Below are 41,139 nucleotides of genomic sequence, written 5' to 3'. Positions count from 1 at the left end.
CACGCATTTCTCGAAAATGCGCATCCAGCTCTGCCTTTGTCCAATGCCCCGAAGACCGGACGGTTATGATGCCGTCCGGATCAGTCAAGTCGCGCTCGATCATAATGCCACCACAGGTTGCAGGATCGCAGAATGCTTAACCTCCGATAATCTTCCTCTTGTTAATATTGTTCCTTCAATTCAGCATTTGTCATTATCTGTCATCGTGCGATGCGATGAGCGTCGCCCATCCGCCTGATCGCGGCGACTTTGTTATGAAGCGGTGTCCAGTCGTCATCCGTGTCGATGGCACTCCAGATAGACTCCACCTCATCGATATGCATGGAGCAGGGCGCTTCGTCCGACCAATAGGGATGGTCCCTTGCGTTGGGCAAAGCGGTAAAGCCCGCGATCGCCTCGCGGAACGGCGCCCAGCCAGCATCGTCATAATGCGCGCCGGAGAGGGCTGTGCCGCCGCGCCAGTCGTGGAAGAAACGGTCGATCGGCGTGCCGCTCGTCACCAGGCCGCGCACCGCCGCCTCGATCATCGCGCCAGGGTCGATGCTCTCGACGCCCAGTCGCCAGCAGAAGCGCCGCTGCATAGCATCGCCGTAGAGCTTCGGGAACCGTTCCAGCTGTTCGATCAGGGACGGCGCCTCCACCAGCGGGCGGAGTGATACCGCCAGTTGCGCCACATCCCAATGGATCGCTTCGGCCTGCCGTCCGAAGGCATAGAGTCCCTGCTGGTCGAAATAGGCGGCGGTGAAATGGGCATCCCACAACGGAGTGAAACGCCAAGGACCATAGTCGAAGCTCTCGCCCGTCACATTGATATTGTCGCTGTTGAGCACGCCATGGACGAAGCCCGCAACCATGTAGCTGGCGGCGAGGTCGGCGGTGCGCTCGACCACCCGACCCAGCAATTGTGCGGATGGATTGTCCCCCGGCGTCTCGCCATAGAGGCGGGTGAGGGCATAGTCGGTCAGCTTCGCCAGCAGCGCCTTGTCGTCATGAAAGGCCGCGCGTTGGAACGACCCGATGCGAATATGCGAATGGCTCAGACGCACCATAGCCGCGCCGCGGGTAGGGGACGGTTCGTCGTTGCGCTCCAGTGCCTCGCCCGTCTCGATGATGGAAAAGGTCTTGGACGTGTTGACGCCCAGGGCTTCCAGCATCTCGGTCGCCAATATCTCGCGCACGCCGCCCTTCAGCGTCAACCGGCCGTCGCCGAAGCGGCTATAGGGGGTCTGGCCCGTCCCCTTGGTGCCCAGGTCCAGCAAACGGCCGGCATCGTCGCGCAACTGGGCGAACAGGAATCCGCGCCCGTCGCCGATATCGGGGTTATAGTGGCGGAACTGATGGCCGTGATAGCGCAGGGCCAGCGGCTGGGGCAGGCTGCCCTCCAGCGGCTCAAAACGGCCGAAATGGGCGATCCATTGCGCGTCGCTCAACTCGTCCAGCCCCACCGAGGCGGCGGCGCGGTCGTTGCGGTAGCGCAGGATCGTCTGCGGAAAGTCCGCCGCCGTGACCGGGGCGGCGATGTCGGGCATCAGCGCGTCGATTTCAGAGGCGGGGCGATAAATGGCGGCTTGCGGCGTCTGGTTCATAAGGCGATATGGGGGAAGGTCACCAGAAGGATCAAGCTTGAGCGGCTACAGCGATGGATATTGGTGGTCACCCGATGGGCTGCGGCTCCATTATCGGGATTATGCGGGAGTCGATGACGGCCGCCCGCCCTTGCTCTGCCTGCCGGGGCTGACCCGCAACGCCCGCGATTTCGAACCGCTGGCCGGTCGGCTGGCGGGCGAGTGGCGGCTGATCTGCCCGGACATGCGCGGCCGCGCCGAAAGCGCCTACGCCAAGGATGCGATGACCTATGTCCCGCTAACCTATTTGCAGGATATCAGTCGCTTGCTGGCCGATCTCGCCATCACCCGCTTCGTTGCGGTCGGCACGTCGCTGGGCGGCGTCATCACCATGTTGATCGCCGCAACCCACAAGGAATGGCTGGCGGGCGCGTTGCTCAACGACGTCGGGCCGGTACTGGACGAAGGCGGGCTGGCGCGCATCCGATCCTATGTCGGCGTGGGCCAGTCGCACCCGACCTGGGTCCATGCCGCCCGCGCCCTGGCCGAGGCCAATGGCGACGTCTATCCTGGCTATGACCTGGAACAATGGCTGGCCATGGCCAAGCGCCTCTATCGACTGAACAGTGGCGGGCGCGTCGTGCTGGACTATGATATGAAGATCGCCGAACCGATCCGCGCCATGGGCAGCGAGGCCGGCGTTGACATGTGGCCCGTAATGCAGGCTTTCCGCGGCATTCCTACGCTGTTGCTGCGGGGCGAGCGATCCGACCTGCTGTCCGCCGCCACGGCGCAGCGCATGGTGGAGGGGATCGGTGACAGTGCCGAACTGACGACCGTTCCTGACGTCGGCCATGCGCCGGGGCTGGACGAGCCGGAAAGCGTCGCCGCGATCGACCGGTTGTTGGACCGCGTCCTGCATGGTTGATATTTCGGGCAAGAATAGGCCGCATATCCTCCACGTCCACGGCAGTTTCACTCTGGGCGGTAAGGAAGCGCGCGCCGTGCGGCTGATGAATGTCTGGGGCGACAAGGCGCGGCACAGCATCGTCAGCGCCGATCCCGCGGCCATGAGCGCGCGGGACGCGATCCATCCTGCGATCGACGTCGAATTTCCCGATGGGCCGTCTTTTGCGGGCAAGCCGGGGCTGGCGCGTTACAAGGTCATCACAGCCTTCCTCAGGCGGTTCGACCTGATCCTGACCTATAATTGGGGATCGATGGATGCGGTCATGGCGCATCGGCTGGCGGGCGCATCGGCCGGCCTGCCGCCGCTGATCCATCACGAGGACGGGTTCAACGCGGACGAGGCCGAGCGGTTGAAGACCAAGCGCAACCTGTTCCGTCGGGTCGGGCTGCAACGCGCGCACGGCATGGTGGTGCCCTCGGTCCGGCTCGAAACCATCGCGCGATCGGTGTGGAAGCAGCCGGCAGGCAAGGTCCATCTGATCCGCAACGGCATCGACGTCGTTCGTTATGCCACGCCGCCAGCTAAGGACGCCATTCCTGGCCTGGTCCGCACGCCCGGCAAGCTGCTGGTCGGCACGCTGGCAGGGCTTCGGCCGGTCAAGAATATCCCCCGCCTCGTACGCGCCGTCGCGGCGCACAAGGATAGGCTGCAACTGGTGGTAGTGGGCGAGGGGCCGGAGCGCGAGGCAATCCTGGCGCAGGCCGCCGCCCTTGGCCTGGACGATATCCATATGGCTGGTTTCATGGATCGCCCCTGGCGCTTCGTCGGCCTGTTCGACATGTTCGCTTTGTCCTCCGACAGTGAGCAGTTTCCGATATCCTTGGTGGAGGCGATGGCGGCCGGCGTGCCCGCGGCGTCCATGGATGTCGGCGATGTCGCCAACATGGTCGCACCGGAAAACCGGCCGTTCGTCGTGTCTGACGAGCAGGGGCTGGCAGATGCGCTGGAAACGCTGGCTGGCGACGCCGAACTGCGGGCCCGACTGGGAGCCGCCAACCGAGGCCGCGCGACGCGCGACTATGCCGAAGCCGAAATGGTGAATGCTTATGCGCGCCTATATGGCGAGGCACTGGCCAGCCCCATGATTTTGCGCTAGGGCGCGCCAAATTCGTCATAGACAGCCAAAGCTGCTATAGGGTCGCTTTTACCCGGTCGAGGGGGCCGGGCGGTTTTTGCGGGAGATGTCGTTGTTCAAGGGGTTGAAGCCCATCGTCTATGGTGGCCGTGAAGTCTGGCCGCTGGTCGAAGGCGGCAAGGGCGTTGCCGTGTCCAACCACGCCAGTTCCGGCGCCTGGGCGGCTGCGGGCGGCATCGGCACGGTGTCGGCGGTGAACGCCGACAGCTATGACAGTTTCGGCGACGTCATCCCTCAGATCTACCATGGCCGTACCCGTCGCGATCGTCACGAGGAACTGGTCGCCTATGCCATCGACGGCGCGGTCGAGCAGGTGAAGCGCGCCTATGAGATCGCCGGCGGCAAGGGTGCGATCAACATCAACGTGCTGTGGGAAATGGGCGGCGCGCAGCGCGTGCTGCACGGCGTACTGGAAAAGACCAAGGGCATGGTGGCGGGCGTCACCTGCGGCGCGGGCATGCCCTATAAGCTGTCCGAGATCGCGGCCTCCTACAATGTCAGCTATCTGCCGATCGTGTCTTCCGGCCGCGCCTTCCGCGCGCTGTGGAAACGCGCCTATTCCAAGGCGTCGGAATGGCTGGCGGCAGTGGTCTATGAAGATCCCTGGCTGGCGGGTGGCCATAACGGCCTGTCCAACGCCGAAGATCCCAAGGTGCCGCAGGACCCCTACCCCCGCGTCAAGGCGCTGCGCGACACGATGCGCGAAGGCGGCATTTCCGACGAGGTGCCGATCGTGATGGCGGGCGGCGTCTGGGCGCTCAAGGACTGGAACGACTGGATCGACAACCCCGAACTGGGCGCGATCGCCTTCCAGTTCGGCACCCGTCCGCTGCTGACGCAGGAAAGCCCGATCCCGCAGTTGTGGAAGGAGCGGCTGACCCAGCTCAATCCCGGCGACATCCTGCTGCACAAATTCTCGCCGACCGGCTTCTACAGTTCGGCGATCCGCAATCCCTTCCTGCGCAGCCTGGAGGCGCGCTCGGAACGGCAGATTCCGTTCAGCACCGAACAGGCGGGCGACCATACCCACCAGCTCGACGTGGGCGTGAAGGGCAAGAATTTCTGGGTTACGCTGGGCGATCTGACCCGTGCGCGCGAATGGGTAGGGCAGGGCTTCACCGCTGCGCTCAAGACGCCGGACAATACGCTGGTTTTCGTCGGCGAAGAGGAAAAGGGCGTCATCCGCAAGGATCAGACGGACTGCATGGGTTGCCTCAGCCAATGTTCCTTCTCGTCCTGGATGGACAGCGAGACCAATTCGACCGGTCGCCTGGCCGATCCGCGCAGCTTCTGCATCCAAAAGGCATTGCAGGAGGCGGTGCATGGCGGCGACCTCGACCAGAATCTGCTGTTCGCGGGCCACGGTGCCTATAAATTCAAGCAGGATCCCTTTTACTCCAACGGGTTCGTGCCGACCGTGAAGCAACTGGTCGACCGTATCCTGACCGGCGATTGAGGGCGTCGGCGATGATCGGGGACATTCAGGGTCTGGCGGTGCTGCACTATGACACGCCGCATTTCGACATCGTGCAGCCGGGGCAGTTCGTGCTGTGCGCCGTATCCGGCACGCGAATCGATCTGGAAGACCTGAAATATTGGAGCGCCGAGTTTCAGGAAGCCTATCGCGGGCCGGAAGAAGCGACTCGGTCCTTTCTGCAACATCGCGGCCCGGATTTCCGATAAATAACGGCCGTTAAAGCGACGCCAGCCTGTCTGCCAGAAGGGGTGGGCTGGCCTAAATCGCTTTCAAGAGGTGCTGAACATCGGTTCAGCGTCTCAATAAGGCGATTGGTCGCAACTTTGCTATTCCGATACGGTGAAAACTGATGTAATCTTTTCTCAGAGGCGACGTAGAGCGCTGCATGTGGAAGGATGTTTTTCTGATGTCTCGTATCGACGTCTTTGGTGATCGTATTTGCATCGTGTCGAGCCTGCTGATCGTGGGCTGGTTCCTCTACAGCACGATCTTCTGATTCCTGCGGCGGGATTTCCCGCCTGACCGCGCTTTCGTCGGGGTCATTGTCTGGGTCGAGCGCCCGTGCCACGTCTATGGGCGCGGCTATGTTGCGTCCATGCACCCTGTGGTTCTGCATAATTGGAGATGATGATGTTCAGCCACATCATGGTGGGTGCCAACGATATGGAGGCGTCCAAGTCCTTCTACGACGCGACATTCGGTGCGCTGGGTGCGAAACCCGGCTTTTACGACGATATGGGGCGTGTCATCTATATGCATGACAATGCCTTGTTTCTGGTGACCAAGCCGATCGACGGTGCGTCGGCCTGTCATGCGAATGGCGGGACGATCGGTTTCACCATGGCCTCGCCCGAACAGGCGGACGCTTGGCACGCAGCAGGCGTGGCAGCGGGCGGCGCAACCTGCGAAGATCCGCCCGGCGTGCGCGAAGGCGGCTTCGGCAAGCTGTATCTCGCCTATCTGCGCGATCCGGCGGGCAACAAGCTGTGCGGGCTCCATCGGATCGGGTGATTAGGCATAGGCTGGTTTTGGTTGGGATGACCAAGCAGGACTGGCGGCACCCCAAGCAAAGCTATTTCGACTTTCTCAACTAAATGACTAGATAGAGTGGCGAGCGTTTCGCTCCGCGGCTTTTGAAGGATGTCAGCTTGCTCCGCGTCACCAACGGCTAAAGCGCACGGTGCCGAAGCGACGACGCCAGGTTTCGTGTTCCCTTGCTATGAGGAGAAGACGATGACTCGCAAAACCACACGCCCCCGCCAGCCTCATCGCGTCCAGCCGGACAGCCATGTCTATCTGCCCCATTCGTCCTGGACTCGCGTCGAGCGCAAGGCGGCTGTGGGCGGCGCGATCGCGCCCGATGACTTCTGGGCGCGGCTGGGGCTTTGAACCCACGTCCGGTCAGGAAAGCTATCATCTTGGAGGGCGAGGCGCCCGCGTCGTTCGGTCACGCGACCGACGGCGCGGGCGGCCGTATCAATTGCTCAAGCCGTTGACTGGCACCGCCGCGACGCCCTCCGCCTCGAAACTGGCGATGGGATAGGCGCAATAGTCTGCGGCATAATAGGCGCTGGGGCGGTGATTGCCTGATGCGCCCAGGCCGCCAAAGGGCATGTTGCCCGCCGCGCCCGTGGTCGGCCTGTTGCGGTTGACCACGCCAGCGCGGCTTTCCTCGACCACCCGCTGCCACAATGCCTCATCCTGCGAGATCAGCCCGGCGGACAGGCCGAAGCTGGTGGCGTTGGCGGCGGCGATCGCCGCATCGAAGTCCGGCACGCGGATGACCGTCAGCACCGGTGCGAAAATCTCCGCATCGGGCGTGTCAACGCCGGTCAGGTCGAGCAGGGCAGGGGTGACGAAGGCGGCGCTGCGATCCTGCACGCTGTTGAAGTCGCGGATCACCCGCGCGCCGCGCGCGATCAGGTCGCTGACGGCGCGGTGCGCGGCCGCGGCGGCCTGGTCCGACACCAACGGTCCCATGAAGGCGTCGCCCGGCTCGTTCCAGGCGGCGATCGGCAGGCGGGTGGCGACGGCAGAGGTAGCCTCCACGATGGCGTCGCCGGTCGCGCCTTCGGGCACGATCAGACGGCGGGCGCAGGAACAGCGCTGGCCGGTGGTGATGAAGGCGGAGTTGACGATGATCGACGCGGATGCTTCTGGCGAGCCCCAGGCGATCAGCGGGTTATTGCCGCCCAGTTCCAGCGCCATGACGACATGAGGCCGGTCGACCAGCGCCCGACGCAGCGCGGCGCCCGCGCCTGCCGATCCGGTAAAGAGCAAGCCGTCGATATCGCCCGCGACCAGCGCCTCGCCGGTAGCGCGACCGCCCTGGACCACGGTCAACAACCCGTCGGGCAGGCCCGCCGCTGCCCAGGCGTCGGCCATCGCCGCACCGGTCGCGGGGGTGATCTCCGACGGTTTGAAGACGACGGCATTGCCTGCGATCAGGGCGGGGACGATATGACCATTGGGCAGGTGGCCTGGGAAATTATAAGGGCCAAGCACCGCCATCACGCCATGGCCGCGGTGACGGAGCACTGCGCGACCGAAGGGCATGTCGGCGGCGCGCTCGCCGGTACGTTCGGCATGAGCCTTGATCGACACATCGACCTTCGCGATCATCGATCCGATTTCGGCGTCGCTTTCCCAGAGCAATTTGCCCGTTTCGCGGGATATGAGTGCGGCCAGCGCCGCGCGCCTGTCCCCCAATATCTGCGCATAGCGGCGCGCGATGGCGGTGCGGTCGTCCACCGGTAGCGCGCGCCAGCCGGGCAGGGCAGCATGGGCGGTGGCAATGGCGCGGTGACAGTCGTCCGCGCTTGCGACCGGGCCTTCCCAGACCAGTTCGCGCGACGCCGGATCGAAGGACTGGAGCATCATACTCACCGTGCCGCGCCCGCTTGCGCACTGGTCATGGCGAAGATGCCAGTCGCGTTGCCGGTGTCGAAGGCGAGGTCGAGCCTGCCTGTCGCGGGATCGATATCGCGGCTGATGAATTCGTAGAAGGAGCCGGGCACCTGCCGCAATTCCCCGTCGGCGAAGAGTCGTTCGACGCTGTCGGCGCGGAAGGCGGTCTGGCGCACGCGGCCCGTTGCGGAGACTTCCAGTTTCTCTTTCATCGGGCGATCCTCCGCTTTCAGCCGTTCAGCAAGAGCGGCGACATCCGCAACCCGGTCGGTCGCATGGTTGAAGCCATTGCCCTCGGTCGCGATCCAGGCGGCTTCGTTGGAGCGGGACAGGAGCAACTGATAATCGGCGAAACCCGGTGCATCATGCTGACGATCGAAGGCGGACAGGATTGCCGGTAGCGTGGCGATTGCGTCAACGAGTTGGACAGCTTCTCCGGCTTCATAGCGCGCCAGCATCGCCTTCGCCCGATCGTCCAAGGGATCGCGCGACGTGCCGAAGACACGGGCGGCGGCCTCGGCAAATTCCGGGTCGAAGCGATCGACATGGAGTTCGGACAGGAAGAATTGCGGGATCGCTTCGGGGAAGTCGCTATGGCGGTAGGCCCGGCCGGTCATCTTCAGCCGGTCGAGCGGATAAATGGCCGCCATTGCATAGCCCAAGGGCAGGAAGATGCGGGTAAAGGCATCCTCACCGCCGGGCAGCGCGCCGGTCGGGCCATCGGGGAAGCGGATCGAGCGGAGCGCGCCATGGTCGAACATAACCTTGCCGCCCCGGGTGAGCGTATCGGCGACATAGGCGTTTCCGCTCGGCACCCGATGCAGCAGGTCGGCGAACAGGGTGACGTTCAGCGCCATGGCGAAGGCGGCGCGCGACACGGTGTCGCCGCGCTGCGTCAGCAGGGCGGGATCGATCGCCAGCATGGCGAGCGTCTGGCGGCCCGCCGCTTCGCCCAGGGTGGCGACGACCAATGTCTCTATGCTGCCCATATTCTCAATCGACATGAAATGCTCCGGGATGACAACGCCCTTATCGCAAGATAGGCATGATTTTCAAAATGGCGACCTGTCATCTGTAGATGCGAGTTTGGAATGAGTGGATTGCGCAAATGGCTGCCGCCAATGAACGCACTGACCGCCTTCGAAGCGGCAGTGAGCCATGGCGGGTTTTCGCGCGCGGGCGAGGAGATTGGGCTGACCCAGAGCGCGGTCAGTCGCCAGATCGCGCAACTGGAGGACTGGCTGCAGACGCCCTTGTTCGACCGGATCGGACGACGGGTGCGGCTGAACGAAGCGGGGCGGGCCTATGCCGACGACCTGTTGCCGGCGCTCGACGCCATCCGCCGCGCGACGGCACGAGCCTCGGCGCGGCCGTCACAGACCGCCCTGCGGGTCGCGACCTTGCCCAGCTTCGGGATGCGCTGGCTTGCGCCGCGCCTGCCGCAACTGACCGCGCGGCATCCCGATCTGGTGATCGATTTCGCCGCTCGTTCGCAACCCTTCGACTTCGGGCATGAGGATTTCGATGCAGCCGTTCATTTCGGTGTCGCGGCGGATTGGCCCGGCGTCACGATGGACTTTCTGTTCCGCGAGGAAGCGGTGCCCGTTTGCGCGCCGGCCTGGCTGGCGGCACATCCGCTGCGCGAACCGGGGGACCTGCTGCGCGCGCCGCTCTTGAGCCAGACGTCGCGTCGCGATGCCTGGACCCGCTGGCTGACGGCGGCGGGCGTGGATGCGTCGGCACTGGCGCCTGGACCGGCCTATGAGCATTTCCTGATGCTGGCGCAGGCCTGCGCAGCCGGGGGCGGGGTGGCGCTGATCCCCAGTTTCCTGATCCAGCCGGAACTGGCGGCGGGCACGCTGGTCGTCCCCTTCGCCCGGCCGCTGTCGAGCGAACAGGCCTATTATCTGGTCTACCCGACCGGGGCGCTGGTCGCGGGGGCGCTGGCCCAGTTTCGCGACTGGATGGTGGAGCAGGCGCGGGGCGCCTGAACCTTCACATCTTCTTGGGCATGCAGTCCGCGCCGGCGGCCTTGATCGCGCCGCAGAGGCGCGCGGCGTCGTTGTTACTGGCGAGCGGCCCGGCCTGGAGCCGCGTGACCGCGCCGGCCTTCACCAGATAGGGCTGATAGGCAGACAGGCCGCTGACCTTGCGGCTGAGCTGGCTCCAGAGCGTGCGGGCGCGCGCTTCTTCGCCGAACGCGCCGAGCTGTACGCGCCAGCCGCCCGAAGCGGCGGGGGCAGCGGCCATGGCAGCAGGACGCGCGGGTTCCGGCGCTGGCTTTGGCTTGGCGACAACGACCTGCGGTGCGGGCCGGGGCGGCGCCGGCGCGGGTTTGGGGGCGGGTTGGCTGGGCGTGGAGGGCGGCAATTGGGTGGTGCGGACGGCCGATGGGCCGCTGCGCGGCGGCGGCGGAGCCGCTTGCGCCAGCATGACGCTCTTGTCGCCCTTGTCCAGGCTGGCGGCGAGGGCCAGACCCTGCTTGCGTTGATCTTCGGGGATATATTTGTCCATCTGCTCCAGGCTGGTCGCGGCCTGCGGCAGGCCCGACGCGGAGGCGCGGGTCATCAGCGCATAGGCGCGGACCCAATCCTTGCCGAGCGTGTCGCCGTTGAACAGGGCGGTGCCGACGATATATTGCGCCCGCGGTTCGCCGCGCATCGACGCGCGCTGCAGATAGGGCATGGCGCCGGTGCGGTCGCCTTGCTGGAACATCAGCAGGCCCAGATTATCCTCTGCGCGCAAATGTCCCTGCACCGCCGCCTTGCGATACCAGTCTATGGCGGCGTTGAGGTCGGGCTGGACCCCGCGGCCCAGCTTGTAGGCCTGACCCAGATTAAACTGTGCATCGGGGTCGCCCGATTGCGCCAGCGGCCGCCATTCGGCGACCGCCTTCGCATAATCGCCCTGCTGCCAGGCGTCCACGCCGGCCTTCACATCCGCCAACGCGGGCAACGCAATGCCCAGCATCGCGACCAGCGCCGCGGTTCCCCAGATATGTTTCATATGCACAGGCTCCAGTGCGAAAATCGTCATGGGCAACCGCAATGGTCAAACAAGGTTAAAGTCCTGTTAGCGTAACGGTAAGATGCCGCACAGCAACTTAACCATGATGTCGCACGACCATCAGTTTCGCGGGCAGTTAACCAAATTTTAGCGGCACTCGTGGCAATCCGGCCCGGAACTGGATTTTCTGGGGGGTGTGCGTGCGGATTTTGGCAATGGCGTCGCAAAAGGGCGGATCGGGCAAGACGACCTTGTCGGGCCATCTGGCCGTGCAGGCGCAGCGTGCCGGCGCCGGCCCGGTCGTGCTCATCGATATCGATCCGCAGGGTTCGCTGGCCGACTGGTGGAACGAGCGCGAGGCGGAGTTTCCGGCCTTTGCCCAAACCACGGTCGCGCGCCTCGCCGCCGACCTCGAGATATTGCGCCAGCAGGGTTTCAAACTGGCCGTCATCGATACGCCGCCTGCCATCACCATGGCGATCCAGAGCGTCATTTCGGTCGCCGAACTGATCGTCGTGCCTACCCGGCCAAGCCCGCACGACCTGCGCGCCGTGGGCGCCACCGTCGACCTTTGCGAACGCGCTGGCAAGCCGCTGATCTTCGTGGTGAACGCCGCCACACCCAAGGCGCGCATTACCTCGGAAGCCGCCGTGGCCCTGTCGCAGCATGGCACGGTCGCACCGGTGACGCTGCATCACCGTACCGATTTCGCCGCCTCGATGATCGACGGCCGCACCGTGATGGAGGTCGACCCCAAGGGTCGGTCCGCCGCCGAGGTGGAGGCGCTCTGGTCCTATGTGTCGGACCGGCTGGAGAAGAATTTCCGCCGCACCGTCTTTTCCGTGCCGCAGGGCACAGTCGGCACGATCGCCAGCCGTCCATCGAGCGGGGGCTTCGGCCGCCGCGTGATCGGCCAGTAAGGAAAGCCAGGACCATGGCCGAACCCAAACCGCTTGCTTCGCTGACATCGGGCCTGCTGGCCCGCAAGGGCGCGGCCCAGCCGGCGATGCGCCGCCCGATGCTGGGCTTTGGCCGTGCATCGAGCGCGGCGCTGCAGCAGGATGACCTAGGCTGGAACGACATGGGCTTCGATGTCGAGCCGGTGCATGAACCGATGGAGGAACCGGCTGCGCCGATCGGCCTGACGCCGATGACGCCCGTCGTTCCCGTGCCGCCGGTGGTGGCGGAGCGCAAGGTTCTGGCCAAGCGCCTCGCCGCCAAGCCCGCATCGGTTCAGGCCGTCGCCCGCAACCGCAAGGCGGCGTTCACGCTGCGCCTGGATGCCGACCGGCATCTGAAACTGCGTCTGGCCTGCGCGATCACGGGCCGTTCGGCCCAGCAGATTGTGACGCAGGCGCTGGACGATCTTCTCAATGACCTGCCGGAAATCGACCGGCTGACTCAGCAGCTGCCGCATATGCGCGACGGCCAGTGAATGAAGGGTGGGTAAATTTATGAAACGCACGACATTCGGAAAGGCGGCGCTGTCTTCCCTGCTCGTCGCCACGACCATGGTCGGCTGCACCGGCGCGGCTTTTCGCCCGTCGGCTTCGGCCGTCCAGCAGAAGGGCAATCCGGGCAAGCTCGCCATCGCCGCCGAAAAGGCGCTGGCCGATCGCAACGCCGCCAAGGCGGTGGAAGCCGCTGAAGCCGCGGTGCAGCTTGCCCCGCAGAACGCCGCCTATCGCCAAATTTTGGGCCGTGCCTATGTGCTGGCCGGACGCTTCGCATCGGCCGAAACGGCACTGAGCGACGCCATGACGCTGGGTAATAGCGATGCCAGCACGATCGTCAGCCTGGCGCTGGTGCAGGTGGCGCAGGGTCGCCCCGACGCCGCGCGCAGCTTGCTGGTCGCCAATGCCGGCACGGTTCCAGCGGGCGACTATGGCCTGGCGATGGCGATGGCGGGGGATTCGGCCGAAGGCGTCCGCATCTTGTCCGAAGCCATTCACGATCCGTCGGCGACCGCGCGCACGCGCCAGAACCTGGCCTATGCCTATGCGCTGGCCGGCCGGTGGAAGGATGCGCGCATGATCGTGGGCATGGACCTGGAGCCGCTGGCCGCGAACAAACGTATTTCCGACTGGGCGCAGATCGCCGAGCCGTCCCTGGCGCCGATGCGCGTCGCCGCGCTGATGGGCGTGACCATCAACGGGGGCGATGCCGGGCAGCCGGTCGCGCTGGCGCTGGCGCCTGCCGCCGCGTCGGTCGAAATGGCGCAGGCCGTGCCTGAAGTCGCGCCCTTGCCCGAGAGTCAGCCCGAAGCGCCGGTGCAGATGGCGCAAGCCGCCCCCGCGCCGCAGCCGGTGGTCGAGGCCGCGCCCGTCATCAGGGCCGAACGCGCGCCGGTGCGCGTCGCCGCCCGCGATTTCATCGTCGAGGATCGCAACGCCAAGCCGGTTCAGGCCAAGAGCCGCACCGCCAAGGCGCCGCCGGTCGTCGCCGCGCCCGCCGCGCGGATGCAGCAGGCCGCCTTCATCAAGCCGGTCGCCAATGGCGCCAGCAACTGGGTGGTGCAATTGGGCGCCTATGACAATGCGGCGATCGCCAAGGAAAAATGGATGACCATGGCCGGGCGCAGCAGCACGCTGGCCGCTTTCCCGGTCCTCACCAGCCAGGCGACCGTCAAGGGCAAGGCCTATCACCGCCTCGCCATCAGCGGCTTTGGCAGCCGGGCAGACGCCATGACGGCGTGTCGCACGATCCGCGCCCAGAGCGGCCAGTGCTTCGTGCGCGAAGGCGCGCCGGGCGCGACGCCGCAGCGCTGGGCCGTCGCCACCAAGGGCCGCCAATACGCATCGCGCTGAACCTTCCCTCCCAAGCGTGACCCTGAACGCGCGAGGCCCACCGGCTTCGCGCGTTTTTTCTTGGCCAAAGACGGCATGAGGCGATTTGGCGCCAAACCATTGCTGATGCTGGGAAAAATGGCTCCCCGAGTAGGATTCGAACCTACGGCCATTCGATTAACAGTCGAATGCTCTACCGCTGAGCTATCGGGGAACGACCGGCTTTCGCCGGACAGGCCGCGCCTATGCATCGGCTGATTGGAAATGGCAAGAGCGTCGCGCGCCTCAAAATCGAAAAAAGGCTGGTGCAATATGACAGGCGGCATATGGTTCTGAAGGCCGGATACGCAATGCAGCCGGACCTGCGTCCGAATGGCTGAAGGAAGGACCGTCGCCCGACCTGTCGTCACCACCCTGTGTGGCTGCCGCTAAGGCGACGACATGTCGATAATGTTACAATATGTTTCTGTGTCTCGGCGGCTCGTCGCAAAGCGGCGGCTTGTGGCATTCGCGTCACAGTGGGAGCGTGCCGCCGGTCTGGACGGACGGCCACGCGCCTTTCATACGGAGCGCTTAGCGCTGCATGCAAGGGGACAAATATCTTGAAAATCGGCTCTTTCGCTCTTGTGGCGATCAGTCTGGCTGCGCTGTCCCGCGCCAACGCTTATGCGCAAACGCCGGGCGACAATGACGGAACGATCATCGTGACCGCTCAATTGCGCGAACAGGATCCGATCGACGTGCCGATGGCCCTGACCGCGATCGGCAGTGAACAACTCGATCGTTTCGGTATTGAGGAATTCGACGAACTGTCCCGTTACGTCCCGGGTTTCGAGGTCCAGAATCAGTCGCCCAACAATCCCGGCTTCGTGATGCGGGGAATCACATCGGACAGCGGCACGGCCTTCAACGAACCGCGCGTGTCGGTGTTTCAGGACGGCGTGTCGATTTCCAAGTCGCGCGGTTCCTATGTCGAACTGTTCGACATCGGCCGGGTCGAGGTCGCCAAAGGACCGCAGTCGACGCTTTACGGTCGCGGTGCGCTGATCGGTGCGGTCAACATCGTTCAGAACAAGGCGAAACCGGGCATTTTCGAAGGCGCCGGCAAGGCATCCTATGGCAATTACAACGCCTTTCTCGCCGAAGCCATGGTGAATGCGCCGATCGGGGACGACATGGCCATCCGCCTCGCGGGTCGGATGCGCAAGCGTGACGGCTATGTCGAAAATCTGCTGGGGGGCGAGGATTTCAACTCCGCCGACACCTATGCGCTGCGCGGCAGTTTTCATGGAGAAGCCGGGGTTCTGAGCTTCGACCTGATCGGCAATTATCAGAAGGACACGCCCGAAGGCACCGCCTTCAAGTCGATCGCCTACAACCCGACCGATCCGGCGACCGGCACCGTGATCGGGAATCGCGGGCGCAATAGTGGTGCGACGCTATCGCCGGGAGCGGGCTTTGAAGGCGGCAAGCCCCTTGGACTCGATCGGCAAGTCTGGGGCGTGACCGGCATCGCGAAGCTGAAGCTCGACGAAAGCTTCACCCTCACCTCCATTACCGCCTTCCGCAAGTTCGATACGCTGGAAATTTTCGACGCCGATGGCCTGTCGCTGCCGATACTGACTGCCGCAGAGCAGGCGCATGGCGAACAGACGAGCCAGGAATTGCGCCTCACTTATGAAAATGGCCCGCTGACGGCGTTCGTCGGTGCGAGCTATTTCCACGAGACCGGCTTTCAGCGCGCGTCTGCGCAGTTGGACGAACGAGCGCTGCTGGCGCGCCTTGCCGGTGCGCTCAACGGCGGCGGCGCCATTCCCGGACGGCCGGCCAGCGATCCCGTTCCCGCGGCGCTGCTTGCCAGCCCGGCCTTCACAGGCGCGCTGCTGCAAGGCGTAACCGCCGCCTATGGTGCGCCTATGTCGAGTGCGCAGGCGCAGGCGATCGCCGCTAACCTCAAATCCAACCACTTGGAATCCAACAGCAATAGCGCGCAAACCAGGGCGCTTGACCTCTTCGGTGACGTCACGATTCGTCTGTCGGACAGGTTCGAGATCGGCGGTGGGCTGCGCTACAGCCATGACGACAAGCGGGGCGACTATACGGCGTCTGTGCTGAACGGCCGATCAATCCTGGGCGGGGTTATTGGTGCGCTAGGGCAACCCGTGGCGGTGCGAGATGCGCTGCTGGACGCATTGTCGGTGCCCGGCGCTGCTGCCATTCCGACGTCGGCCGCCTATCCAGTGCCGCTCTTCGGCCTCGGCAGCCAGCCGACCGCAGGCAATGGCGGGGTCGACAGCGCCAGCCACAACGATGGCGGCTTTTCCTGGCGCCTCACCGCGCGCTTCATGCCCGGCGAAGGCGCAAGCGTCTATGCGACCTATGCCAGGGGCCGACGTCCCGAAATCCTCGCGCCCACCGGCCCGGCTGCACCCTTCGGCGCGACCAGTTTCACGGTGCTGCCATCGGAGACGGTCGACAGCTACGAACTCGGTGCGAAGGCGGCATTCGCCAACCATAGCCTGTTCCTCGACGGATCGGTCTTCTTTTATCAGTATGACAATTTCCAGACGACCGTGCAGCAAGGCACGCAGACCGTCACCACCAATGCCGGCAAGGCCGAGAGCTATGGTTTTGAGGGGCAAGCGCGTTGGGTGCCCGATGATCTGATCAGCCTGTATGCAAGTTACGCCTATAATCACAGCCGGTTCAAGGCGGGCATTCGCGACGGCAACCGCTTTCGCCTGTCACCCGATCACAGCGCATCGCTCGGTGCGATACTGAGCGTGCCGGCCGGTCCCGGTCGCGTCGCCTTCTCGCCCAGCGTCACTTGGCAATCGGGGGTCTTCTTTGACGACGACAATGACCGGTCCGACTTGCAGCAGCCGCCAGCGGCGCTGGCCGTCGACAATCTGCAGGACGAAATGCAAAAGGGTTATGCGCTGGCGAATGCGCGGCTGGGCTATGAGGCGGTGGGCGGCGACTGGCGGATCGAGGCCTTTATCGAAAATGCTTTCGACAGGAAATATGTCAAGGATGCCGGCAATGCCGGCGACGCGCTCGGTATGCCGACTTTCATCGCGGGCGAGCCGCGCTTCTACGGCATTTCGGCCAGCTTCCGCTTCGGCAGTGCAAAATGACGGGCGATCGGCGGTCCGCGCCTGATCGACGGCGGCTTTGCTTGTCGGCGACAGTCGCCGGGGCGCGCGAAACCTGGTCGTCGCCAACGTCGAAGGCTAACGTTTCCACACCCAAAAATTGGTCCGAAAGGATTTCGCTACATAGCGCACCGCCAGGCACCAAGCCTGGCGACCTAAGCCGCGTCTCGTGTGTAGGAATGTGGCTCCCATCGAACGATACGTCAAGAACACTTTTGCCGCTATTTTTGCCAGAGTCTCGAAGAACAATATCAAGGTATCGAGCGCTCGTTAAAAGCGCGAAATTCGCTCAGCCTTCTGGGTCCGACGAATTTCTCCGAGATTCAGTATTTTATTTGAAAGCATCTACGGGCGGAGTTCGTAAGCGTGACCGCGACCGTGCCATTCGCATCAGGGCTGAAGGCGGGCCGCGGCCGTCTTTGAGGGAGCGTGCGGTGGCGCTGGCAAAACAAAAGGGAGAGGTTCGCGCCAAGGACCTCACGGCTATCGGAGTTCCTCGTTGCTATCTGACTCCCATGTGTGACGAGGGGCGGCTCACAAAGGTCGGCTACGGCCGTTACCGCGTACCTCTCTCAAAAGGCGACTAATTCGGATCGCTCTTCTGATTTGTCCAGTCTCAAACTGCCGCTAGCGGGCTGTTTGAGCGGTGTTATCGGCATTGATCTTAACAGTACGGGCTTTTCCGGCTTCGAAGAAACCGAAACTGAGTGCTACGAGAGCCAGCGCATGAAAGGCAAATGCGCTAATCGCTGGCCAAGTGTGAAGAATGTTATTCAACGCGGCGGACATTACGCGGGTTTCCGCATCGATACCCGTCGAGGGCGCTGATGCTTTTGAACAGGGAACCGGTTCATAGCGATTTTGGTGGCTGTGCCTCTATGCCAAGCTATGGTCTGATCGTCGTCGCCGAAGGAGGAGTAAATTGTCGACCTATTCCTGCGATCGCGGACAGGCCGAAGCGGTCAAGGGCAAAAGCGTTGCGCATCCGGGCTGGACCATTGCGGCGACCATGCTTGCCTCTAGCCTCGCCTTCATCGACGGTTCGGTCACCAATGTCGCCCTGCCCGCGATCAGCAAAGAGCTTAGGGGGGATGCATCCAGCCTGCCTTGGGTCATTAACAGCTATCTGCTGCCGCTGTCCGCTCTTCTGCTTCTCGGTGGGGCTGCCGGCGATCATTTCGGGCGCAAGCGCGCGCTGATCCTCGGCATCATTCTGTTCGCGCTCGCCTCGGTCGGCTGCGCCTTCGCGCCGGACATGCCGTCCCTGTTCCTCGCACGGGCCGCGCAGGGCGTCGGCGCGGCAATCCTGATGCCCAACAGCCTTGGCATATTGGGCAGTTCTTTCGAGGGAGAGGCACGAGGCCGCGCTGTAGGCACCTGGGCCGCGGCGGGCGCCATCGCCAGTGCTGTCGGGCCGCCGCTTGGCGGCTGGCTGGTCGACAGTGTCGGCTGGCGCGCGATCTTCTATCTCAACATTCCCGTCGCTACGGCCGCGATCATTGTGGCGTGGCACTATGTGGAAGAGAGCGCACAGGGACGAGGACGGCTCGACTGGATGGGCGCACTTCTTGCGACGGCCGCGCTCGGCACGCTGACCTGGGCGCTGACCCTGTGGTCGAGCCGTCATGCCGCATCGTTTGATACCTGGGCCGGCCTTGGCGGCGGCATCATGCTGCTCGTCCTGTTCCTGATCGTCGAGCACCGGCTCGGCGACCGCGCGATGATGCCGCTTGCGCTGTTCGCCTCGCGTCCCTTCGTTGGGCTGACGCTGCTCACGCTGTTGCTGTACGGCGCTCTGGGCGGACTGCTGGTGCTGCTGCCTTATCTGCTGATCGTCGGCGGGCAATATAGTCCGACCCAGGCGGGGCTGGCGCTCCTGCCTTTCTCGATCGTCATCGGGACGGTATCGCGCCTCGCCGGGCGCCTTGCCGAAAGGATCGGCCCGCGCTGGCCCCTGACCATCGGGCCGATCGTCACTGGCGTGGGGTTCGCGCTCATGGTCCGCGCCGACCCAAACGCCAGCTACTGGACGAGCATATTGCCCGGCATGGCCGTCATCGCGCTCGGCATGGCAGGGGCGGTCGCGCCGCTGACGACCGCTGTACTGTCCACGGTGAATGACCGGCACACAGGTACGGCTTCGGGCTTCAACAGCGCGACAGCGCGGACCGGCGGGCTGGTGGCGACAGCAATCGCCGGCGCGGTGATCGCGGTGCCTCGCGCCGACCTGACCGGTGCGTTTCAGGCGGCGGCGATCGTCGCGGCCGTTCTGGCCGTCGCCGCCGGCGTGATCGCGTTCCTTACGCTGGCAAAATCCAGCTAAGCGGCGTGCAGAGCTCTCCTCCTCCGATCGGCTAGCTCTTGGGCTTGTCCGACTGCGCTCGCCTCTTGAACCGATTGCGCATTCGATCCATCTGACCGTCGCCCTATTGTCAGATGAGAGATGTACGACCAATGACAGCCGACACCGTGAGCGCCCCTGAAACGCGTGCCTTCGAGGCCGATGTTTCCAAGCTCCTGCACATGATGGTGCACTCGGTCTATTCGGATAAGGATGTGTTCCTGCGCGAGCTCATCTCCAACGCGGCCGACGCGTGCGAGAAGCTGCGCTACGAGGCGATTTCGAATCCGGCCCTCTCCGGCGATGATCCGCAGCTGCGGATCACGCTGATCCTCGACAAGGAAGCCGGCACCATCGTGGTCGAGGATAATGGCATCGGCATGACCGCGGCTGACATGGGTGAGACGCTCGGCACCATTGCGCGCTCGGGGACCAAGGCGTTCATGGACAAGTTGGTGGCCGAAAAGGACGGAGAGGGTCAGCAGCTGATCGGCCAGTTCGGCGTCGGCTTTTACTCGGCCTTCATGGTCGCAGGCCGGGTCGATGTGGTTTCACGGCGCGCTGGTACGGATGAGGCGGCGAGCTGGTCGTCCGACGGTCAGGGCACCTACACTATCGCGCCGGTCGATGTAGCGGACGCACCCGCGCGCGGCACGCGGGTGACGCTCCATCTGCTCGATGACGCCAAGACCTATGCCGAGCGCTACACAGTGGAGCGGATCGTAAAAGCGCAGTCTGGCCATGTGCCGGTACCCATCTTCGTCAAGGAGCAGGGCAGCGAGGAGGAAGAGCGGCAGGTCGCTGACGGCGCCGCGCTCTGGACCAAGGCGAAGTCGGAGATCAGCGAAGAGGATTATGCCGACTTTTATCGCAGCGTCGCGGGCCAGTTCGACAAGCCGGCGCTGACCCTCCATTACCGGGCGGAGGGTCGCCACGAATATTCGGTGCTGACCTTCATTCCCGAGACCGAGCCGTTCGACCTGTTCGATCCCGACCGCAAGGGTCGGATCAAGCTCTATGTCCGCCGCGTGTTCATCACCGACGAGGCCGAGATCCTGCCGCGTTACCTGCGCTTCGTGCGCGGTCTCGTCGATTCTGCCGACCTGCCGCTCAACATGTCGCGCGAGATGATCCAGGACAGCCCTGTGCTGTCCGCCATCCAGAAGGGTGTGAGCAACCGGGTCCTGTCCGAGTTGGATAAGCTCGCGGGCAGCGAGCCTGAGCGGTACGCCGCGATCTGGGAGAATTTCGGGGCCGTCCTCAAGGAAGGCCTCTACGAGGATTTCGAACGGCGCGAGCAGCTGCTCGGCCTTGCCCGGTTCAAGAGCACAACGTCGAACGGCGGGTGGCGATCGCTCAAGGACTATGCAGCCTCGCTCAAGGAAAACCAGACCACGATCTACTATGCCACTGGCACGGACCTCGAGCGGATCGCGCAGTCGCCGCAGCTCGAAGGGTTCAAGGCTCGCGGTATCGAGGTGCTGTTGCTCCCTGACCAGGTCGACAGTTTCTGGACGACCATCGGCGTCGACTATGAGGGCAAGCCTTTCAAATCCGTGACCCAGGGCGCGACCGACCTCAGCCTCATTCCGCTCACGGAGGGCGGGGCTGCCTCGGAGGCCCATGCCACCGAGGAAGTCAGCGACTTCATTGCCTTTGCCAAGCAAGTCCTGGCGGACCATGTCTCGGACGTTCGCGTGTCCGATCGGCTGACGACCAGCGCAGTCTGCATCGTCGCGTCCGAGAACGCGATGGATCTACAGCTGGAGAAGATGCTGGCGTCGGCCGGACGCGCGCCCGAGCGGGTCAAGCCCGTGCTGGAGGTGAATGCGGGCCATGCGCTGATCGCGAAACTGGGCGAAGCCAGCGGGAGTGAAGAAGACCGTAGCGACCTGGCGTTCTTGCTGCTCGACGAGGCGCGGATCGCAGAGGGAGAGCCGCCGGCGGATCCACGCGCCTTTGCCGAGCGCCTTGAGCGCCTGATGGCGAGGGCGCTCGGCTGACGGCAGGTCGAACGTCGGTTCCGGCCGGAGCCGATGGCGACCTTCCTATGCTCTCCTTAAAGGTGGCATTAAGCGGTCCGCTTATTCGCAGGATAAAGATCGATGCGATCGGCATCCGGCAGGATCGCGTCGATCAGCAGCGATCGATGGCAACCGGCTGGCTCGCGTTCGAAGCAGAGGAGGGCGGTTGGCCTCTCTTGCGCCATTTCGACCAATTGCGCGCCCTGAACGATCGCTTCAGGCAGGTCGAGCTGGCCGGAATAGACTTCCGCCAGGCGCGCATGATTGCCCTTGCGCGCGGCCTCCCGGCCTTCGGGCGGCGTGCCCAGCGCCTTGAGCCCGATATAGTCGATACCCGCGTCCCTGAGCGCCGCCGCGAGGATATTCTTGGAGAATCCGGGCCTGCGCGACAGCGGAACGGCGCGAATATCTGCCAGCAACGTGACGCCCGCCTCCTTCAGGGCCGCGATAAGCTCGGCCTGGGTCGCGCCCTCATATCCGATTGTGAAGATCTGCATGCGACCCAGATAGGATGACGGTCTTTCGATTACACGGGCTTCCTCGATCGATTGCGCCCGTCGCGGATACTGGCCGGACCAGTTTCGGCGGCTGCGCGTTGTTTGACCATGACAAACGATATCTTGGAACGGTCCGGCGGATGCGCGTGCGGCGCGCTGCGCTTCGTTGCGAGCGGCGCGGCCTTGCGCGTCGGCCTGTGTCATTGCCTTACTTGTCAGAAGGCGCATGGCGCGCCCTATCTCGCCTTCGCCGTCTTTCCGCGCGGGGCGGTCGACCTGTCGGGCGCGCATGCCGGATGGGAGAGCAGCGCCGGTTATCACAGGCTATATTGTCCGGCGTGCGGATCGCGCTTTGCCAACCTGGCTGGCGAGGAGATCGAGCTTCCGGTCGCGAGCTTCGACGATGCGTCAGGGCTCGATCCGCAATATGAGAATTGGACCATTCGGCGGCTATCCTGGGTCGCACCTCTTGCGGTTCCCCAATTTGCGCGCGATCGGGATAGCTGAATTTGGGTAAGGTGGCGAGCGTGCGGCAAGAGACGACAATTTTTTCGATCGACACGCCGGGCCAAGGGCTGCACGAGGTGACCGATCCGATCCTGCGGTGGGTCCAGGGAAGCGGGATCAAAGACGGTCTGCTGACGATCTTCTGCCAGCACACGTCCGCATCGCTGCTCATCCAGGAGAATGCGGCGCCGGCCGCGCGCCGCGACCTGGAGGCCTATTTCACGCGGATCGCGCCTGAGGATCCGGTGCGCTATGACCATGACGACGAGGGACCCGACGACATGCCCGCCCATCTGCGCACGGCGCTCACGCAGGTGCATCTTTCCGTTCCCGTGATCGACGGCTCGCTGAGCCTGGGAACATGGCAGGGCATCTACCTGTTCGAACATAGGCGCGCGGCGCACGCCCGACGGCTTGCCCTCCATCTCATGGGCGAATGACTGGTGGAACCGAAGCTGGAGATAGGATGATGGCCGACACGGGCAATGTACGGAATAACGAGGCGGAGGGACGTTATGAGTTGGCGGTCGACGGACAATTGGCGATCGCGGCCTATGACCGGCGCGAAGGTGCGCTGGTCTTCACCCATACGCAGGTGCCCGAAGCGCTTGAAGGGCAGGGCGTCGGCAGTCGCCTGGTCAAGGCAGCCCTCGCCGACGCCCGTGCGCAAAACCTCAAAGTCGTGCCGCTGTGCGAATTTGTCGCGGCCTATATCGAGCGTCATCCCCAAGAGCAGGATCTGCTGGCGCTCGACGCACCCGGATAAGCGCTTGGGGCAAGCCGAGACGCGGAAGCGCTAGAGGCCAAGCTTGTCGAGCGCGGCCGTCAGTTCGGCGGCAGCTGCCGTTCCATCTTTTGGCGTCATGCGATTCAGAACCGTCTGCACGCGTTTCTGGGCGACCTGGATCGTCTTGTGCCGGACTTCGCGGGTCGCATTGGTTCGCCAGGAACGGCTTTGGCCAAGCAATGCCGCCCATTTGGCTTCTTCCGCGGCCAGGACCGACAGGGCGAGGCGAAGGCCGTCGCGGCGGCCATGATTGTAGTCGTCGGGCATCAGGGTCATCCAGAAGGTAGGCGTTCGCCGCGCGGAGCGGCGCTAACACGACAGTTCATGGCGCGCGGCGAAGCGTCAGGCGCGTCAACTCGGACGGACGACGAAGGCGCAGGGCGAAACCGGGCCAGATGGCGGTACCGTTGTTCACATATAGCGTCATGCCATCGACATCGTAAGGACCTGATACGAACCCAGCATTTCCGCGCGCCACCAGCCGATCAAGGCCGGGCATCATCCCACCATGCGTATGCCCGGACAGCTGCGCCGCGACGCCGCGCGCAGCGGCACGACAGGCACCGCGCGGCTGGTGGTCAAGCAGCAGAATGGAGACACCGGGCGGGCCTTCCGCAAGCGCGGCGACGAGGTCCGGCTTGGGCTGCCCCGTCGCCGGCGCTGACGCGTCGGTGACGCCGGCGAGCATGAGGCGCGCGCTACGCCGTTCCAGGATCGCGTGGGCGTTGGCGAGGATGCGCATGCCCATATGGGCAAAATGCTGCATCCACTCGCGATAGCCGAGAAAATATTCATGGTTCCCAGGGCTCATATAGACGCCATCCCTGGCGCGCAGCGCGCCCAAAGGCGCCACATCGGTGCGGCGCATCGCAAGCGAACCGTCGATCACGTCGCCCGTCACGACGATGAGATCGACGTCCAGCGCATTGACGCGTTCGACGACCCTTTGTGTCCATGCCTTGGGAAACAGGCGGCTGATGTGGAGATCGGTGAGCTGGACGATGGTGTAACCTTCGAACTCCGGCGGCAGGCCGCGGATACCAAGATCGATGTCCTTGAGCGGCGGAACGCGCACGGCATTGAGAACGCCGATCGCGGCCAGAAGGCTGGCGGCCGCTGCCATCGCATAGCGGACGGCGTTCGGCACCGCAGGCGCCTCGCCCGGTAGCATCCACATGGCCAAAATCGTCACATCGAGCAGCAGCTGGAGCAGCGCGAGGAACAGGATGGCGCCGCTGGCCCAGTTGAAGAGAATGACGATGCCGCGCGGGAATTCGGGCGCGAACACCGAACCCGACGACAATCTGCTCCAAAAGTGAAATTGCGATGCGGTGAGGAGCAAAGTTGCCACCGCGACCTTGGCCAGAACCGGGACTATCAGGGGCCACAGGAACTGGGTGATGACCAGGATCGCGGGCAGCGCAAAAATGAAGTGGACGATGGGGCGGCTCCAATGAGCGGTCTGAGATGGCGTGCGGGCACGCTCCGCGGTTCAAGGTGGGAAGGCGGGACCTGGTTCGCAATGGGATGACGCCGCCGGTCGGCACGAGTTTCATGGTTACGACCCTTCGCGCTTATGAGGGTAAGGCGGCCAGCGCTGTTTGACGGGCAGAGCAAGCCCAGGACGCAAGGTTCAACCTGCGTCATCGATAGCCCTGTCCAGAAGGGGCTCGTCACTTTGATCAGGATCAACGCAATTCTGTCCATTCGTTCAGGATCGTCTGCAGAGCCTGGGACGTTGAGCGCGTAATTCGATCAGGAAGGATTTCCATGCGCCACCACCACCTCGTCGCGCGCAATTTTATCCAGGGCCGCAACGTTTCGAGGAGAGGCACTGGCAGTTTTGCGGTGACGATCCTCTTTGCATCCGCGTCAATGTCCACCGCCTTCGCTCAACAAGGCGACGGAACGCATGTCACGATGTCGACGACCATCTTCAAACCCGCCAAGGTGCCGGCGACGCCCGAACGCATCGCGTCCATCAAGGCGCCCCCGGGCTTTACGGTAACCGCCTTTGCCACCGGCCTCAAAAACGCCCGTGTCCTCGCCGTTTCGGCCGATGGGACGGTCTATCTGACGCGTCGCGATCAGGGCGATGTGCTGATGCTGAAGGACGCCGATGGTGACGGTCGGGCGGACGGCATGCCCGTGACCGTCGCCAATCGGGCAGGTATGCACGGTATCGCGATCCATGGCACGAAAATGTACGTGGTGACGGTCAAGGAGCTCTTCGTCGCCGATATCATGGGCGACGGCACACTCGGGCCGCTGACGATGCTCGCCGGCGATCTTCCCGACGCGGGGCAGCATGCAAACCGCACGATCGCTTGGGGCCCGGACGACATGCTGTATCTCAGCGTTGGTTCGACTTGCAACGTCTGCAACGAAAGCAATCCCGAGAATGCGACGATCCTGCGTATATCGCCCGACGGCAAGAGCCGGACGATCTTCGCAAGCGGCCTGCGCAACACGATCGGTTTCGACTGGGACCCCAGGTCGGGTGAGCTGTGGGGCCTCGACAACGGCATCGATTTTCTGGGCGACGAGGATCAGCCCGAGGAGTTGAACCGCATCGAGGCCGGCAGGGCCTATGGCTGGCCCCATGCCTATGCCGATGGAAAAATCTATCCCCAGTCGACGCCGGTGGGCGGGATCACCAAGGAGCAGTGGAAAGCGCAGAGCGTTCCGATGGTGCTGGGCTACAACGCTCATGCAGCGCCGATGCAGATGCTTTTCTACAAGGGCGCTTCCTTCCCGTCGGACTATAATGGCGACGCCTTCGCGACGATGCGCGGTTCGTGGAACCGGGAACAGCCATCGGGTTACAATATCGTTCGCATCCGCTTCGATCGCGGCAAGGCGACGGCAATCGAGCCGTTCGTGACCGGCTTCCTGACCGATGGCGGGCAGACGCATATCGCCAGGCCCATGGGCCTTGCGGTCGCCAAGGACGGCTCGCTGCTGATGGCGGACGACGCCAATGGGGTGATCTACCGCATCGCTTATGGAAAAGGCCGGAAGAATGCGGTGACGACGATGGCGCCGGCGGTTGCGATGGTTCGCCAGACGGGCAAGGGAAGCGATGTGCCGCTGGCCCTCGCGCGACCCGAAACATCGGCGCGGGGAGTAATCGGTATCACATCGGCAACGATCCAGCCTAATGGCGCAATCCCGATGAAGCATAGCGACTATGCCGACGGCGCGTCTCCCGCGCTACGATGGAACGCCGTGCCCGGCGCGCAAAGCTACGCGCTCATCGTCGAAGATCCCGATGCCAAGCCCGCGTCGCCCTTCGTCCACTGGGTCGCCTGGAATATACCGGCCTCCGTTACGGCGCTGCCGGAAGGCGTGCAGGAACAGCCCCGGCTGACCGAGCCGGAAGGCCTGCTTCAGGGGCGAACCACGCGCGGGTCGACCGGCTATTATGGGCCGCGTCCGCCGGTCGGCGATCCGCCGCACCATTATCATTTTCAGATCATGGCGCTCGACCGGATGCTGACGGTGCCAGCGGGCGCAGATCGCGACGCGGTGCTGACGCAAGCGAAAGGTCATGTGATCGCCAAGGGCGAACTCATCGGAACCTATGCCCAGACAGTGGCACCACCCAAATGAAGGCGCTGGAAAACCTGACGCAAGAGGGTGCCCGGTTGGTCGATGAACTGGCCGATCGCCACGGCGTCAGCCGTGAGGCCGCAGCGACGCTGCTACAGGCGATGGCGGCAGGTGGCGGTAATCAGGCGCAATTCAACCATGCCGAATTGGGAGGTCTCGGACAATGGTCGCGCGGCGGCATGCTGATGATCGGCGACATGTTCAACCATGGTCTGAAAGCCAGGGTTGCGGCTCTGGCGGAGGACCTTGCGACGGCCTTGCGAGCCGATGTCTCAGCCCTGACGCGCGTTACCGCATCGGACATGTCTGCGTCGAGCGAAAGCGGCCGATGGCCGGTTGCACTGGGTAACCCGGCTTCGAGCGGATCGCAGAACGACATGCATTATGCGGTTTTCCCCGCAATGCATCGCCTTGCTATTGAGAGAGGCGGGCAGATCACGCTCTATGATACGGCCGATCACCAGATTATCGGGTTCGGCCAGCAGCAGGGTGACGGTCAGTCGCTCACTCTGACCACTCAATATGGTCTCGTCCGGGTGGACAGCCTTGCGGTGGTGTCGACGGACGGCCGATCGATCGGCGAACTGGCACCTGATGAAGGCGGGCCTTCGGGGGATGGCACAGCCGTCGCCGGGGTTCATGCGAAGCCGCGAGCTGCTGCCGCCGAACCTGACGGCGGCATAGTCGCGACGATCGAAGCGCTCGCCGGACTGCACGCAAAGGGCATACTGACGGACGACGAGTTTTCGGCCAAGAAGGCAGATCTGCTTTCGCGTTTGTGATCCGGCATAGCTTCCTGTCCTTGCGGTGGAACTTCCCGGAACCACTACGCGCTGTGCCGAGAGAATGACCTGAACGAAATCTTGGCGGAGGCCTTCAATTTGAGTGAAGCAAGCTGGAGCGATACGACGAAGACTCCCGCAATCGATTGGTCAATCAGTGCGGGGCTCGAAAATGTCGCGCGTGGCGGACAGGATATTGCCGAGGTCACCAACCTTGAAGGCGCGGTGCGGGCATGGTTGGCGCTCGATCAGGAGCATCAGAAGGAGGCCAGGTTGACGATCGAGCATCCGATCCTGCTCGATGGTGTCGCAATGTCTCACTTCTCGGGTCTGACTATCGCGGCGTTGGCTGAGCACTTGCCCCCTGAAACCAGCCGGGCGTGACGCGGGCGGGCGACCGCGTGGATCCGGAGGAGGCGCCTCGTCTCGACGCCCACCAAGGCGACGGGGTCGTGCGCGCAACGACGCGGATGACCGCGTGGGCCTGCTGCGCTATAGCTCATCTCTCTTAGAGAGACCCTTTGCCCTGCGACTGCGACCTCTTGTCATGGGATCTGGCTTTTTGGGACGCACCCAGCCCTGTGGGGGGCGTACGCGCTGCTGGCTCGTACCCAGACCCATCGCACCAGGCTGCTGCCGCTCAAGACCCTGAGGGTCGATATCGGTTTCGGGCTGATCGCCGCCGGCCCGCACGAGACTGATCATGTCGCGCAGGCGGGCGGCTTCATCGAAGTTCAGCGCCGCGGCAGCGTCCTCCATGGCGTGTCTCAATTCTTCAAGCCGAGTCACACTGATGCCTTCCAGTCTGTCCGTTCGATCACGCGCGCAGACTGTCCGGGACGATGCCGCCATTTTCGGCCAGCTTGGCTATGACGGCTCGATGAAGAGCAATATTCTGCTCCGCGCTGCCGTCTTCGCCAGCATGGATATTGAGCTCTGCGGCCAGCTCCTTTCGCGCGGCAAGACTTGAATCGAGGTCCAACAGCTTGAGGAGATCGACGATGGAGCTCTGATAATTGCCTCCGCCACCTTTCATGTCCGCCATCGCCGCCAGCACAGCGCCAACATCTACCGCCTGGGCAGCCGGCGCGGGGGTGGCCGCAGGGGGAGGGGGCGCGGCAACCGTGGGGCTCGGCGACGCAGGATGCGACGGAGGGGCGGGCGGTGGAGGAGAGGATGGCGCCGCGGCTTTCGCGTCGTGATGGAAAATCTTGTCCATGATCTTGCCGAAGATGCCCATTGGTTTGCCTTTCAAATGCGGCGCGATGGCGTGACGATCACGCACTCTCGCCGTCAACGGCACAATGGAAGGAAAGGTCCCTCGGAACGAGGCAGCGCGACGAATGTTGATGCCCCATCGGTGACCCGCCGACGGGAGACAGATAATGAAGCGCAGCATTCTCATGACCGTGTCGGTGGCCGCGTTGGCGCTGGCATCCTGCGGCAAGAAAGCCGATCCCATCGTCGACAATAGCAGCACGAACACGGCGAACGCAGCGAACGCGGTGGCCGCACAAAGCGTGCCCGCGATCAGCCCCGGTCAGGCCTTTGCCAATGCGGCAGCGGCCAGCGACAATTTTGAGATCGAGACCTCCAAGCTGGCTGCCGGCAGCGCCGCGTCGGCCGCGACAAAAGCCTTTGCCCAGTCGATGATCAAGGCCCACACGGATTCGACGGCAAAGCTCAAGGCGGCGGCTGGCGGGGCCGTGCCGGCGATCACGCCCGACCCCACCCTCACACCAGAGCAGGTTCAGACGCTTGAAGCGCTCAAGGGCAAGGAAGGCGCAGCGTTCGACGCGGCCTATGCCGATGCCCAGATCAGCGCGCATCAGATGACCCTCGACACGTTGAAGGCCTATGCTGCGAGCGGCGACGTCGCCTCGCTCAAATCCTTCGCCTCGGCACTGGTGCCAATCGTGACGGCGCATGTGAACATGGCCAAAGGTCTGAAGCGCTAGGGGCCATCCACTTCAGCTCCGGTCCCGAGGGCATGTCTCGGCTCCGGCTCGAAATCGCCTGGCAGCAATGCCGGTGCGTACGCTCACTGTCGATATGGAACCTTGCCGATGCGTTCGCACCGTTGATGCCGGGCGCCACCTTGATCCCGGACCAGGCTAGCCGTCAAAAGTTCGACGAGGTCCCTTGCGGTCATTCCTCGTCCTCGGCCGTACAGTCTCCATCCTGGCCCGCATAGGCCTGGCCTGAGCAATCGCCCGGGCTGTCGAGATACGCCTCGAGTTCGCGCCAATGGCGGTCCCACCTGGCCCGCGACGACTGAGGGGAACCTGCATCTCTACAAATTGCCGCGCGCGGGAGATGGGATTGCCCGACGGGGAGCGGAGGCGTTCGAGAATGGCCCGCAGTCGATCAACGCGCGGGCCGACCAGAGGAACGGCGTCATCGCTAACCATTCTAGCCGCCCGTTTTAGGCGTCACCCAGACTTCGACTGGCGCCACGAACTTTCCGGGCGCCGGCTTCCCCACATGGACCCGGTCGGCGCTCACGCGTTCGCCGGACGCGAGGTTGAAAATGGCCCAGGGCTTGGGCATTCGCCCGAAGGTCATTTTCTGGATCGGCTGACCGGTGGCCGAGTTCATGATGGTTGCGACGATGCTCATGTCGGTTCGATAGCGGAGGGGTCCCGAAACTGTCCATAGTCGTGATCGATCCCTGATCGTGTGGTGCTTCCCGCCCCTTGCTCCAGTCAAACTCCACGGTCTAAGGGTGTGGACTTGTTTTGTTGAAAGGCACCTTATGAACAATAGTGATCTCGCTGATGCCGTGGCCGGCGAGCTTGGCCTCTCCAAGGCCGACGCGCGCAAGGCCGTCGATACGGTCTTTTCGGCAATTGCCGCGGCGGCGGCCAAGGGCGACGAAGTTTCCTTGAACGGCTTTGGCAAGTTCAAGGTGAAGGAAAGCGCTGCTCGGGAGGGCCGCAATCCCTCGACCGGCGCGACGATCCAGATAGCAGCGTCGAAAAAGCTAGGATTTGCGGCCGCCAAGGCGGTGAAGGATCAACTCAACGGATGAAGGTCATCGGCCCCGCGATGGGCGGGGCCGATCTCCCATTTGAAATTTTCGTTGGCGCTAATCCCTCCGTCTTTCGAGGATCGAACGGCCCGCTTGCAGGACATTTAGGCCTTCGCAATGTTGAGCAGATCGCACGGTTCGCATCGGAAGGATGGTTCATGACCTTCGAAGGACGTCTACTTTTCCTTAAGGGCCTGATGAAGTCGGCCCGGAACGACGATACCCGCTATCTGATTGCGGGCGCACTTCGCGACCTTGGCTATATCGATTTCCAGGATTTCTGTCGCACAGCGGCCGCCGCGCCTTGACCGAGGGCGTCCATTCGCTGGTCGACAGCGGCAACCAGATCCTGCTGCTCTATGGCCAGGCCAAGGCAAAGCGGCCGCCCGACGCGACCCATCCCTTCGGCTACGGGCGCGAGCTGTATTTCTAGGCCTTCGTCGTTGCGATCCTTATCTTCGCGGTGGGCGCGGGCGTCTCGGTCTACGAAGGCTGGCTGCATATCGCCGAGCCCGAGCCGCTGCGCGATCCGACGATCAACTATGTGGTGCTGGGCGTCGCCGCGCTGCTCGAAGGCACGAGCTGGGTCATCGCCGTGCGCGAGTTCAACGGCAAGGGCGGCGCCAGCAGCTGGTGGCAGTCGATCCGCCGCCCCAAGGACCCGGCCGGATTCATCGTCCTTTTCGAAGACAGCGCGGCGCTGGTCGGCCTTGGTATTGCGGGCATCGGCATCTGGGCGAGTCATCAATATGCAGACCCCCGCATCGATGGCGTGGCGTCCATCGTCATTGGGCTTATCCTGGCCGGCGTCGCGGTCTTGCTCGCGCGCGAGGCGAAAGGGCTGCTGATCGGTGAGAGCGCGGACCGGGCCATGATCTCGGTGCTATGGTCGATCCTCGACACGCGGCCACAGATCAGCGCGGTTAATCATGTCCGCACGATCCACACCGCGCCTGACGCCGTGTTCGTCGCGATTAGCGCCGATTTTATCGACGACCTGCCGATGGGCGAGGCAGAAAGCTTGATCGAAGATATTGAGCGAAAGATGAAGGCGCAGGTGCCGGAGCTGACTTCCATCTACATCCGGCCGGAAAAGCAAGCGGACGCCGTGAGGCGGCCACCGCCCGCCTAGCTCTTGCCGCTCTCTTCCACTGGCGGGATGAAGCTGACCTGCGCCAGTCGCCACGCGCGTTCCTGCGCATCCGGCCAATAATGACGGGGATGACGGCATTCCGACGGCGGATGGGTATCGTGCACCTCCGCGCGGATCAGCCGCCCGGTTTCGCGCAGCCGGATGGTGGCGCCGGGAAACTCCGTCTGCAGCCGATCGCAGACCTTCTGCGCATCCTCCGACAGATCGGTACTGGAGAGGGCGCGGGGCGCGCCGTCCACCAGTTCGGCGGTCGAGGAGCGCAGCGCCTTGATCCCGTCGTTGAGGACGTCGAACGAGATGATGGCGGCCGCGACGGAGTCCGCCCACCACCAGCCAAGGCCCAGGCCGATGATGCCGGCAAGCCCCGCCGCGCCGGTCAGCCAGTTGGCCTTGTTCATCAGTGCGTCGGTATGAAGCAGCTTGTCATTGAGTTGCTCAGCGAGCGGCAATTCCTTGCGGCCGATAAAGAGGGGCGGGATCAGCGAATAGATTTGCGCGGCAAGCATCAGCCAGCCGAGCCAGATGTCCTGGCCTAGAATGACGATCGATCCCACGGTCGCGTGTTCGGCTGAACCCAGCGCCATCAGTGCATTGTAGAGCAGCAGAGCGCCAACGGCCGTCAGCGCGACTGCCGCGACGAAGAAGCCAAGGCCGTTGACCCGTTCGAAGCCGAAGGGGAAACGGCGGGAGCGGGAGCCGTTGCGCTCCATATGCGCGGCGACCAGGAACATGATGGGCGGCACCAGGCCCAGCGTGTCCTCGATCCAGGCGGTCTTCATCGTCTCGCTCTGGCCCAGCACCAGACCCATGGTGACGATGATGGTCAGCGTCCAGAAAATGTTCCAATATTCGAGGCGGATGGCTTTACCCATCGTCTCGCCCAGTTCATGCGGAAGGCTATTGTCGCTCATTGCTCCCGTGCTTCCTGCGTTATTGCCCGGCTCGCGCGCTCGACCGTCATGATCCAGCGGTTCTCGCCGTTGCGCATGGCGGCCTTCAGTTCGATCGGGGAGTCCTTGGACCCGGTCGTGGAGAGGGCGGGGGCGAAGGCCACATCGGTTGCCCAAGGACTTTCGGCCGTGAAGCGACCGATCGCCAGGTCGAGCGTGCCATCGTCCAACTGCTGCAGCACCAGCTCGCCCGATCCAATGCGCCACTGCGCACGCGCCTTGGTGCGCCGTTCGATCTCTCGGATCAGCCTGTCGACTTCGGGGGCGGCGCGCACGGAAGAGTCGGTCAGCGCGACGGTGAAGCTGTGGCTCCGTGCGATCCGGTCCGATGTGTTGGCGGGATCGCGTGGCAGCGCATCGCAGGCGCCCAGCAGCAGAAAGGCAATAGCAATAATGCCTTGTTTCATTCGATGACCTCTTCGCCCGTTCAAAGTCCGCTCCCGGCCTGTCGGGCCCAGGCGACGATCGCCTGTTCCGGCATCGCGCCAGACTGACGCGCGATCTCGCGGCCGTCCTTGATGAGGATCAATGTCGGGATCGAACGGACGCCGTAGCGCCCCGCAATGGCCTGCTCGGCCTCCGTATCGAGCTTGCCAAGCCGGATATCGGGCTCCAGCCGCCGAGCCGCCGCCGCGAAGGCGGGCGCCATCTGCCGGCAGGGACCGCACCAGTTTGCCCAGAAATCGACGAGAAGCGGGATGTCGGCGCGGCTTGCATGGGCATCGAAATTTCGGGCGGTCAGCGTGACCGGCGCGCCTTGAAAGAGCGGCGCGTGGCATTTGCCGCATTTTCCGCTCGCTCTCAGCCTGTCCCTTGGCACACGGTTGGACGCCGCGCAGGTTGGGCAGGCGATGATGAGCGCGTCGACCGTGTCGGTCGCCATGGCTTAGCCCTTCTTTTCCGGAAGCCCTTTGCGATCGGTGCCGGCAAATTCCTCAAGCTGCTTTTCGCTCATCGATTTCTCCATCTGCTTGGATGCGCCGCGCAGTTTGGATTTAGGCTGATCGCCGCGCTTGGCGGCGAGGGCCGCGCCGGCCGCCCTTTGCTGCGCCTTGGATGTTGCTGGCATGATGCTCTCCTGTAATTCCTGTCTCGCGAAATAAACCCGCAATCGCTCCAACCGCTCCCAGGCGCGGAGAAATGCCCCCGATTAGGAAATCATTTTCGATCGGACGCGCCTTGAGCGTTATCCTTCGCGCTAGCCGGCTCGTCGGACTTTTCATTCGCGTCGGATTTGAGCGGCGCCATGATCCACAAGGTGAAGAGGACGAACAGGGTGATCGTGACGGCGACGGCATAGCTCGCAAGACCCGCCGCGACGCCGATTGCACCGGTTGCCCAAAGGCTGGCGGCCGTGGCCGTACCCTTGACGGAATTGCGTTGTTGCAGGATCGCGCCACCGCCAAGAAAGCCGATACCGCCGATCACGCCCTCCAGTACGCGCGCGATCGCGGCCGGATCGTGCGCCATCATGGTCTCGACGGCCTGAACAAAGCCGCAGCTGGCGACCGCCACCAGAGGAAAGTTTCTAAGCCCCGCGCTCCGCTCTTCCCGTTCCCGGTTCCACCCGATGGGGATCGCCAAGAGATAGGCGACCGCGAGGGCTGTTATATGCGGTAGAAAGGCAGAGCTGTCGGGCATGGATGGCATAGCGCGCAGGTTAGCGATCAGATGCGCAAAATGCCGATTGGAACAGCAAGGGGCGTCCGTGCGTCCCATCGGCGATCCGAAGGACGAGGAGGACCCAATGGAAGAAAAGCGCCCAGGCCAACACCCTGATGAGGAACTGACCGAACCCGCTCGCGGCGATGTCGTCAATATGTCCTCCAATCCGTCAGACAAGACGCCCACGGCAATGGAGCGTGAATGGCTGCGACGTGCGCGTAAACAGGCCGACGCCGACCGTGCCAAGATGCGCGACACCGGTCATGGCGACCACAAGGGCGAAGAAGGTTTCTAGCGCTGCTCCTAGCTCCATCAGCAGGGAGCTCTTGCGGTCGGAATGTGTTGATCAGGCATGGCTCGAGCACTGAAGGTTTATCGCACGTCGATCGGTTCCCACGACGCCTAGCTGCCAGTCTTGGGCATCCAGCACTGGAAAGCAGACAGATCGTTCCTAAGAACGGAAAATCAGTCGCTAAGTGGCTGGAAGGGTCGTTATCGAAGAGGCCAGGTCCAAAGAATAAGCGGCGTGCCGACCAGCACGACCAACAGGGAGAGTGGTGCGCCTAATCTTGCATAGTCGCTGAACCTGTAACCCCCGGGCCCCAACACCAACGTGTTGCACTGGTGGCCGATCGGGGTCAGGAAATCACATCCCGCACCCATGGCCGTGGCGATCAGGAACGGCTCGGGACGATATCCCAGATCATGCGCGAATACCGCCGCGATCGGCGCCATGACGAGGACGGTCGCGGCGTTGTTGAGGAACGGCGTAACCGCCATCGCGGCCACCAGGATCAGAGCCACCGCGCCCCAGGCGGGCAGCGTTGCCGCGGCGTGGGCGAGGGCGGTTGCAAGGATGTCCGACGCACCGGTCGTCTGCAGGCTCTCGCTGACCGGGATCAACGCCGCAAGCATGATGAGGATGGGCCATTCGACCGCTTCATAGGCTTCGCCTACGGGAAGCGCGCCAGTGACGATGACCAGCGCCGCCGCAGCGAAGAAGGCCACTGCAACCGGTACAACGCCGGTCGCGGTGGCGATCATGGCGACTACCAGGATCAAGATGGGCAGCCAGCTGCGGTTGGAATTGCCAAGGCGCATTTCCCTCGCCGCCAGGGGGAGGGCGCCGAGTTGGCCAAGCCGGTCGGGCAGCAAGGCGACCGGCCCCTGCATCACGATGACGTCTCCGGCTTGGAGCACGGTCTGTCCGATTTTGCGGGTCAGATGCTCGCCCGCTCGCGATACCGCGATCAGGTTCACGCCGAACCGCTCGCGCAACGACAACCGGCCGGCGGTGCGCCCGATGAGGACGGAATCGGTCGTGACGACCGCCTCGATGACGCCGATCTCGTCGCGATCCTCGCCCTCCGCACCCTCCTTGCCTTCGCCGGTCAGAGCAAGCCGGTCGCGCGCGATCACGCGCTCCAGGGCATCGGGCGCACCGGACAGGATGAGGATGTCACTCTCGCGCAGATGGACATGGGGATGGACCGTGCCCTGCATATCGCCGCGGAGCAGGCTCATGACCGTCACCTGATCCTCGTGACGCGCGATAAACTCCGCGATCGTCTCGCCGATCGCCTGCGATCCTTCCGTCACTGACGCTTCGGTGACATAGCCCGAGATATTGAGCGCTTCTCCCATGGTCGGCGCGGCGCGGCGGTCGCGAGGCAGGAGGCGATAGCCGAAGCGCAGGAAGATGAGGCCGACGACGAGCAGGCCGAAACCGGTCGGAAAATAGTCGAACATGGCGAAGGGCTTGCCGGTCATCTCGTCGCGAACGCGGCTGACGATGATGTTGGGCGAGGTGCCGACCAGCGTCATCAGCCCACCCAGCAAGGACGCGAAGGACATCGGCATCAGGAAGACCGAAGGGCTCGCCTTGTTCTTCTTGGCCATCTGAACGGCGGCGGGCATCAACATGGCGAGCGCGCCCACATTCTTGACCAGCGCAGACGACAAGCCGACCGAAGCCGTCAGCACCAGCAGCTGCGAGCGAATGCTGGTCACGCGTCCCGCCAAAAAGCGCATGGCGATCTCGATCACCCCGGACCGCTGCACGGCGGCGGATATGACGAGAGCGGAGCCCACGATGATGACGATATCGTCCGCAAAGCCCTTAAATGCGTCGGCCGGCTTGACGATCCCCAGCACGAGCGCTGCCAGTAGGGCGATGACGGCCGTCACATCGTAGCGGAACCGCCCCCACAGGAAGAGGCACATCATGCCGACCAGGGTGGCGATCGAAAGCCATTGAGGAAGCGTCATCGGGCCTCAAGTTTCAAGGGGCATATATCGCGGGATCCTAAGGCTGTTCTTCCCGGCAGGGCAGGTCTGCGCGCGTCATTCCTGATCGGGCGGCAGGCGTCGTGGCGGGGACCGATAGGCCGCCGGTGAGGTCGGAGCGACGCTTGACGGCTTTATCCTGGGCTGCGGTTGCGGCACGGCTTGTTCCACGCTCTTGTCGAACATTTTCTTCAACATCCAGCCGACCGCAAATGTCACCGTTGCCGTCAGTGCAGCCCGACCAGCGGTTTCAATCAGGGTCATCTTCATGGCGGCTTCGGACCCGCTATCCTTGGGCTTCACGATACCGGCTTTTTCCATCAGCTTGCGGCGAGGCGTCTTCATCAAGGTCGTCCTGTCGGTTCGGGAGGATGGAATATCTGGCGAACGCGCGGATCCAATGTTGGTTCAGGACCGCGCAATCAAACGGAACTGGTGGGAAATTGAACGATGCAGACATTTGCTGGCTCGTCTGGCCGATCACGTTCGCCCGAACCGAAAGAAACAGAATGGCAGGAATTTATGGAGTGGCCAGACATGCGGCACAGAATGAAACAAAAAGGAACACGCGAAAGACGGCGTGCGGGCGTTCAGAAGCCCAACTCGCCCTGGTGGTCGCCGTGGCCGGTGCGGCGCGCGTCCTCGCGGTCGGCGTCGGCGCGCTTCTGCGCCCGGCGCAATAGCTCCCGCTCCATGGCCGTGGGCTTGTCGTCCGACGGGCGAGGCGAAAATGCCGAGCCGTCCTTGCCAGTGGCTTCGGTCAGTTCCTCATCGGGGTGCTGGCCTGGGCGCTTCTCTTCCATGGTCTGTCCTTGCTGGGGGTGCGTCCGGTCAGTATCTCCAGGTCGCGTGCGGAGTTCCCAGGCGGGGCCACGCATACCGTAGGTTACCGGTTTTAAACGTGGGATCAGCAACTGTCGCGCGCGTCAGCAGTTGAGCTGTTGCAACAGGAGTGATGTTTCAGTGACCCATAAGCCCGCAGTGCCCGCCGCCAGCACGCCGCCCTATCCAGTGCATCCCTTACACGTGGCCCTTCGGACCGACGCGGACCATGCGCCTGACGAGAACGAGCCTAAGCAGGATGCTTCGGCCGGCAAGGTTGGTGCTATGAGTGCGGCCATCGGGGTCGGCTCTGCGGCCATCGTAGCAGCGCTGATATACGTGCGCCATCGGAAAGGGTGATCGAGGTTATTGTCGAGCGCCGCCTCTGCGAGATGGGGGAGAGCCCGCCGATATACGGCGACTCCATCCCCCACGCCGCAGCCTCGCCCTGCCGGTCTTACCGGCGGCTCCGCTCCAGAATTATATTATTCGGCGCGGCAGCAGCGGCGATTCCCTAGCGGAAGACGCCGGACAAAAAAAGGGCCGATCCGCAGATCAGCCCGAAGAGTTATAGGAGAGGATGCCTGAAAGGCACTCCCTCTATGTCCCGCCTGCATTCTGACGGCAAATGTGAAAAGTGCCGACGCGATTGCGCCCAGGAAAATTGCTCCTATCCCGGCACTGACCGCCTAGCTACGCGGCGGACTTGTCCTCAACCATCAGCCGCTCGCCCTGCGACCTTATGACAGCAGCGATAGGCCCGGCCATCAGGCTGAGCATTCCAGACAGGTGGACAGTAACGCGCAAGCGCGTGTCCTCAGCGTCGATGGTGCAAGGCACCTCTATACCCATGGTGGACACGGTCAGCAGCATGCGGTCGGCGCTTGGCCAACTGTGGGTGACGGTGGCCGCGCCGCCGGGGATGTGGGAGGCTAGCTTGCCCACGCGGGCAGCCATGCGGCGCTTAGCCTCCTCGCGGCCGAGGGCGTGCGGAATGTCGATGATGGTGGGCTGTGCCATGGCAGGGGGACGCGTAGAGTGGCGGGTTGTTCCGCTGCGAATAAGGGCTCTAACGAATCGCGAAATCACGGGTTTGGAGGCGGATCTGGGTATAGCTGGGATTCGCTTACGTCATCTCGCGAACGGTCTTACCGCTCAGCCGCAACTGTCCGAGCGCTCGCGTTGCCGAAAGCTCATTCGCGTCCTTCGTCACGATTCGCACCGGAACATCGACGCCGGCGCTTCGCTGTAGAGGAAATGGATTAGATTAGCGCGAGGACAGTGCATGACCGATGACAAGACAGCAACGCTGTACCGGATGATCCTTCCAGAGGAGGAATGTCCCTTCGACGTTCATGCCAAGTCGTTGCTTGAGGAGCATGGCTTCACCATTGAGGAACACATCCTCCGCACGCGGGAGGAGGTGGAAAAGTTCGAAGACGAGCACGACGTCGCGACGACGCCGCAGGTCTTCATCGGCGGCAGACGGATCGGCGGCAGTGACGATCTCCAGCGCTACCTCGAAGCTTGAGCACTCTTCAGAGCGGGCCCCAGCCGGCCGGCCTCTCGCCGATTCTCGCTGGTAGCATTGTGGTGGGAATTCTTAGCCTTAGTGCGCTGATCGGTCGTCGCAACGCGCCCGACCCGTCTCATCCGGGCATTCGAAACTGGTATCGTCGCTTGGATAAGCCCAGCTACACCCCACCAGATGCGGTTTTCGGCGCGGTGTGGCCTATTCTGGAAACCAGCATGGCGGTGGGCGGCTACCGCCTCTTGCGACGCACGCCGTCCGGAAGGCGAAGCGCATCGATCGGTCTTTGGTTGGCGACAACGGGCATGATTGGTGGCTGGACCGAAAACTTCTTCCGCAAGCATGCCCTGGCCGGAAGTGCGACCGCCTCTGGCGCGATACTCATGACGACCGCCGCCTATGTCGCGACGACGCACAAGGTCGATCATGTGGCGCAGCAGACGGCGGTCCCGCTTTTAGGCTGGCTTGCCTTTGCGACCTTGCTAGCGACGCGAATATCACAGCGCAATCCAGCAACTGGAGTCCAGTGAGCCTGACCGCGCCGGGCTACGCGCAGCAGCGCAACAACCTTGCGACCAATATCGGGCTGGGAGTGCCAACACGCCGCCTCCCGTTTCTGCCAATATTTAGCTATCTTAAAATCCGAGCTCTTCCAGACCTGACGTCACCGCAACCAGTTGGATAAAACCGCTTCTTATGGCCTTTTCCGGACCGTTCAAAGTTCGGGTGAGCGAGTGGGAGAAAATTGGCGGACTTAGAGCGCGATGATGAAAGGCTGGAATATCTTTTACTCCGCGTGGCGCTGCAGGAAGCAGTAGCTGATCGCCAAAGCTGCTTCATTCCGACTGCCGTCAGACAGCATAGGGAACTCGCTAAGGCGTACGCAGACCGCGCTGGGCTGGCCATTGCGGGTCAAGAGGTCATGTACCCGTAAATGGGTTTCCCTTTTGGGAAAGTCGCTGATCTAGCCTCGGCAAAATTGGCCGAGGCTGAGATGGCATATTTGAAGCCTATATGGCGATCTGATCTCAGCCCAGATGGTCACACCTCATCCCTCCAAGCATCACGGTCGATCTTACCACCAGTCCGCAGATCAAACACCCGGCACAATGAAACAGCGAACTAACCGAGGTTAAACGTCTTATTAATCTAATATTCGAATTTTTGCGTTATCCAGCGGCGCAGGTCAGGAGATACCGAATGAAGCGCCTCCTTTACATCAGCACGGCTCGCTCAATCCTGAAGTCGACGGAATTCGATGACCTACTGGTGAAATCGCGAAAGGCGAACTTTGCCGCCGACATAACGGGATTGCTCGTGGTCGGCGGCCGTCGTTTTCTGCAGGTACTCGAAGGGCCAGACCAGAACGTCACCGCGACCTATAAGCGTATTGCGGCCGATCCGCGTCATTTCGCATTGGTTAAGCTGCATGATAGGGAAATCACAAGGAGGGCTTTTGCGTCATGGGCGATGGGTTATGAGCAAGGCGGCGTTGCAGCGGACACGGCAACGCTGGAGCAGCAAATAGCTGCCTTAGTGGGACCAATTGCTGATCCGACACTCCGCGCATATTTTACCGGCTTTGTTGAAACTCATTTACCGGCATGACCGTCCAACAAATTGCCGTACATCCGCAGCAAACCAGTTGCCCTTGTCCGGTTCCCGCCGCGCGCGATATCGTAGTATCTCCTATCTTGCTTCTGGTGTGCCAACCGGGAATGACCTGATCCAGCCCCCATAATGTTGCACGGTAGCTACTTTGTATCGTCAAGGCTGCTAAATCGAGTGACAGGCCGTGCGACGTTGTCCGTAACTGCAAGGGGGGATGATGTGCCGGCGATGGACGCGGACTCGGGGACAGGAAAAGCTTTCGCCTCCGCGCGCTTTGAAAGTTGAGCTATTTGCGATAATTGCTGGCGCAGTCGCGGCCCTTATCATCCTGCTGGCTTGCCTAATCATTCGCTGACGTATCAAGGTAACCGGTCAGCTCATAACAATCTGTCAGCCGCGTCGAAAGGCGAAGGGCGGCGGTCAATGACGTAACTTTTGTAGCTTCCGTCTTACCAGAGCTCCTCAACGTCCAGCTGCTGCGACCAACCGATTATGACGCTGAATTGGAAGGCGCATGCTTGGATCCGCGCCACACTCTC

45 protein-coding genes, 1 tRNA gene and 1 pseudogene are annotated in these 41,139 nt (G+C 63.3%); 27 read left to right on the top strand and 20 right to left on the bottom strand.

The window, feature by feature from the left end; all coding sequences use genetic code 11:
- Positions 1-200: 200 nt before the first annotated feature.
- On the bottom strand, positions 201-1,586 hold the full coding sequence (locus tag K9B33_RS21220; RefSeq protein WP_224551100.1) for a protein adenylyltransferase SelO family protein: 1,386 nt from the start codon (positions 1,584-1,586) through the stop codon (positions 201-203).
- Between the two features lie 37 nt (positions 1,587-1,623).
- Here K9B33_RS21220 and K9B33_RS21215 point away from each other — a divergent pair, with 37 nt between their 5' ends.
- From K9B33_RS21215 to K9B33_RS21190, 6 genes are all read left to right on the top strand, one after another.
- Positions 1,624-2,493: an alpha/beta fold hydrolase gene (locus tag K9B33_RS21215; RefSeq protein ID WP_224551099.1), complete on the top strand. Its 870-nt coding sequence runs from the start codon at positions 1,624-1,626 to the stop codon at positions 2,491-2,493.
- Positions 2,486-3,631: a glycosyltransferase gene (locus K9B33_RS21210; RefSeq protein ID WP_224551098.1), complete on the top strand. Its 1,146-nt coding sequence runs from the start codon at positions 2,486-2,488 to the stop codon at positions 3,629-3,631. Before K9B33_RS21215 ends, K9B33_RS21210 begins: the two co-directional genes overlap by 8 nt.
- Before the next feature lie 91 nt (positions 3,632-3,722).
- Positions 3,723-5,126, top strand: a complete 1,404-nt coding sequence (locus K9B33_RS21205; protein WP_224551106.1) for an NAD(P)H-dependent flavin oxidoreductase — start codon at positions 3,723-3,725, stop codon at positions 5,124-5,126.
- A gap of 11 nt (positions 5,127-5,137) precedes the next feature.
- Positions 5,138-5,353 (top strand): DUF2093 domain-containing protein, encoded by a 216-nt coding sequence (locus K9B33_RS21200; protein WP_224551097.1) that lies wholly within the window; start codon positions 5,138-5,140, stop codon positions 5,351-5,353.
- A gap of 424 nt (positions 5,354-5,777) precedes the next feature.
- Positions 5,778-6,158, top strand: coding sequence for a VOC family protein (locus tag K9B33_RS21195; RefSeq protein ID WP_224551105.1), 381 nt, complete (start codon positions 5,778-5,780; stop codon positions 6,156-6,158).
- A gap of 222 nt (positions 6,159-6,380) precedes the next feature.
- Positions 6,381-6,536, top strand: a complete 156-nt coding sequence (locus K9B33_RS21190) for a hypothetical protein (RefSeq protein WP_224551096.1) — start codon at positions 6,381-6,383, stop codon at positions 6,534-6,536.
- Between the two features lie 87 nt (positions 6,537-6,623).
- On the opposite strand, the gene astD is transcribed toward K9B33_RS21190, so the two are convergent.
- Together astD and K9B33_RS21180 are read right to left on the bottom strand one after the other, a co-directional pair.
- Entirely contained in the window at positions 6,624-8,027 is a 1,404-nt protein-coding gene (gene astD, locus K9B33_RS21185) for a succinylglutamate-semialdehyde dehydrogenase (protein WP_224551104.1), read from the bottom strand.
- A 2-nt stretch (positions 8,028-8,029) separates the two neighbouring features.
- Positions 8,030-9,058, bottom strand: coding sequence for a DUF1338 domain-containing protein (locus K9B33_RS21180; RefSeq protein WP_224551095.1), 1,029 nt, complete (start codon positions 9,056-9,058; stop codon positions 8,030-8,032).
- Between the two features lie 87 nt (positions 9,059-9,145).
- Here K9B33_RS21180 and gcvA point away from each other — a divergent pair, with 87 nt between their 5' ends.
- The gene (gene gcvA, locus K9B33_RS21175; RefSeq protein ID WP_224551094.1) at positions 9,146-10,045 is read left to right on the top strand and encodes a transcriptional regulator GcvA; all 900 of its coding nucleotides are present in this window, start codon (positions 9,146-9,148) and stop codon (positions 10,043-10,045) included.
- A 4-nt stretch (positions 10,046-10,049) separates the two neighbouring features.
- On the opposite strand, the gene K9B33_RS21170 is transcribed toward gcvA, so the two are convergent.
- Entirely contained in the window at positions 10,050-11,060 is a 1,011-nt protein-coding gene (locus tag K9B33_RS21170; protein WP_224551093.1) for an SPOR domain-containing protein, read from the bottom strand.
- Positions 11,061-11,260: 200 nt separating this feature from the next.
- Between K9B33_RS21170 and K9B33_RS21165 the strand changes: the two genes are divergently transcribed.
- Genes K9B33_RS21165 through K9B33_RS21155 form a run of 3 tightly spaced genes read left to right on the top strand, consistent with a single transcriptional unit; the run spans position 11,261 to position 13,867 of the window.
- On the top strand, positions 11,261-11,980 hold the full coding sequence (locus tag K9B33_RS21165; protein WP_224551092.1) for a ParA family protein: 720 nt from the start codon (positions 11,261-11,263) through the stop codon (positions 11,978-11,980).
- Between the two features lie 14 nt (positions 11,981-11,994).
- Positions 11,995-12,495 (top strand): hypothetical protein, encoded by a 501-nt coding sequence (locus tag K9B33_RS21160; protein WP_224551091.1) that lies wholly within the window; start codon positions 11,995-11,997, stop codon positions 12,493-12,495.
- A 19-nt stretch (positions 12,496-12,514) separates the two neighbouring features.
- Entirely contained in the window at positions 12,515-13,867 is a 1,353-nt protein-coding gene (locus tag K9B33_RS21155) for an SPOR domain-containing protein (RefSeq protein ID WP_224551090.1), read from the top strand.
- Positions 13,868-13,985: 118 nt separating this feature from the next.
- Here the strand turns inward: K9B33_RS21155 and K9B33_RS21150 are convergent.
- Positions 13,986-14,060 (bottom strand) — tRNA-Asn (locus K9B33_RS21150).
- Between the two features lie 388 nt (positions 14,061-14,448).
- On the opposite strand from K9B33_RS21150, the gene K9B33_RS21145 reads away from it, so the two are divergent.
- The 3 genes from K9B33_RS21145 to htpG all read left to right on the top strand — a co-directional run bounded on the left by K9B33_RS21145 (position 14,449) and on the right by htpG (position 21,345).
- A complete protein-coding gene (locus K9B33_RS21145; protein ID WP_224551089.1) occupies positions 14,449-16,983 on the top strand; it encodes a TonB-dependent receptor in 2,535 nt (844 codons plus the stop codon).
- 940 nt (positions 16,984-17,923) lie between these two features.
- Positions 17,924-19,324: an MFS transporter gene (locus K9B33_RS21140; RefSeq protein WP_224551088.1), complete on the top strand. Its 1,401-nt coding sequence runs from the start codon at positions 17,924-17,926 to the stop codon at positions 19,322-19,324.
- A gap of 131 nt (positions 19,325-19,455) precedes the next feature.
- The gene (htpG, locus tag K9B33_RS21135) at positions 19,456-21,345 is read left to right on the top strand and encodes a molecular chaperone HtpG (RefSeq protein WP_224551087.1); all 1,890 of its coding nucleotides are present in this window, start codon (positions 19,456-19,458) and stop codon (positions 21,343-21,345) included.
- A gap of 68 nt (positions 21,346-21,413) precedes the next feature.
- On the opposite strand, the gene K9B33_RS21130 is transcribed toward htpG, so the two are convergent.
- Positions 21,414-21,863, bottom strand: coding sequence for a DUF488 family protein (locus K9B33_RS21130; protein ID WP_224551086.1), 450 nt, complete (start codon positions 21,861-21,863; stop codon positions 21,414-21,416).
- Positions 21,864-21,971: 108 nt separating this feature from the next.
- Between K9B33_RS21130 and K9B33_RS21125 the strand changes: the two genes are divergently transcribed.
- Genes K9B33_RS21125 through K9B33_RS21115 form a run of 3 tightly spaced genes read left to right on the top strand, consistent with a single transcriptional unit; the run spans position 21,972 to position 23,136 of the window.
- Complete coding sequence (locus K9B33_RS21125) at positions 21,972-22,370, top strand: GFA family protein (RefSeq protein ID WP_224551085.1); 399 nt, start codon at positions 21,972-21,974, stop codon at positions 22,368-22,370.
- A gap of 20 nt (positions 22,371-22,390) precedes the next feature.
- Complete coding sequence (locus K9B33_RS21120) at positions 22,391-22,810, top strand: secondary thiamine-phosphate synthase enzyme YjbQ (protein ID WP_224551103.1); 420 nt, start codon at positions 22,391-22,393, stop codon at positions 22,808-22,810.
- Positions 22,811-22,836: 26 nt separating this feature from the next.
- Positions 22,837-23,136, top strand: a complete 300-nt coding sequence (locus tag K9B33_RS21115) for a GNAT family N-acetyltransferase (protein WP_224551084.1) — start codon at positions 22,837-22,839, stop codon at positions 23,134-23,136.
- A gap of 30 nt (positions 23,137-23,166) precedes the next feature.
- On the opposite strand, the gene K9B33_RS21110 is transcribed toward K9B33_RS21115, so the two are convergent.
- Complete coding sequence (locus K9B33_RS21110; protein ID WP_224551083.1) at positions 23,167-23,424, bottom strand: hypothetical protein; 258 nt, start codon at positions 23,422-23,424, stop codon at positions 23,167-23,169.
- 55 nt (positions 23,425-23,479) lie between these two features.
- Positions 23,480-24,460, bottom strand: a complete 981-nt coding sequence (locus tag K9B33_RS21105; RefSeq protein WP_224551082.1) for a metallophosphoesterase — start codon at positions 24,458-24,460, stop codon at positions 23,480-23,482.
- A gap of 617 nt (positions 24,461-25,077) precedes the next feature.
- Here K9B33_RS21105 and K9B33_RS21100 point away from each other — a divergent pair.
- From K9B33_RS21100 to K9B33_RS21090, 3 genes are all read left to right on the top strand, one after another.
- Positions 25,078-26,769, top strand: coding sequence for a YbhB/YbcL family Raf kinase inhibitor-like protein (locus tag K9B33_RS21100; RefSeq protein ID WP_224551081.1), 1,692 nt, complete (start codon positions 25,078-25,080; stop codon positions 26,767-26,769).
- Positions 26,766-27,551, top strand: a complete 786-nt coding sequence (locus tag K9B33_RS21095; protein WP_224551080.1) for an SHOCT domain-containing protein — start codon at positions 26,766-26,768, stop codon at positions 27,549-27,551. The genes K9B33_RS21100 and K9B33_RS21095 overlap by 4 nt, the downstream gene beginning before the upstream one ends.
- 81 nt (positions 27,552-27,632) lie before the next feature.
- The gene (locus K9B33_RS21090) at positions 27,633-27,935 is read left to right on the top strand and encodes a hypothetical protein (RefSeq protein ID WP_224551079.1); all 303 of its coding nucleotides are present in this window, start codon (positions 27,633-27,635) and stop codon (positions 27,933-27,935) included.
- Between the two features lie 108 nt (positions 27,936-28,043).
- Here K9B33_RS21090 and K9B33_RS21085 read toward each other — a convergent pair whose 3' ends face one another.
- Both K9B33_RS21085 and K9B33_RS21080 read right to left on the bottom strand, forming a co-directional pair.
- Positions 28,044-28,403: a UvrB/UvrC motif-containing protein gene (locus tag K9B33_RS21085; RefSeq protein ID WP_263499676.1), complete on the bottom strand. Its 360-nt coding sequence runs from the start codon at positions 28,401-28,403 to the stop codon at positions 28,044-28,046.
- Positions 28,369-28,791 (bottom strand): DUF3597 family protein, encoded by a 423-nt coding sequence (locus tag K9B33_RS21080; protein ID WP_224551102.1) that lies wholly within the window; start codon positions 28,789-28,791, stop codon positions 28,369-28,371. Before K9B33_RS21080 ends, K9B33_RS21085 begins: the two co-directional genes overlap by 35 nt.
- Before the next feature lie 145 nt (positions 28,792-28,936).
- Between K9B33_RS21080 and K9B33_RS21075 the strand changes: the two genes are divergently transcribed.
- The gene (locus K9B33_RS21075) at positions 28,937-29,509 is read left to right on the top strand and encodes a DUF4142 domain-containing protein (RefSeq protein WP_224551077.1); all 573 of its coding nucleotides are present in this window, start codon (positions 28,937-28,939) and stop codon (positions 29,507-29,509) included.
- A 454-nt stretch (positions 29,510-29,963) separates the two neighbouring features.
- Here K9B33_RS21075 and K9B33_RS21070 read toward each other — a convergent pair whose 3' ends face one another.
- Entirely contained in the window at positions 29,964-30,170 is a 207-nt protein-coding gene (locus K9B33_RS21070) for a hypothetical protein (protein WP_224551076.1), read from the bottom strand.
- 136 nt (positions 30,171-30,306) lie between these two features.
- Here K9B33_RS21070 and K9B33_RS21065 point away from each other — a divergent pair, with 136 nt between their 5' ends.
- The 3 genes and pseudogenes from K9B33_RS21065 to K9B33_RS21055 all read left to right on the top strand — a co-directional run bounded on the left by K9B33_RS21065 (position 30,307) and on the right by K9B33_RS21055 (position 31,714).
- Positions 30,307-30,582, top strand: coding sequence for an HU family DNA-binding protein (locus K9B33_RS21065; protein WP_224551075.1), 276 nt, complete (start codon positions 30,307-30,309; stop codon positions 30,580-30,582).
- Positions 30,579-30,890, top strand: a complete 312-nt coding sequence (locus K9B33_RS23305) for a hypothetical protein (RefSeq protein ID WP_224551074.1) — start codon at positions 30,579-30,581, stop codon at positions 30,888-30,890. Before K9B33_RS21065 ends, K9B33_RS23305 begins: the two co-directional genes overlap by 4 nt.
- A pseudogene (locus K9B33_RS21055) lies at positions 30,863-31,714 on the top strand (cation diffusion facilitator family transporter). The gene K9B33_RS23305 and the pseudogene K9B33_RS21055 overlap by 28 nt, the downstream one beginning before the upstream one ends.
- Here the strand turns inward: K9B33_RS21055 and K9B33_RS21050 are convergent.
- The 5 genes from K9B33_RS21050 to K9B33_RS21030 form a co-directional block, all read right to left on the bottom strand.
- The gene (locus K9B33_RS21050) at positions 31,711-32,646 is read right to left on the bottom strand and encodes a cation transporter (RefSeq protein ID WP_224551073.1); all 936 of its coding nucleotides are present in this window, start codon (positions 32,644-32,646) and stop codon (positions 31,711-31,713) included. The pseudogene K9B33_RS21055 and the gene K9B33_RS21050 sit on opposite strands and share 4 nt — an antisense overlap.
- The gene (locus tag K9B33_RS21045; RefSeq protein WP_224551072.1) at positions 32,643-33,092 is read right to left on the bottom strand and encodes a hypothetical protein; all 450 of its coding nucleotides are present in this window, start codon (positions 33,090-33,092) and stop codon (positions 32,643-32,645) included. Before K9B33_RS21045 ends, K9B33_RS21050 begins: the two co-directional genes overlap by 4 nt.
- 20 nt (positions 33,093-33,112) lie before the next feature.
- Complete coding sequence (gene trxC, locus K9B33_RS21040) at positions 33,113-33,568, bottom strand: thioredoxin TrxC (RefSeq protein WP_224551071.1); 456 nt, start codon at positions 33,566-33,568, stop codon at positions 33,113-33,115.
- Positions 33,569-33,571: 3 nt separating this feature from the next.
- Complete coding sequence (locus K9B33_RS21035; protein ID WP_224551101.1) at positions 33,572-33,754, bottom strand: DUF3008 family protein; 183 nt, start codon at positions 33,752-33,754, stop codon at positions 33,572-33,574.
- An 89-nt stretch (positions 33,755-33,843) separates the two neighbouring features.
- A complete protein-coding gene (locus K9B33_RS21030; protein ID WP_224551070.1) occupies positions 33,844-34,326 on the bottom strand; it encodes an MgtC/SapB family protein in 483 nt (160 codons plus the stop codon).
- Between the two features lie 67 nt (positions 34,327-34,393).
- On the opposite strand from K9B33_RS21030, the gene K9B33_RS21025 reads away from it, so the two are divergent.
- Positions 34,394-34,645 carry a hypothetical protein gene (locus tag K9B33_RS21025; protein WP_224551069.1) on the top strand — a complete coding sequence of 84 codons (252 nt, stop codon included), beginning with the start codon at positions 34,394-34,396 and terminating at the stop codon, positions 34,643-34,645.
- A 197-nt stretch (positions 34,646-34,842) separates the two neighbouring features.
- Here the strand turns inward: K9B33_RS21025 and K9B33_RS21020 are convergent, their stop codons facing one another.
- The 4 genes from K9B33_RS21020 to K9B33_RS21005 all read right to left on the bottom strand — a co-directional run bounded on the left by K9B33_RS21020 (position 34,843) and on the right by K9B33_RS21005 (position 38,478).
- Positions 34,843-36,618, bottom strand: coding sequence for an SLC13 family permease (locus K9B33_RS21020; RefSeq protein ID WP_224551068.1), 1,776 nt, complete (start codon positions 36,616-36,618; stop codon positions 34,843-34,845).
- A gap of 75 nt (positions 36,619-36,693) precedes the next feature.
- Complete coding sequence (locus K9B33_RS21015; RefSeq protein WP_224551067.1) at positions 36,694-36,981, bottom strand: hypothetical protein; 288 nt, start codon at positions 36,979-36,981, stop codon at positions 36,694-36,696.
- 245 nt (positions 36,982-37,226) lie between these two features.
- Positions 37,227-37,439: a hypothetical protein gene (locus K9B33_RS21010; protein ID WP_224551066.1), complete on the bottom strand. Its 213-nt coding sequence runs from the start codon at positions 37,437-37,439 to the stop codon at positions 37,227-37,229.
- Between the two features lie 712 nt (positions 37,440-38,151).
- Entirely contained in the window at positions 38,152-38,478 is a 327-nt protein-coding gene (locus tag K9B33_RS21005; RefSeq protein ID WP_224551065.1) for a polyhydroxyalkanoic acid system family protein, read from the bottom strand.
- Positions 38,479-38,743: 265 nt separating this feature from the next.
- Here K9B33_RS21005 and K9B33_RS21000 point away from each other — a divergent pair, with 265 nt between their 5' ends.
- From K9B33_RS21000 to K9B33_RS20990, 3 genes are all read left to right on the top strand, one after another.
- Positions 38,744-38,989: a glutaredoxin domain-containing protein gene (locus K9B33_RS21000; protein WP_224551064.1), complete on the top strand. Its 246-nt coding sequence runs from the start codon at positions 38,744-38,746 to the stop codon at positions 38,987-38,989.
- Positions 38,990-39,051: 62 nt separating this feature from the next.
- On the top strand, positions 39,052-39,519 hold the full coding sequence (locus K9B33_RS20995; protein WP_224551063.1) for a TspO/MBR family protein: 468 nt from the start codon (positions 39,052-39,054) through the stop codon (positions 39,517-39,519).
- 670 nt (positions 39,520-40,189) lie between these two features.
- Positions 40,190-40,597, top strand: a complete 408-nt coding sequence (locus K9B33_RS20990; protein WP_224551062.1) for a BLUF domain-containing protein — start codon at positions 40,190-40,192, stop codon at positions 40,595-40,597.
- Positions 40,598-41,139: the final 542 nt, after the last annotated feature.

Source organism: Sphingobium sp. 3R8, assembly GCF_020166615.1.
Lineage (GTDB): Bacteria > Pseudomonadota > Alphaproteobacteria > Sphingomonadales > Sphingomonadaceae > Sphingobium > Sphingobium bisphenolicum.
Note: the sequence above shows the minus strand (reverse complement) of the source record. Positions and strands in the feature narration are given on the sequence as shown.

What these genes read in the sequence shown, in the direction of transcription:
- K9B33_RS21220 (WP_224551100.1), bottom strand. Translation starts at nt 1,586, where the DNA reads ATGAACCAGACGCCGCAAGCCGCCATTTATCGCCCCGCCTCTGAAATC.
- K9B33_RS21210 (WP_224551098.1), top strand. Translation starts at nt 2,486, where the DNA reads ATGGTTGATATTTCGGGCAAGAATAGGCCGCATATCCTCCACGTCCAC.
- K9B33_RS21200 (WP_224551097.1), top strand. Translation starts at nt 5,138, where the DNA reads ATGATCGGGGACATTCAGGGTCTGGCGGTGCTGCACTATGACACGCCG.
- K9B33_RS21195 (WP_224551105.1), top strand. Translation starts at nt 5,778, where the DNA reads ATGTTCAGCCACATCATGGTGGGTGCCAACGATATGGAGGCGTCCAAG.
- K9B33_RS21190 (WP_224551096.1), top strand. Translation starts at nt 6,381, where the DNA reads ATGACTCGCAAAACCACACGCCCCCGCCAGCCTCATCGCGTCCAGCCG.
- astD (WP_224551104.1), bottom strand. Translation starts at nt 8,027, where the DNA reads ATGATGCTCCAGTCCTTCGATCCGGCGTCGCGCGAACTGGTCTGGGAA.
- K9B33_RS21180 (WP_224551095.1), bottom strand. Translation starts at nt 9,058, where the DNA reads ATGTCGATTGAGAATATGGGCAGCATAGAGACATTGGTCGTCGCCACC.
- gcvA (WP_224551094.1), top strand. Translation starts at nt 9,146, where the DNA reads ATGAGTGGATTGCGCAAATGGCTGCCGCCAATGAACGCACTGACCGCC.
- K9B33_RS21170 (WP_224551093.1), bottom strand. Translation starts at nt 11,060, where the DNA reads ATGAAACATATCTGGGGAACCGCGGCGCTGGTCGCGATGCTGGGCATT.
- K9B33_RS21160 (WP_224551091.1), top strand. Translation starts at nt 11,995, where the DNA reads ATGGCCGAACCCAAACCGCTTGCTTCGCTGACATCGGGCCTGCTGGCC.
- K9B33_RS21155 (WP_224551090.1), top strand. Translation starts at nt 12,515, where the DNA reads ATGAAACGCACGACATTCGGAAAGGCGGCGCTGTCTTCCCTGCTCGTC.
- htpG (WP_224551087.1), top strand. Translation starts at nt 19,456, where the DNA reads ATGACAGCCGACACCGTGAGCGCCCCTGAAACGCGTGCCTTCGAGGCC.
- K9B33_RS21130 (WP_224551086.1), bottom strand. Translation starts at nt 21,863, where the DNA reads ATGCAGATCTTCACAATCGGATATGAGGGCGCGACCCAGGCCGAGCTT.
- K9B33_RS21125 (WP_224551085.1), top strand. Translation starts at nt 21,972, where the DNA reads ATGACAAACGATATCTTGGAACGGTCCGGCGGATGCGCGTGCGGCGCG.
- K9B33_RS21115 (WP_224551084.1), top strand. Translation starts at nt 22,837, where the DNA reads ATGATGGCCGACACGGGCAATGTACGGAATAACGAGGCGGAGGGACGT.
- K9B33_RS21110 (WP_224551083.1), bottom strand. Translation starts at nt 23,424, where the DNA reads ATGCCCGACGACTACAATCATGGCCGCCGCGACGGCCTTCGCCTCGCC.
- K9B33_RS21100 (WP_224551081.1), top strand. Translation starts at nt 25,078, where the DNA reads ATGTCGACGACCATCTTCAAACCCGCCAAGGTGCCGGCGACGCCCGAA.
- K9B33_RS21095 (WP_224551080.1), top strand. Translation starts at nt 26,766, where the DNA reads ATGAAGGCGCTGGAAAACCTGACGCAAGAGGGTGCCCGGTTGGTCGAT.
- K9B33_RS21085 (WP_263499676.1), bottom strand. Translation starts at nt 28,403, where the DNA reads ATGGCGGCATCGTCCCGGACAGTCTGCGCGCGTGATCGAACGGACAGA.
- K9B33_RS21080 (WP_224551102.1), bottom strand. Translation starts at nt 28,791, where the DNA reads ATGGGCATCTTCGGCAAGATCATGGACAAGATTTTCCATCACGACGCG.
- K9B33_RS21075 (WP_224551077.1), top strand. Translation starts at nt 28,937, where the DNA reads ATGAAGCGCAGCATTCTCATGACCGTGTCGGTGGCCGCGTTGGCGCTG.
- K9B33_RS21070 (WP_224551076.1), bottom strand. Translation starts at nt 30,170, where the DNA reads ATGAGCATCGTCGCAACCATCATGAACTCGGCCACCGGTCAGCCGATC.
- K9B33_RS21065 (WP_224551075.1), top strand. Translation starts at nt 30,307, where the DNA reads ATGAACAATAGTGATCTCGCTGATGCCGTGGCCGGCGAGCTTGGCCTC.
- K9B33_RS23305 (WP_224551074.1), top strand. Translation starts at nt 30,579, where the DNA reads ATGAAGGTCATCGGCCCCGCGATGGGCGGGGCCGATCTCCCATTTGAA.
- K9B33_RS21050 (WP_224551073.1), bottom strand. Translation starts at nt 32,646, where the DNA reads ATGAGCGACAATAGCCTTCCGCATGAACTGGGCGAGACGATGGGTAAA.
- K9B33_RS21045 (WP_224551072.1), bottom strand. Translation starts at nt 33,092, where the DNA reads ATGAAACAAGGCATTATTGCTATTGCCTTTCTGCTGCTGGGCGCCTGC.
- trxC (WP_224551071.1), bottom strand. Translation starts at nt 33,568, where the DNA reads ATGGCGACCGACACGGTCGACGCGCTCATCATCGCCTGCCCAACCTGC.
- K9B33_RS21035 (WP_224551101.1), bottom strand. Translation starts at nt 33,754, where the DNA reads ATGCCAGCAACATCCAAGGCGCAGCAAAGGGCGGCCGGCGCGGCCCTC.
- K9B33_RS21030 (WP_224551070.1), bottom strand. Translation starts at nt 34,326, where the DNA reads ATGCCCGACAGCTCTGCCTTTCTACCGCATATAACAGCCCTCGCGGTC.
- K9B33_RS21020 (WP_224551068.1), bottom strand. Translation starts at nt 36,618, where the DNA reads ATGACGCTTCCTCAATGGCTTTCGATCGCCACCCTGGTCGGCATGATG.
- K9B33_RS21015 (WP_224551067.1), bottom strand. Translation starts at nt 36,981, where the DNA reads ATGAAGACGCCTCGCCGCAAGCTGATGGAAAAAGCCGGTATCGTGAAG.
- K9B33_RS21010 (WP_224551066.1), bottom strand. Translation starts at nt 37,439, where the DNA reads ATGGAAGAGAAGCGCCCAGGCCAGCACCCCGATGAGGAACTGACCGAA.
- K9B33_RS21005 (WP_224551065.1), bottom strand. Translation starts at nt 38,478, where the DNA reads ATGGCACAGCCCACCATCATCGACATTCCGCACGCCCTCGGCCGCGAG.
- K9B33_RS21000 (WP_224551064.1), top strand. Translation starts at nt 38,744, where the DNA reads ATGACCGATGACAAGACAGCAACGCTGTACCGGATGATCCTTCCAGAG.
- K9B33_RS20990 (WP_224551062.1), top strand. Translation starts at nt 40,190, where the DNA reads ATGAAGCGCCTCCTTTACATCAGCACGGCTCGCTCAATCCTGAAGTCG.